The sequence below is a fragment of the Duganella aquatilis genome (assembly GCF_009674565.1).
GTDB lineage: Bacteria > Pseudomonadota > Gammaproteobacteria > Burkholderiales > Burkholderiaceae_D > Rugamonas > Rugamonas aquatilis.
Map to the genome: position 1 here is coordinate 110,463 of NZ_WKJL01000011.1, position 57,671 is coordinate 168,133.

The 57,671-nt window shown below is 60.8% G+C and carries 45 protein-coding genes, 2 tRNA genes and 1 pseudogene (2 of these 48 cut by a window edge); 19 read left to right on the forward strand and 29 right to left on the reverse strand.

Going from position 1 to position 57,671, the window contains the following annotated elements; translation table 11 throughout:
• A protein-coding gene (locus GJ698_RS16195; protein ID WP_208023831.1) for an NADH:flavin oxidoreductase/NADH oxidase family protein crosses the window boundary here: on the forward strand, nt 1-434 show its final stretch. Its footprint begins 796 nt before the window's first position; only the last 434 of its 1,230 coding nucleotides appear in the window; its start codon lies off the left edge, out of view; it ends in the stop codon at nt 432-434.
• Here the strand turns inward: GJ698_RS16195 and GJ698_RS16200 are convergent.
• From GJ698_RS16200 to GJ698_RS30980, 15 genes are all read right to left on the reverse strand, one after another.
• Nucleotides 423-2,831 (reverse strand): glycoside hydrolase family 2 TIM barrel-domain containing protein, encoded by a 2,409-nt coding sequence (locus tag GJ698_RS16200; RefSeq protein ID WP_154358814.1) that lies wholly within the window; start codon nt 2,829-2,831, stop codon nt 423-425. The genes GJ698_RS16195 and GJ698_RS16200 overlap by 12 nt on opposite strands.
• 12 nt (nt 2,832-2,843) lie before the next feature.
• Nucleotides 2,844-3,017 carry a hypothetical protein gene (locus tag GJ698_RS16205; RefSeq protein ID WP_154358816.1) on the reverse strand — a complete coding sequence of 58 codons (174 nt, stop codon included), beginning with the start codon at nt 3,015-3,017 and terminating at the stop codon, nt 2,844-2,846.
• A 3-nt stretch (nt 3,018-3,020) separates the two neighbouring features.
• Nucleotides 3,021-3,197 carry a hypothetical protein gene (locus GJ698_RS16210; RefSeq protein ID WP_154358818.1) on the reverse strand — a complete coding sequence of 59 codons (177 nt, stop codon included), beginning with the start codon at nt 3,195-3,197 and terminating at the stop codon, nt 3,021-3,023.
• On the reverse strand, nt 3,197-5,506 hold the full coding sequence (locus GJ698_RS16215) for a glycoside hydrolase family 95 protein (RefSeq protein ID WP_154358820.1): 2,310 nt from the start codon (nt 5,504-5,506) through the stop codon (nt 3,197-3,199). The genes GJ698_RS16210 and GJ698_RS16215 overlap by 1 nt, the downstream gene beginning before the upstream one ends.
• Nucleotides 5,503-7,047 carry a GH39 family glycosyl hydrolase gene (locus tag GJ698_RS16220; protein WP_154358822.1) on the reverse strand — a complete coding sequence of 515 codons (1,545 nt, stop codon included), beginning with the start codon at nt 7,045-7,047 and terminating at the stop codon, nt 5,503-5,505. Before GJ698_RS16220 ends, GJ698_RS16215 begins: the two co-directional genes overlap by 4 nt.
• A gap of 2 nt (nt 7,048-7,049) precedes the next feature.
• Nucleotides 7,050-9,917 (reverse strand): glycoside hydrolase family 31 protein, encoded by a 2,868-nt coding sequence (locus GJ698_RS16225; protein ID WP_154358824.1) that lies wholly within the window; start codon nt 9,915-9,917, stop codon nt 7,050-7,052.
• Between the two features lie 19 nt (nt 9,918-9,936).
• Nucleotides 9,937-11,541, reverse strand: a complete 1,605-nt coding sequence (locus GJ698_RS16230; protein WP_229260020.1) for a GH35 family beta-galactosidase — start codon at nt 11,539-11,541, stop codon at nt 9,937-9,939.
• Nucleotides 11,542-11,604: 63 nt separating this feature from the next.
• Nucleotides 11,605-14,616, reverse strand: a complete 3,012-nt coding sequence (locus GJ698_RS16235) for a TonB-dependent receptor (protein WP_154358828.1) — start codon at nt 14,614-14,616, stop codon at nt 11,605-11,607.
• Nucleotides 14,617-14,962: 346 nt separating this feature from the next.
• The gene (locus GJ698_RS16240) at nt 14,963-16,105 is read right to left on the reverse strand and encodes a sugar ABC transporter permease (RefSeq protein WP_154358831.1); all 1,143 of its coding nucleotides are present in this window, start codon (nt 16,103-16,105) and stop codon (nt 14,963-14,965) included.
• Nucleotides 16,102-17,622, reverse strand: a complete 1,521-nt coding sequence (xylG, locus tag GJ698_RS16245; protein ID WP_154358833.1) for a D-xylose ABC transporter ATP-binding protein — start codon at nt 17,620-17,622, stop codon at nt 16,102-16,104. The genes GJ698_RS16240 and xylG overlap by 4 nt, the downstream gene beginning before the upstream one ends.
• 51 nt (nt 17,623-17,673) lie before the next feature.
• Nucleotides 17,674-18,678 carry a D-xylose ABC transporter substrate-binding protein gene (gene xylF / locus GJ698_RS16250; protein WP_154358835.1) on the reverse strand — a complete coding sequence of 335 codons (1,005 nt, stop codon included), beginning with the start codon at nt 18,676-18,678 and terminating at the stop codon, nt 17,674-17,676.
• 65 nt (nt 18,679-18,743) lie between these two features.
• Nucleotides 18,744-19,523: a D-xylose 1-dehydrogenase gene (gene xylB, locus GJ698_RS16255; RefSeq protein WP_229260021.1), complete on the reverse strand. Its 780-nt coding sequence runs from the start codon at nt 19,521-19,523 to the stop codon at nt 18,744-18,746.
• 85 nt (nt 19,524-19,608) lie between these two features.
• Nucleotides 19,609-20,823 (reverse strand): XylR family transcriptional regulator, encoded by a 1,215-nt coding sequence (locus GJ698_RS16260; protein ID WP_154358966.1) that lies wholly within the window; start codon nt 20,821-20,823, stop codon nt 19,609-19,611.
• A 125-nt stretch (nt 20,824-20,948) separates the two neighbouring features.
• The gene (locus tag GJ698_RS30975; protein WP_229260022.1) at nt 20,949-22,826 is read right to left on the reverse strand and encodes an exo-alpha-sialidase; all 1,878 of its coding nucleotides are present in this window, start codon (nt 22,824-22,826) and stop codon (nt 20,949-20,951) included.
• Nucleotides 22,826-24,265, reverse strand: a complete 1,440-nt coding sequence (locus tag GJ698_RS30980; protein WP_229260023.1) for a GDSL-type esterase/lipase family protein — start codon at nt 24,263-24,265, stop codon at nt 22,826-22,828. Before GJ698_RS30980 ends, GJ698_RS30975 begins: the two co-directional genes overlap by 1 nt.
• A gap of 123 nt (nt 24,266-24,388) precedes the next feature.
• Between GJ698_RS30980 and GJ698_RS16270 the strand changes: the two genes are divergently transcribed.
• Nucleotides 24,389-24,808, forward strand: a complete 420-nt coding sequence (locus GJ698_RS16270; protein WP_154358839.1) for a hypothetical protein — start codon at nt 24,389-24,391, stop codon at nt 24,806-24,808.
• On the opposite strand, the gene GJ698_RS16275 is transcribed toward GJ698_RS16270, so the two are convergent.
• From GJ698_RS16275 to GJ698_RS16285, 3 genes are all read right to left on the reverse strand, one after another.
• Entirely contained in the window at nt 24,795-26,420 is a 1,626-nt protein-coding gene (locus GJ698_RS16275) for a glycoside hydrolase family 43 protein (protein WP_154358841.1), read from the reverse strand. The genes GJ698_RS16270 and GJ698_RS16275 overlap by 14 nt on opposite strands.
• Entirely contained in the window at nt 26,417-27,655 is a 1,239-nt protein-coding gene (locus GJ698_RS16280) for an MFS transporter (protein ID WP_154358843.1), read from the reverse strand. Before GJ698_RS16280 ends, GJ698_RS16275 begins: the two co-directional genes overlap by 4 nt.
• 66 nt (nt 27,656-27,721) lie before the next feature.
• Nucleotides 27,722-29,986 carry an ATP-binding protein gene (locus tag GJ698_RS16285; protein WP_154358845.1) on the reverse strand — a complete coding sequence of 755 codons (2,265 nt, stop codon included), beginning with the start codon at nt 29,984-29,986 and terminating at the stop codon, nt 27,722-27,724.
• 220 nt (nt 29,987-30,206) lie between these two features.
• On the opposite strand from GJ698_RS16285, the gene GJ698_RS16290 reads away from it, so the two are divergent.
• The 10 genes and pseudogenes from GJ698_RS16290 to GJ698_RS16330 all read left to right on the forward strand — a co-directional run.
• Nucleotides 30,207-30,767, forward strand: coding sequence for a peroxiredoxin (locus GJ698_RS16290; protein ID WP_154358847.1), 561 nt, complete (start codon nt 30,207-30,209; stop codon nt 30,765-30,767).
• Between the two features lie 34 nt (nt 30,768-30,801).
• Nucleotides 30,802-32,037, forward strand: a complete 1,236-nt coding sequence (locus GJ698_RS16295) for a protein-disulfide reductase DsbD family protein (RefSeq protein ID WP_154358849.1) — start codon at nt 30,802-30,804, stop codon at nt 32,035-32,037.
• 24 nt (nt 32,038-32,061) lie between these two features.
• The gene (locus tag GJ698_RS16300) at nt 32,062-32,646 is read left to right on the forward strand and encodes a sigma-70 family RNA polymerase sigma factor (protein ID WP_208023832.1); all 585 of its coding nucleotides are present in this window, start codon (nt 32,062-32,064) and stop codon (nt 32,644-32,646) included.
• Entirely contained in the window at nt 32,639-33,277 is a 639-nt protein-coding gene (locus tag GJ698_RS16305; protein WP_154358851.1) for an NrsF family protein, read from the forward strand. The genes GJ698_RS16300 and GJ698_RS16305 overlap by 8 nt, the downstream gene beginning before the upstream one ends.
• A 48-nt stretch (nt 33,278-33,325) precedes the next feature.
• Nucleotides 33,326-34,258: a sensor domain-containing diguanylate cyclase gene (locus GJ698_RS16310; RefSeq protein ID WP_208023833.1), complete on the forward strand. Its 933-nt coding sequence runs from the start codon at nt 33,326-33,328 to the stop codon at nt 34,256-34,258.
• 22 nt (nt 34,259-34,280) lie between these two features.
• Complete coding sequence (locus GJ698_RS16315) at nt 34,281-34,622, forward strand: YciI family protein (protein ID WP_154358855.1); 342 nt, start codon at nt 34,281-34,283, stop codon at nt 34,620-34,622.
• 9 nt (nt 34,623-34,631) lie between these two features.
• Nucleotides 34,632-35,372, forward strand: a complete 741-nt coding sequence (gene udk, locus GJ698_RS16320) for a uridine kinase (RefSeq protein WP_229260024.1) — start codon at nt 34,632-34,634, stop codon at nt 35,370-35,372.
• Between the two features lie 191 nt (nt 35,373-35,563).
• Entirely contained in the window at nt 35,564-35,764 is a 201-nt protein-coding gene (locus GJ698_RS30505) for a type II toxin-antitoxin system HicB family antitoxin (RefSeq protein WP_166454887.1), read from the forward strand.
• Nucleotides 35,765-36,428: 664 nt separating this feature from the next.
• Nucleotides 36,429-36,689 (forward strand): YegP family protein, encoded by a 261-nt coding sequence (locus tag GJ698_RS16325; protein WP_154358857.1) that lies wholly within the window; start codon nt 36,429-36,431, stop codon nt 36,687-36,689.
• A 331-nt stretch (nt 36,690-37,020) separates the two neighbouring features.
• A pseudogene (locus tag GJ698_RS16330) lies at nt 37,021-37,233 on the forward strand (helix-turn-helix domain-containing protein); the annotation flags it as partial.
• Nucleotides 37,234-37,986: 753 nt separating this feature from the next.
• On the opposite strand, the gene GJ698_RS16335 reads toward GJ698_RS16330, so the two are convergent.
• From GJ698_RS16335 to acs, 5 genes are all read right to left on the reverse strand, one after another.
• Complete coding sequence (locus GJ698_RS16335; RefSeq protein ID WP_154358859.1) at nt 37,987-40,557, reverse strand: SIR2 family NAD-dependent protein deacylase; 2,571 nt, start codon at nt 40,555-40,557, stop codon at nt 37,987-37,989.
• A gap of 241 nt (nt 40,558-40,798) precedes the next feature.
• Entirely contained in the window at nt 40,799-41,389 is a 591-nt protein-coding gene (locus GJ698_RS16340) for a hypothetical protein (protein ID WP_154358861.1), read from the reverse strand.
• A gap of 577 nt (nt 41,390-41,966) precedes the next feature.
• A complete protein-coding gene (locus GJ698_RS16345; protein ID WP_154358863.1) occupies nt 41,967-43,208 on the reverse strand; it encodes a tyrosine-type recombinase/integrase in 1,242 nt (413 codons plus the stop codon).
• A 217-nt stretch (nt 43,209-43,425) separates the two neighbouring features.
• Nucleotides 43,426-43,515: transfer RNA gene (locus GJ698_RS16350), tRNA-Ser, on the reverse strand.
• A gap of 134 nt (nt 43,516-43,649) precedes the next feature.
• The gene (acs, locus tag GJ698_RS16355; RefSeq protein WP_154358865.1) at nt 43,650-45,638 is read right to left on the reverse strand and encodes an acetate--CoA ligase; all 1,989 of its coding nucleotides are present in this window, start codon (nt 45,636-45,638) and stop codon (nt 43,650-43,652) included.
• 209 nt (nt 45,639-45,847) lie between these two features.
• Between acs and GJ698_RS16360 the strand changes: the two genes are divergently transcribed.
• From GJ698_RS16360 to GJ698_RS16380, 5 genes are all read left to right on the forward strand, one after another.
• Nucleotides 45,848-46,459, forward strand: a complete 612-nt coding sequence (locus GJ698_RS16360) for a YqhA family protein (RefSeq protein WP_154358867.1) — start codon at nt 45,848-45,850, stop codon at nt 46,457-46,459.
• A 16-nt stretch (nt 46,460-46,475) separates the two neighbouring features.
• Nucleotides 46,476-48,005, forward strand: a complete 1,530-nt coding sequence (locus GJ698_RS16365) for a fumarate hydratase (RefSeq protein ID WP_154358869.1) — start codon at nt 46,476-46,478, stop codon at nt 48,003-48,005.
• Nucleotides 48,005-48,835: a glutamate racemase gene (gene murI / locus GJ698_RS16370; RefSeq protein WP_154358871.1), complete on the forward strand. Its 831-nt coding sequence runs from the start codon at nt 48,005-48,007 to the stop codon at nt 48,833-48,835. Before GJ698_RS16365 ends, murI begins: the two co-directional genes overlap by 1 nt.
• 115 nt (nt 48,836-48,950) lie before the next feature.
• Nucleotides 48,951-49,026 (forward strand) — tRNA-His (locus GJ698_RS16375).
• Between the two features lie 315 nt (nt 49,027-49,341).
• On the forward strand, nt 49,342-51,210 hold the full coding sequence (locus GJ698_RS16380; RefSeq protein ID WP_154358873.1) for a methyltransferase domain-containing protein: 1,869 nt from the start codon (nt 49,342-49,344) through the stop codon (nt 51,208-51,210).
• 111 nt (nt 51,211-51,321) lie between these two features.
• On the opposite strand, the gene GJ698_RS16385 is transcribed toward GJ698_RS16380, so the two are convergent.
• Nucleotides 51,322-51,729 carry a response regulator gene (locus GJ698_RS16385; protein WP_154358875.1) on the reverse strand — a complete coding sequence of 136 codons (408 nt, stop codon included), beginning with the start codon at nt 51,727-51,729 and terminating at the stop codon, nt 51,322-51,324.
• Between the two features lie 187 nt (nt 51,730-51,916).
• Between GJ698_RS16385 and GJ698_RS16390 the strand changes: the two genes are divergently transcribed.
• Nucleotides 51,917-52,366: a hypothetical protein gene (locus GJ698_RS16390; protein ID WP_154358877.1), complete on the forward strand. Its 450-nt coding sequence runs from the start codon at nt 51,917-51,919 to the stop codon at nt 52,364-52,366.
• Nucleotides 52,367-52,694: 328 nt separating this feature from the next.
• Here GJ698_RS16390 and GJ698_RS16395 read toward each other — a convergent pair whose 3' ends face one another.
• From GJ698_RS16395 to dusA, 5 genes are all read right to left on the reverse strand, one after another.
• Complete coding sequence (locus GJ698_RS16395) at nt 52,695-53,099, reverse strand: hypothetical protein (RefSeq protein WP_154358878.1); 405 nt, start codon at nt 53,097-53,099, stop codon at nt 52,695-52,697.
• Between the two features lie 140 nt (nt 53,100-53,239).
• Nucleotides 53,240-53,581 (reverse strand): energy transducer TonB, encoded by a 342-nt coding sequence (locus GJ698_RS16400; RefSeq protein ID WP_154358880.1) that lies wholly within the window; start codon nt 53,579-53,581, stop codon nt 53,240-53,242.
• Nucleotides 53,582-53,650: 69 nt separating this feature from the next.
• Entirely contained in the window at nt 53,651-53,983 is a 333-nt protein-coding gene (locus GJ698_RS16405; RefSeq protein WP_154358882.1) for an energy transducer TonB, read from the reverse strand.
• Nucleotides 53,984-54,093: 110 nt separating this feature from the next.
• Nucleotides 54,094-55,845: a methyl-accepting chemotaxis protein gene (locus GJ698_RS16410; protein ID WP_208023834.1), complete on the reverse strand. Its 1,752-nt coding sequence runs from the start codon at nt 55,843-55,845 to the stop codon at nt 54,094-54,096.
• 338 nt (nt 55,846-56,183) lie between these two features.
• Entirely contained in the window at nt 56,184-57,188 is a 1,005-nt protein-coding gene (gene dusA, locus GJ698_RS16415) for a tRNA dihydrouridine(20/20a) synthase DusA (protein WP_154358883.1), read from the reverse strand.
• A gap of 98 nt (nt 57,189-57,286) precedes the next feature.
• Between dusA and GJ698_RS16420 the strand changes: the two genes are divergently transcribed.
• On the forward strand, nt 57,287-57,671 hold the beginning of the coding sequence (locus GJ698_RS16420; protein ID WP_154358885.1) for a site-specific integrase. It continues 665 nt past the right edge of the window; the window shows 385 of its 1,050 coding nt (coding positions 1-385); its start codon is at nt 57,287-57,289; its stop codon lies beyond the right edge, outside the window.

Consider the following 57,671-nt stretch of genomic DNA (forward strand, 5'->3'; position numbering starts at 1 on the left):
GCCGCACGGCGGACGGGCGCACGCTGGCGCGCGAAGCTTACTTCCTTGAGTTTGCCCGGGAACTGGCGGCGGTGGCGCACATGCCGGTGATGACCACCGGCGGCATCGCGCGGCCGGCGGTGGCCGAGCAGGTGCTTGCCAGCGGCGTGGCCCTGGTTGGCATGGCGACGGCGATGGCGCAAATCCCCGACTTGCCGCAGCAATGGCACGCCGGCCATGAGCCTGCGGCCTTGCCGGCGGCCGTGACTTGGAAGGACAAGGGCATGGCGTCGCTGGCCGCCATGGCGCTGGTCAAGCGCCGCCTGCGCGCATTGGGTGCCGGCGAGAAGGCGGCGCGCAGCTATTCGCCATTCATCACGCTGGTGATCGACCAGTTGCGCAAGAACAGACTCACCAGGCGCTATCGCAAATGGGCAGCGCAATCAGCGGGCTGAGTCGCCGACCACGATATCGATGGTGTTCTCCAGCCAGATTCCGAGGTTGGGCGTGCGCGCCTGCTGCGCTGACGGTCCCATTTCGCCGGGCGGATTGAATTTGGTGCCGATCGGGAGTATCGCGTTGAGGAAGGAGATGTCTCCGGGCGGGAAGTCGATATGCGTGCCCTTCGGTTCAAAGCCCTCGCCGCTGGCCTCCCTCGGCGTGAACATCCCCAGCGCGATGTCGTCGGCGTGGTTGATGAAGGCGATGGGCAGGTTCTTCGTTTTCAGTGTGGCCCAGTAGACCTTGTCGTGGAAACCTTTGAATTCCGGGTAGTTCCATGACAGGCCGGAGACGGTGTCGTTGTAGTCCTTCTGCCAGACGTCGAACTCCGCGCCCTGTGTGCGGTTCTTCCACACGCGATACGGGCCGCGCCCCAGCCAGCGCATGGACGTGACCTGGCTTTCCGGATAGTCGAAGGTCACGCCCAGCGCATCGACATAGCGGCTCCCTTCCATCTGGTAGCCGTAGTTGACGCTGAGCCGCCCGTCGCTGCCCAGGCGCCAGTTCACCTTGCGCAGATTGCCGGTGTATTCGGCCGACACCACCACATCGCCGCCCTGCTGCGCGGCGTGAATATGCCTCAGCTCCGCCGTGCCTGCCACCAGCCGCGGGCCATTCGTCAGCGGCGCTACGACGCCATCCTTTTTAAGTTCACGCAGATAGCCGGTAGCCTTGTCGATGACCGCGCCGAGCGTACCGGCTTGCAGTTGATAGCTGTCCGCCAGCTCCGTCACGCTGGCTGGCGCAGGACCAGCCGGCGCGCGCATCCGCTCGGCCACCTGCTGCGGAGTGGCGATCATCCACGACCACTTGTAGATCTCGCGGCCGTCACGGTCGGTCGCGCGGATGTACAGCGCGTCCTGCTTGCTCCAGTCGCGCGGCAAGGCAATGCTGGCGACGCCGCGCATACCGGCGGCGACATCGGGAGCCTTGATGCTGCCCTGCGCTGTGACGATATGTCCTTCGCCCAAGCCAAGCCGCACCAGCTCCCAACGCAGCTTCAACTGATTGAGATTGGTGAAATCATAGCGGTTCTCCAGCGTGATGACGCCGTCGAATGTCGGCGGCAGCGAGGCCATTTCCGACAACGGCAGGTATAGCGGCGACCATATCTTCTTGATCGCGAAGAAGCTGCCTTCCTTCTCGCGATACGGCCCCAGTATGCCGTCCGGCGCCAGATTGCCGGCAACATCGATGGCGCCGTTGCGGTCATCGCGCACAATGCCTTCGTCGACAAAGGCCCAGATAAAGCCGCCGGCGCTGAGCGGGTTGGCCAGCATGGCGTTCCACCAGTCGTTCAGGCTCGCACCGGCGCCGCCGTCGTACAAACCATGCAGGAACTCGGTCGGCATGAACACATCGCGTCCATTGAACAGCGACGTCGCGCAGCAGTTGTAAGTCGGATAGTGCGCGGTATCGATGCCGCCGAAATTTTCCCACGGATGGATCACCGGGCGTTTCTGCGCATCCCATCCGGCGTACAGGCGATCCAGATCGCGATTGAAGCCGCCTTCGTTCCCATTCGCCCAGAACAGGATGGACGGATGATGCTGATCGCGCTGCACCAGTTCCTTCACCAGCGGCGTGGCGACGTCGGTATCGTAGGCTTTCTGCCAGCCGGTCAGTTCATCGATCACGTACAGCCCTACTTCGTCGGCGACGTCGAGGAAATGCGGGTCCGGCGGATAGTGCGACATGCGCACCGCATTCATATTCATTTCCTTCATCAGCCGCGCATCCTGGTAGCTGAGCGCCTTGCTGGTGGTACGGCCCGAGGTCGGCCAGATCGAATGACGGTTCGAGCCTTTCAAGCGCACCTTGTGGCCGTTGACGTAGACACCATCGCGCGGCCGCAGCTCCATCGTGCGAAAGCCGATGATCCTGGTGACGTCATGCACCACCTTGCCGCCGCCAAGCAGCGCGAAGCGCACCTGGTAACGCTGCGGATTCTCCGCCGACCATGGCACGATGCGGTCCACGTGACCGCTCAAGTGCACCTTGCCATCCACGATATCGGCGCGGATCTCCTTGCCGAGCGGCGCACCATCCAGCGTGGCGATGCGCGCGCTGACCTTGCCGCTGGTGGCGCCGGCCACAAACACGTCCGCGCTGAAATCGCCGGTGTGGCGCGCATCCAGGCTGACCCGGTCGATATTGGCTTGCGGCTTGGCCTCCAGCCACACCGGCCGGTAGATGCCGCTGAACAGCCAGTAATCCGAACTGCGCTCGGCGCGGTTAACGGATGCATTGGCGGAGTAACGCTGCACAGTGACTTCCAGCTGATTGCTCTCGCCCTGCTTCAGCAAGCGCGTAACGTCGTAACGGAATTCGTAGAAACCGCCCTGGTGCACCGGGCCGGCTGGCTAGCCGTTGATCTTCACCAGCGTGTCCGTCATCGCGCCGCCGAAGACGATCTCGATCTGCTTGCTGCGCCAGTCGGCAGGAACGGTGAACTGGTAGCGATACAGGCCAGTGCTGTCAGGCGCGGGATCTTTCTGCCAGTCGTTGGAATAGCGGTAGGTGCCAAAGCCCTCCATTTCTCAATTGGAGGGCACGGGGATCTTCTTCCACACGCCTGCATTGCGGCCGCCATTGACCTGGAAATCCCAATCGACGCGGTGATCCTTGTCTACGCCGCTCAGATATTGGACCTGTGTCGGTTCGGCGAAACACTGGCTGCTCAGGGCCAGTAAAAAAGCACTCAGCAGCCAACGCATTACAGACTCCTTCCGAAGTGTTTGCTCTCGCCAGGTTTTAAATTCAGCGGCACGACCTGGTCGCCGTAGCGCACTTTGCCTGCCCCATCGCCCGCCGTGCGGCGGATGGTGGCGGAGGTCAGCTTGCCGTTGGCCCACGCCAGATCGACTTCGTAACCGCCCCGCGCGCGCAGCCCTTTCACCGAGCCGCTGCCCCATGCGGTCGGCAGCGCCGGCAGCAGGTGGATTTCACCGGTCTGCGATTGCAGCAGCATTTCGCAGATGGCGGCGGTGGCGCCGAAGTTGCCGTCGATCTGGAACGGCGGATGGGCGTCGAACATATTCGGATAGGTGCCGCCGGCGTTGTTCACTTCCGTGCCCTGGCCGCTCTGCTGCGCCGCACGCGCGCCGGGCTGGGCCAGCTGGCCGCGCAGCATTTTGTAGGCGTGGTCGCCGTCCAGCAGGCGCGCCCAGTAAGCCGTCTTCCACGCCATCGACCAGCCGGTGCCCGCATCGCCGCGCGCTTCCAGCGATTTGCGCGCGGCGGCGGCCAGCGCCGGCGTTTGCGTCGGCGAGAACTGGCGCCCCGGGAACAGGCCAAACAGGTGCGAGACGTGGCGGTGCGTGTCGCCCGACGTATCCAGCACTTTGTCCTTTTTCTCGGTCATCCATTCCAGCAGTTGGCCCCAGCTGCCGATGCCCGGCGTGGCGAGCTTGTCGCGCATGGTGGCGATACGGTCGCGGTAGGCGGTGTCGCCCAGCACACCGGAGGCTTCCACCGTGTTGTTGAACAGATCCCAGATGATTTCCTGGTCATAGCTGACGCCATCCTCGATCGGACCATGTTCGGGCGACCAGCCGAGCGGCGCGACCAGGCGGCCGTCCGGCAGCTGTTTCAGGTAGTCCTCCCAGAAGGCGACGGCTTCCTGCATCATCGGGTAGGCGACGGTGCGCAGATAGGTTTTGTCCTGCGTGTAGGCGTAGTGCTCCCAGAAGTGCTGCATGTACCAGGCGTTGCCGGTTTTGTTCCACACGTAGCCCATGGCGCCGAAGGGATTCGATTCGGTGCGCACGGTCCAGCCGCGCACCGGTTTGCCGGCGGCGCTGACGAAGGTTTCTTCGCGCTGCACCGCTTCGCCGCTCAGGTCCGGCTGCGACATCTTGACGGATTCCGGATGGGCGATGGCCTGGGCGGCGGTGTCGGCCACCAGCTTGCGGTAGACGGGCGCCATGCCTTGCACGAAGTCCAGGAAAGGCCTGGCGTGGTCGGACAGGTTGGCCGGTTCGGCAGGCCAGTAGTTCATCTGGATGTTGATGTTGGTGTGGTAGTCCGAATTCCACGGCGGCGTGAGGTTGTTGTTCCACAGGCCTTGCAGATTGGCCGGCAACGCGCCGCGCGAGCTGGAGATCAGCAGGTAGCGGCCGTACTGGAAGAACTGCGCTTCCAGTTCGGGATCCTTGCCGTCGGCGGTGTAGGCTTCGATGCGCTTGTCGGTCGTCAGCGCGCGGCGTGCGGGCGACGCGGCGCCAAAATCCACGCCCACGCGGCCAAACTGCGCCACAAAGTCGCGTTCGTGCGCGGCACGCAGCGTCGCCCATTCGCGCGGTGCGGCGGCCACTTGCGCTGTCACGCGCTGCAGCGGCGGTTCGCCGTGGAAGCGGCGGGATGCGTCGTTGATGTAGCTGGTGCCGGCGCCGAGGATCAGCGTGATGGCATCGCTGCCGGTGAAGGTAATCTTGTTGCCTTCCACCGCCAGCTTGCCGCCCTCGTTCAGTACCCGCAGCTGGCTGGCGTGCTGCATCGCATTCGGCAGCGCGCCGGTCGCCGTGATGCGGTCGCCCTGCGCGCTGATCTGCGCATCGTGCATGTCGGTCAGCTCGATCGAACCGGTATACTGCCCACGCCTGCTGGCGGTCAGCCGTACCGCGATCACCTGCGCCGGATAGCTGGCCAGCGCCTCGCGCTTGAACTGAACGCCATTGTGCGTATAGCTCACCGTATGCAGGCTGCGCGAGATATCCAGCTTGCGCGCATACGCCGTCGTGCCCTGCTCGTGCCCCGGCAGATTGATGTAGACATCGCCAAACGGCTGGTACGCCCCCATCGCCTTGTCATCGCCAGTCCACAGCGTGATGTCATTGAACTGCAAGCGCTCGCGCGCCAGCTGCCCGAAGATCATCGCGCCGATGCGACCATTGCCGATAGGGAGCGCTTCCTTCTCCCACCCAGCCGCCGTATCCGGCGCCGGCTGGGCATAGCGCAAGGTCAGATCCGGTGCAGCTGACGCACCCGCCGCCACAAAAGCGGCAACCAGCAGCAGCGACTTCATTGCGGATTAATCTTGATCAGCACAACATCGTTGACGCGCATCTTCACCTTCACGCTGGCGGCGCCGGATGCAGGCACGCGCACGGTGCTGGTCTGAGGAAGATCGATCGTCAACGCCTGCAAGCGCTCCAGCTGTTTCGGCGTCAGCGTCTTCGGCGATCCCATTTTCAGGTAAGCGGTATGTGCATCGTTGGCCTCAAAGCCGGTGCGATACACCTTGACCGAATACGCGCCAGGCTTCAACCCTTTCAGATCGACGCTCACCGGCTGGCCATCGCGCGTAGGCTGCACGGTGGTGTAGAAACCACGATTGCTGCGTCCCTGCTTCGGCGTCTGGAAGTCCCACGCCAGCACCTGCACGCCACGGCCATCCTTGGCGGCATAGCTCTGCGCATCGCCGGTATTGATGGCCGTATCGCCGAGCTGATTCAGATACTTGTAAGCGAACCACGACGGCTTGCGTATCCCCTGCGGATTCATCAAACCAAAGCCGCCCTCAAACGGCGCGGTCGGCGGCCCCGGTTCCTCAAACAGATCGCTGTAGGTCCAGTAGCTCATGCCCTGCGCAATGCCTTCGGTGGCTTTGAGCTTGCTCAGGATGTAAGGTGCGCTGATATAGGAATCGTGCACCGGATCGCGTGGCGTGTAGCTGGTGCTCCACTCGGTGAAGTACAGCGGCATCTCGGGATGGCCGGCCTCCGCCATCTCCTTGCGCACCTTGCGCACGTCGCCGACGATGGCGTCTGGCGATGGCGACAGCTTGGTGTCGTCCTTGCCGTTTTCGTCGAGGAAGCCGCCATCCACACCGTAGGTATGCGTGGTGACGAAATCGACCGCCGCGCCGGAAGCCTTGGCGTGCGCCAGGAACTCCGGCACCCAGGCCGCACCGGCCGTCGACGGCCCGCCGACGCGCAGCGCCGGATCAATCGCCTTGATGGTGCGCGAGGTGATGTCGAACAGCTCGAAGTACGCCTTCTGATCCGCCTTCTCCCAGAAGCCGTCGAGATTCGGTTCATTCCACACTTCGAAGAACCAGCTGCGTACTTCCTCCTTGCCGTAGCGCTGCTGCGCGTGGCGCACGAAGGCATCCACCAGTCCTGCCCACTTCTTCGGATCGGGATGCGAGGTATTGCCCTTCCAGTAGAAGATGCTCAGGTCCGAGCTGCGCATGGCCAGCGGCGTAAAGCCCAGTTCCACGAACGGCTTGATGCCCATCTTCAGCAAGCGGTCGTACAGGTAATCCAGCTTGCTCCAGTCGTACACCGGCTTGCCGTCCACCTCCTTGTAGGTGCCCAGCACGTCGTGGAAGACGGCGTGGAAGCGGATGTAGCGGAAGCCCAGTTCGTCCCTGGCGGTCTTGAGCTGCGCCAGGCTGTCGTCGCGTATCAGCGTGCCCGGATAATCCGAGCCTACCGACAGATCGGCGAAACGGTCGCGCGGCGAGCCGGCATCGGCGGCATCCACCGATATGTGCCGGCTGTCGGCGGCAACGGCCGCCGACGCGCTCAACGCAAACAATACAGCTGCGGTCAGAATCTTCATGCTTAACGCTTCACAGTAATCGCTTTGCCCTCATAGCTGACAGTCTTGTCGGCCACGTCGAAGTTATCCGTGCTTGAAACGCCGGGCTTGATGAAGCGTAGCTTGAACTGGCGCTTGGCCACCATGCCCTTGAACTGGCCGGCGCGCTCGCCGATGGTGACGACGCCGGTCTTGTCATTGTAGCTCAGTGGAATACGGCTGGCTTCACCGCGCAAGTAACCGTTGCTGACGCCATCATCCTCATACAGGCTGAATTTGCCATCGGCGCCGGTGTACACCACCAGCGTCAGCGGCGCATCCGGTTTCTCGTCCACGTACTGCGTTACCGGACCAAGCGGCAGGATAGAACCAGCCTTCACCAGCACCGGCATGCGCGTCTCCGGCGCCTTGACGGTCGCCGTGCTGCCGCCCTTGTGCAGTTCACCGGTGTAGAAGTCGTACCAGTTGGCGCCCTTCGGCATGTAGACGCTGCGTTCGCGCGCGCCGTACACGTACACCGGCGCCACCAGCATGTTGTGGCCGAACAGGTACTGGTCCTTGATGTCCTTGACCGCATCATCGTGCGGGAAATCCATCACCAGACCGCGCATGATGGAGCCGGACTCGTAGTGTGTCTCGGCGGCGGCCGAGTAAATATAAGGCATCAGGCGATAACGCAGCTGGTCGTACCAGACCATCGATTCGCGCATCGGCGAACCTGCCGGCGAAATCTCGTGAATCTCGCGCTTGACCACTTCGCCGTGGGAACGGAACAGCGGCGAGAAGGCGCCGAACTGGAACCAGCGCAGATTCAGCTCGCGCCATTCTTTCAAGTCTTCCGGATTGCCCTGCTTGATGCCGGTGCTGCGGTTCTCCTGCGCCGAGCCGACGTCACCCAGCTGGAAGCGGGTCTCCTGCGCATAGCCGCCGATATCGTGCGTCCAGTTCGGAATGCCGGACATCGAGATGCTGACGCCCGCCGAGATCTGGTCATACAGATTGTTCCAGCGGCTCGCCGTATCGCCGCTCCACACGGCGGTGCTGTTGCGCTGAATACCGGCAAAGCCCGAACGCGACAGGATGAACTGGCGCTTCTCCGGCTGGTCTTTGGACAGGTGCGAGTAGAAGCCCTCCGTATGCACCAGGCTATACGGGTTGAAGGTGATCTCGCCGCCGCCATACACGGTCGGGCCGATCAGTTTCTTGAAATCGGCCGGACGAGTATTGGACAGCACGTCCGGCTCGGTGTTATCCATCCACCAGGCGTCGAAGCCCAGGTCCACCAGCTTCGGCTTCATCTGGCGATAGTAGATGTCGCGCGCCTCCTGCGTATATGGATCGTAGTGGCTGTTCTTGTAGCCTGGGCCTACCCAGTCCAGCGCGCCGTTTTCGACGTTCTTGGTCCACATATACCCCTTGGAGGCCAGTTCCTTGTAGTTGTCGGTGTTCGCATAGAACTTGCCCCAGATCGAAATCATCACGCGCGCATTGGCCTTGTGGACTTCATCCACCATCGCCTTCGCATCCGGGAAGCGGGCCTTGTCGAAGTCGTGCGAACCCCAGCCGTTTTCCGGCCAGTAGAACCAGTCCTGCACCATGTTATCTACCGGCCAGCCCTGCTTGCGGTACTCGCGCAGAACGCCCAGCAGTTGCTCCTGCGTTTCGTAGCGCTGGCGCGACTGCCAGAAGCCGTAGGCCCACTTCGGCATCATCGGCGCCTGCCCGGTCAGCTCGCGGTAGCCGGCGATGACGTTGTCGATGCTCTCGCCGTTGATGACGTAGTAGTTGATGCTCTGCGCGACTTCCGACGAAAAGGTCAGCGAGTGACGCTCGTCCTGCGGCAGCGGATCGTTGTGGGTGATGGCGACCATGCCGCCGCTCGGCTTCCATTCCAGGTGCAGCTTGACCGGCTTGTTGGCCTCGAACTTCACCTCGAAGTTGTGATACCACGGATTCCAGCCCTGGCGCCACACGTCCATCACCTGCTTGCCGTCGACATCCAGCTTGGCGTAATCCGACGCATACAGCTGCAGCTTGTGCACGCCCGCCTTCGGCGAAGCCATCGCGCCATCCCACACCACCTTCAGATTGGCGGCCTTGGGATCAACCTCCTTCGGCCAGTTCTCGGCCACATCCTTCAGGTACTGGTAGGCGATATCCTTTTCCTGGCGCGTGAACACCAGCTTGTCGCCGATGTAGTAACGCGCGGTCAGGCCGCCGGCCTTGCCGTCGGCATCGCTCAGTTGCAGGTCGCGGCTCAGCCACGCATACGGCCTGGCGTCGCCGAAGCGCGAGATCGAATTGTTATCCCACAGGACGCCGTAGTTTTTATCCGAGACCACGAACGGCACGGCGATCGCCATATTGTGCTGCATCAGCAGCACGTCTTCGCCGTTAAGGTTCATCTGGTGGTTCTGATGCTGACCCAGGCCGTAGAAGGCGTCCCTGGTGCCGTAGTTAAAGCCCTGCTTCACCGCCAGGAAGGGCTTGCCGTCGATATCCACAGGCGCCATGCTCTCCGCCTGCTGCGTCAAAAACGCCTTGCCGGCGGCGTTAAAGAACTGCACCTGGCCGGTCGCCAGCGACACCGCTACCGAAATCTTCTTCGCCTTCAGCGTGACCTTGTCCTTGCCGGATGCGCTGACGCTGAAGTTACCGCTAACAGGAGCGGCCACTGTCATCAGCGAGGGATTCAGCTCCTTGCCCGACTGGTCCAGCTTCACCACGTGGATGATGTTGTCGGCCATGACCTCCAGCCGCACTTCTTTCGCCGCGCCGCTGTCCGGCTTGACCACCACGCCGGTGGTGGTCTTTTCAAAAGTGCCGGCCATGGCGTGGCCGGATGCGATTACGGCCAGGCAGGCTGCGTGAGCGAGGGTGTTGATACGCATAGTGTCTCCGTTTTTTTATTTAGTATGTGCCGAGGCTCACCTTCAACACTACCGGATTGCCGGTCAGGTTGAGGCCGTAGTCGGTCTGGTCGCCATTCCAGTTGCGCTCCATGATCCATTTGCCGGCGGCGTCGTAGTGTCCCTCCTCCACGCGCGCCCACATGGACGGCTTGCCTTCCGCATGGTCGATCTTCACGCGCGCGCGCTGGCCGATGATGATGAATTCATTGTCGCCGATCTGCGCGATCGACACGCCGCCGTTGGGGATCTCGGTCCCCGCCGGCACGTCCTTGACGTTCTTGAAGTATTCGCGCTCGCCGAACTGCCACTCGCGGAACGAGATGGTGGCCTTCCAGCCCTTCATGTCGAAGGTCTGCGGCTGGCGGTCGTCGCCTTCGGCCACGCCGTAGGTACGGCCCTCAAACGCCCACTTGGCCCACTGGCGCTCCATCGGACGGAAGGCGGCGTAGATTTTCCCGAACGGTTCCACCATGGTCTTGTCGATGGCCTTGTGGCCGAGCGGGAAATTGCTGTAGTCCGCGTAGTCGATGCCGAACGGCGAAAAGCCGATGGCGCCGCGGCCCAGCACCAGGTAGGTGTAGCGCACGTATTCCGGCGCGTTGCTCATCTCCGGCACCATCAGCGGATTGTCCTTGCGCTGGAAGTGGTTCAGCGAAGCGGTGTACTTCTTCGAGTCGGGGCCATAGATGTCCGGGCCGGCGAAATCGATATGCGGCGCGGCGGCGCGGTAGATGTCGATCACGTCGTAGGTCGGCCCGCCGCTGGCGAAGTTCTCGTGCCATGGCTTGACCGGATCTTCGGTCGAATCGCGCTGCGAATTGTTCACGTACATCGGCAGGTTGTAGATCGCGCGGCCGGCCTTGGCGATGTCCTCGATATAGCTGGCGATGGAATAGGCGTGGAAGTATTGGTCGGCGTAGTCGCCGTAGACCTGCTTCCAGGTGCCGCTCTTGGCCAACGGCACCGGCGACTTTTTATAATCCAGCACCGCCTGCGGCACCGGCTGATTGAACTGCGCCTCGGCCTTGGGCGCGTAGTCGCGCGCGTAGCCGTAGGTGCCCACCTCATTCTCGACCTGCATCATGATGACGGTGCGCTGCGCTTCGTCGATCTTCCTGATGTGGCCCATCAGCGCGACAAAGGCTTTCTTGTCGGCCCTCAGCGTCTCTTCGCCTTGCGGCGACAGGCAGTAAGTGATCTTGCCGTCTTTGTCCACCATGCGCGGGAAGCGCGCGTTGTTGAACTTGACCCACTCCGGTGTGTAGCTTGGGCCGGTGTTCTTCCAGGTGCCGAACCACAGCAACACCAGCCGCACCTTGTTCTTGCGGGCTTCCGCCACCAGCGTGTCAACGTAGCTGAAATCGAACTTGCCTTCCACCGGCTCGATCTGCTCCCAGGCCACCGGGATTTCGAGGGTGTTGGCGTTCATGTCCTTGATCGCCGCGAAGACCTTGTTCAGCGCCAGCGGATAGTTGCTTGAATTCTGCGCCTGACCGCCGAGAACCACGAAAGGCGCGCCGTCCACCATCAGGGCGAAACGGCCGTCCTTCTTGACGATCTGCGGTATCTCTGAAGCGGCCGCCGCGCCAGCTGCGGCCATCATTAAACTGATTACGGTAACGAGCTGGCGGGCGGTGTGCTTCATCTAGTTAAAGCCTTTCGAAAGTTAGAAGTCGTAGCTCAGTTTCGCGACCACGCGGCGGCCGGTCTTGAACCATGCGCGTCCCATCATACCGATATTTTGCTGCATCAGCTGCTTGTAAGTCGAGTCGGTCAGGTTCTGCGCCTCCAGGCCCAGTTGCAGCTTGTCGGTGAATTTGTAGAACATCGACGCGTCCAGCTGGCCGTAGGAGTCCGACCAGGTAGGCAGGCCCCAGGCGACATTGGTCTGGCCGTAGGTCGGGCTGGCCGGATTGGTATCCAGGCCGTCCGTACCCTGCGTGCCGTTGACGTTGACCGCCTGCAGCGCTTTCGAACGCCAGTTGTAAGCCAGGCGCGCCGAGACCTTGCCTTTGTCGTACAGCAGCGCGAGGTTATACGTCTGGCGCGACAGGTTTTCCAGCGGCAGGTTGCCGAAGGTGGTGCCATCGGTATCGCAGCCGTTCAGGTTCAGGTTGACGTTGTCCGCCGTGTTCCCACCGGTGCAGTACTTCTGATACACGGACTTGTACAGATCGCGCTTGCTGTCGACGAAGGTGAAGTTGGCTTGCACGCCCAGGCCGGACAAGGCGCCTGGCAGCTGGTCGAAGTACTGCTGGAAGGCGACCTCGATGCCGCGCGCATAGCCCCTGGCGCCGTTGATAGGACCGGTGACGGTGAAGTCGTGCAGCTTGCCGCCGGTGTCAGGCAGCTGCATCACGTAGGTCTGGTTGACCACGATGTCTTTCAGGCGCTTGTTGAACACCGTCGCGGTGAACGAACCGGTCGGCGCGAAGTACCATTCCATCGTCGCGTCGAGCTGCTTGGAGGTGGTCGGACGCAGCATCGGGTTGCCGGTGCCGGTGCCGGTCAGGCTGACGCTGTTGACCGTGGTGACGCCGTTCACAGGATTGTTCGACGTGTTGGCCGTTTCCGACAGCGTGGTATAGCCCTGCAGCTGCGTGAAGTCCGGGCGCGACAGTGCCGACGCGGCGGCGAAGCGGAACTGCAGCTTCTCGCTGACTTTCAGGCGCAGATTCAGGCTAGGCAGGAAGTTGTGATAATCGTTCTCGTAATCCTTCACCTGCGAGAACGGCAGAATGTTCGGCACCGCCACGCCAGCCAGGTTGCCGCCGGTCGGCGCGGTCGAGCTGAACACCGTGTAGCCGCGCGCGCTGGAATCGGTCTTCACGTAGCGCAGGCCGAGGTTACCGTCGATCGGGTATTTCAGGTTATCCCAGCCGAAGCGCAACTGGCCGTACAGCGCCTTGGTCTTTTCCGACTGGTCGTTGGTGCCGGCGTAGTTGTCGGCGCCGAAGGTCGCCTGCTGCCAGGCCGGGCACGACGAGGCAGGATTGATTTCCTGGCACAGGATGTCGTGGTAGGTGTGCAGCTGGGCGTAGCTGCCCGGGAAGCCCTGCGCCAGCGAGACGTTCGGGAATACCACGGCCGGCACGGACACACCGCCGTTGAAGAAGTTGTTGAAGGTGTGCAGATTGGTGTTGCCGCTGAAGCGAGGATCGCTCAGGTAAGCCAGATGCGGAATATCCCAGCCGACCTGCCATGGCTGGCTGATCGCCGCCCAGTTGTAGCTGGGGTTGGAGTTCTGCGTCACCGCATCGCGGTCGGTCAGGCGCACGCCGAAACGGACGTCGCGCAGCACTGGATGATCGAAGTCGTATTTGACGTCGGTGCGCCATGCGGTTTCATTCGCCTTGCTCTGGTCCAGGTGCTCCATGGTGAACGCCCAGTAGTAGTTCGCCGGGTTGGCCAGGTAAGCGCGGTCTGCATCGGTGAACAGGATCTTCGGCACGCTGCCGGTCAGGTCCAGCTTCTCGCTCGGCATGGTGACGCCGGTGGCGACGGTGGAGTCGACGCTGCGCGTGTCGGCCTTGATGTGCTGGACGTCGGTGGTGACGGTCCAGTTGTCGTGACGCCAGCGCAGGTTCCACGACAGGTCGGTGGTGTTCGACTTGCGGTTCGAGGTGCGGGTGTCGTCGCCGAAGTTGATGCCGCCGTCGGTCGGATCGGTCAGGGTGCCGGTCAGCAGCGCGCCCTTGGAATTGAAGGTGGCGTCAGGCGACACCTTGATGTTGTAGGGGCTGGATTGGGCGAAGATCGCCTGCTCGTCCCATTGCATCTCGTACTTCGATTTGAAGTAGGTCAGGGAACTGGACCAGTCGTCCTTTTTCCATTGCAGCGCGCCGTATGCGCCTTCGCGCTTGCGGTTGAATTCCAGCGTACGCCATTGCGCGCCCTTCGGCACGTAGACGGTCTTGCCGGTGGCGTCCTTCAGCGGGTAGTAAGGCTCGACCTGGAAGGCGTCGGTGCGGGTGCCCGATTCCGAGTAGGCCAGATCCAGCAAGGCGCCGACTTCACCGATCGGCGTTGTCCAGCGGTCCGACACCAGGCCGGAATACGATGGCGAGGTTTTGCCTTTCTTCAGTTCCGACCAGGTGCGGTCGGCCGACAGCGAGGCCTTGAAGCCCTTGTAATCGAACGGCATGGCGGTGCGCAGGTTCACCAGGCCGCCGACGGCGCCCTCGACCTGTTCCGCCGATGGATTCTTGTAGATGTCGACGCCGGCCACCAGCTCTGGCGGCACGTCTTCGAAGTTCAGCGAACGGCCGCCGTTGGCCGAGAACGAATCGCGGCCATTCAGTTCGGAGCGCACGTAGCTCAAGCCGCGGATCGACACGCCGGAGCCTTCCACCGAGAAGTGCTCCGGGTCGCCCTTGGACATGGTGCGGTCGATGGTCACGCCAACCACGCGCTGCAGCACCTCGGTCACCGAGCGGTCGGGCAGCTTGCCCATGTCTTCGGCGACGATGGAGTCGACGATTTCATCGGAATTCTGTTTGATCTTCTGCGCCGACTGCAGCGCCGCGCGCTGGCCGGTGACGATCACCGCGACAGGTTCACCGGCGGGGGCGTCGGTGGTTTTCGGTGCATCGCTTGTCTGGGCTACGGCTGCGCCGCTCAGCATCATCGTCATCTGGGCCAGGCCCAATGCGATCGCCGTTTTTTTGAACTGTTTCATCTATGCTCTCCAAAGTTATACGAATTTTTCATAGCTCTTTGGCTATTTGGTATTGGTATTTCTCGCTGTCTGTGGGTGTAAGAAAATTCAGGGCGAGTCAGTCCGCCGGCGCTGAACAGCGCAATCGTTTTGTCGTCATTGATCTTTGTCTCGCTCGTCTATATTTTTTATCGCTGCTGCCGGCTGGCGGGGTGCCAGTGCGCGCGAATTTGAGCCATTGTGCAAGTTACACAATTGAGTAGCAATTGCGAAATTCACCAATCCGGCGAATGATAATAAGCAATCGTAGCGCCGATCATACAGATGCGAGGCCCGCCGCTGCGGGCCTCGTAAGTAAAACGCTTAATCAGCGGCGGCCGGAGCGCGTCGCCACATCCACCCACACTGCCAGCGTCAGAATCGCGCCCTTGACGATCATCTGCCAGTAGGTGTCGACATCCAGCATCGACATGCCGTTGTCGAGCGACGCCATCACCAGCGCGCCGATCAAGGCGCCGTACACGGTGCCGGAGCCGCCGCGCATCGAGGTGCCGCCGATGAAGCAGGCGGCGATCGCATCCAGCTCGCCGGAGGTGCCGGCCGACGGCGAACCGGCGGCCAGGCGCGCGGTGTTGAGCAGGCCGGCCAGGGCGCACATCAGGCCCATGATCCCGAAGATCCACAGCTTCACCGCCTGCACGTTGATGCCGGACAGGCGCGTGGCCTCCATGTTGGAACCGACCGAGTAGATGCGCCGTCCGAACACCGTCTGTGTCGCGACGTAGCTGAAGATCCCCAGCAGCACCAGCAACAGCAGCACCGGCAGCGGAATGCCTTCGTATTCATTGAGCGTGGTGACGAACGCGAACAGCACGGCGCCGATGGCGGCCAGGCGCAGGCCATGGCGCCACATCGCCGGCACCGGCAGCTTGTGGCGCGCCAGGTTGACGCGCTGGCGCCAGATCAGCACAGCGGCCAGCACGAACAGCGCCACGCCCAGCGCCACGCCGATCTGCGGCGGCAGATAACCCTGCCCGATCTGCACCATGGCATCCGACACCGGCGCCACCGTCGCGCCGTCCGTCACGCCGAGCACAATGCCGCGATACGCCAGCATGCCGCCCAGGCCGACGATAAACGACGGGATGCCCGCATACGCCGTCAGGAAGCCGTTGAACAGGCCCAGGGCCAGGCCGCATGCCAGCACCACCGCGATGGTCGCCGGCAGCGGCATATGGTGCGTCACGTCCAGCACTGCCGCAATGCCGCCCAATAGCCCGAGCAGCGAGCCGACCGACAGGTCGATCTCGCCGGCGATGATGACGAAGGCCATGCCGCAAGCCACCACGCCGGTCACCGCCATCTGGCGCATCAGGTTGGACAGGTTGCGCGGCGAGATGAAGCCGCCCTCGGTCTTGAAGCTGAAGAAGGCCCAGATGATGGCGATGGCGATCAGCAGCGCGAGGATTTTGTATTGCGTGAACAGCTGTTTGATTTTGGTTGGGTTCATTGATGTAGCGCCGCCGAGAGCAGCATTTCCTGAGTCAGATTCTGATTGACGAAATCGCCGCGCAACTCGCCTTCGCCCATCACCAGTACACGGTCGGACACGCCCATCACCTCGGCCAGTTCCGACGACACCATGATGATGGACATGCCCTTGCTGGCCAGTTCCAGCATCAGCTTGTAGATTTCGAACTTGGCGCCGACGTCCACGCCGCGCGTCGGCTCGTCGAGGATCAGCACCTTGGGCCGCGTCAGCAGCATCTTGGACAGCACCGCCTTCTGCTGGTTGCCGCCGGAGAGCGAGGTAATCGGCAGGAACGGGCTGGCGGTCTTCAGGCCGAGGCGGGCGATTTCCTCGTTCACCGTTTTCAGCTCGGCCTCGCGGTCGATGCGGGTTAAGCGCGCGTAGCGGCCCAGCACCGACAGCGTGATGTTCTGCCCCACGTCCAGATCGCGCACGATGCCGTGCTGCTTGCGGTCTTCCGGCACCAGCGCCAGGCCGTTGCGAATCGCCTTCAGCGGCGTGGAGGTGTCGATCTTCTCGCCTTCCAGCCATACCTCGGCTTCGCTGTCGCCGGGATAGGCGCCGAACAGCGCCGACACCAGTTCCGTACGCCCGGCGCCCACCAGCCCTGCGATGCCGAGGATTTCGCCCTTGCGCAGCTGGAAGGAGACGTTGTTCACTTTTTTGCGTTCCGGTTTTTCGGTGTCGTAGCAGGTGACGTTGCGCGCTTCGAACACCACCTCGCCGATGCCGCGTTCCAGCTGCGGATACAGCTGGTTCATCTCGCGGCCCACCATCTGCGCGATGATCTGCTGTACGTCCATCTGCTCCATCGGCGTGGTGGCGATGTGCTTGCCGTCGCGGATCACCACGATGGTGTCGCAGATCGCCTCCACTTCATCGAGCTTGTGCGAGATGTAGACGCAGGCCACACCCTTGGCCTTCAGGCCGCGGATAATCGCCAGCAGCACCTGGATCTCGGCCGCCGTCAGCGACGACGACGGCTCGTCCAGGATCAGCAGGCGCGCGTTCTTGTTGAGCGCCTTGGCGATCTCGATCAGTTGCTGGTGGCCGCCGCCGTAGTTCGACACCGGCAGCACCACGTTGACGTCGTCGAGCTTGAGCTCCTTCAGCAGGGCGTCGGCGCGCTGGTTCATGGCGGGATAATCCATGCGGCCGCCGGGCAGCGTGATCTCGTTGCCGAGGAAGAGATTTTCGGCCACCGACAGTTCCGGCACCAGCATCAGCTCCTGGTGGATGATGACCACGCCGGCCGCTTCGCTCTCGCGGATCGACTGCGCCTTGAGCGGCTGGCCGTCCAGCAGGATCTCGCCGTCCCAGGTGCCGTGCGGGTAGACGGCGGACAGCACTTTCATCAGGGTCGATTTGCCGGCGCCGTTTTCGCCGCACAAACCAATGCACTCGCCCGGCCTGATTTTCAGGTCGATGCCGTCGAGCGCGGGAACACCGCCAAATTTTTTGACGATGCCCTTCATTTCTAGCAAATAGCCGGACATGGGGATTCTCGCAGAGGTGAAAAACGGGGCCGGACGGCCCCGTTGCAGCGCTTACTTGGCCGCCAGCTGGGCCTGGGTATAGAAGCCGTCTTTGATCACGACATCGATGTTCGCCTTCGTCAGCGCGACAGGCTTGAGGAACACCGAATCCACTTCCTTGAAGCCGTTGTTGTACTTGGCGTTGAAGGCCGGCTTCTCGCCGCGCACCAGCTGCACCGACAGCTTGGCCGCTTCCGACGCGATCAGCTTCAGCGGCTTGTACACGGTCAGCGTCTGCGTGCCCGCGATCACGCGCTTGACGGCCGCCAGATCGGAATCCTGGCCCGACACGGCCACCTTGCCATCCAGCTTCTGCGACGCCAGCGCCTGGATCGCACCGCCGGCGGTGGCGTCGTTGGAGGCCACCACGGCGTCGATCTTGTTGCCGTTGGCGGTCAGCGCGTTTTCCACGATGGACATCGCCTCGGACGGGCTCCAGTCCTTCACCCACTGCTTGCCGACCACCTTGACGTCGCCCTTGTCAATCAGCGGCTGCAGCACCTTCAGCTGGCCTTCGCGCAGCATCTTGGCGTTGCTGTCGGTCGGCGCGCCGCCCAGCAGGTAGAAATTACCCTTCGGTTTCACCGCCAGCACGCCCTGCGCCTGCAGCTGGCCAACCATATTGTTATCGAAGGAGATGTAAGCGTCGATGTCGGCGTTGAGGATCAGGCGGTCGTAGGAGATGACCTTGATCTTGGCTTTCTTCGCCTCGCGCACCGCGTTGGTCAGCACGGTGGCGTTGTACGGCACGATCACCAGCACATCGACGCCGCGCGAAATCAGGTTCTCGATCTGGGCGATCTGGCGCTGTTCGCTGGCGTCGGCCGACTGCACGAACACCTTGGCGCCCTGCTGCTCGGCGGCGGCGACGAAGTAGTCGCGGTCGCGCGCCCAGCGCTCCAGCCGCAGGTCGTCGATGGAAAAGCCGATTTTTGGGTTCTTGGCGTCGGCCATGGCGTTACCGCCGGCGCAAGCCATCATGACGGCGATTGCTGCCGTGCTCAGTAATTTCTTCATCAATTAAGTCTCCAATTATGCTGCCGAGTTCTATGCCCAACTAAACATTGCACCGCTATGTTACATCACGCGCCGTACCACCCGGCGTCCACATAGTATTCGCGTCCCGAACAACGCGCCGCACTGTCGGAAGCGAGGAACAAGGTGAGCGCCGCCACGTCGGCGATTTCCACGCGGCGCGGCAGGCACTGGCCGGCCAGCATGCGCGCTTCCTCGTCCGGCGTGTGCCACAGCGCCTCCTGGCGCGGCGTGCGCACGCCGCCGGGAATCACGCTGTTGACGCGGATGTTGTCGCGGCCCAGGTCGCGCGCCATGCCACGCGTCATGCCCTCGATGCCGGCTTTGGCGGTCATGTACAGGGTCAGCTCCGGCAAGGCCAGGTGCCAGGAGATGGAACTGAAATTCAGGATCACGCCGCCGCCCGCCGCACGCATGCCCGGCACCACGGCCTGGGCGCAGAAGTACAGGTGGCGCAGATTGACCGCCATGCGGTTTTCCCAGTACGCCGGCGTGACGTTGGCGATTTCGTGGCGGTCATCGTTGGCGGCGTTGTTGACCAGGATGTCGACCGGGCCGATGGTTTCGAAGATCTGCGACACTTTTTGCAGGTCGGTCAGGTCGCACGGCACGAAGGCTGGCGGCGTGGGCAGCGCGGCCAGGCTGGCCGCCAGGGCGCGCGAATCCTGTTCGGCGATGTCGAGAAAGGTGACCAGCGCCCCTTGGCGCGCGAAGGCTTCGACGATGCCGGCGCCGATACCGCTGCCGCCGCCGGTGACGACCACGCGCTTGCCGGCGAGGCTGGGATAGGTGGCCTGCTCACGCGGCGTGTTGTAATGTTTGTCCAAGGTCTGTTCTCCAAAATAGCTGGAGGATTTTGACCCGGCCAAACATAAGCCGCAATTACGAAAATCACCAATCGCGGCAATGATATTACGCCGCCAGCTCCGGCGGCGGCAGCGCCGATCCGTCATCGACGATGCCCTGCATGGCGCGGTCCTGGTAGGTGCGCGGCGTGCATCCCAGCTCGCGCTTGAACACCGCGTGCATGTACTGCACCGACGTAAAGCCGCAGCACAGCGCCACCTCGGCGATGCTGCGCTCGCCGCGCGCCAGCATCGAGGTGGCGGCATCGAGCTTGAAGCGCAGGATCACGTCATGCACGCTGCAATTGAGCTCCTGGCGAAAGTAGGACTCCAGCGACGAGCGCGAAATGCCCACGTACTCCGCCACCTGGTGCGTCTTGATGCCCTGGCAGGCGTACTGGCGGATGAAGTGCCGCGCGCGCATCACGTGCGGATGCTTGGGCGCCTCGTGCTGCGTCGACGCCAGCACGTTGATGCCTACCGGCGGCACCAGCACCCGCGTGCCGCTCATGCGCACGCCGTGCAGCATCTGGTCCAGCAGGTGAGCGGCGGTGCGGCCCATCTCCTGCGCGCCCTGGATCACGGAACTCAGCGGAATGCGGGTCAGCATGCGCGCCAGCGGATCGTTGTCGATGCCGATCAGCGCCACCTGCTCCGGCACCGCGATGCCGGCCATGATACAAGCCTGCATCAGCTGGCGCGCCCGCGCGTCGGTGACGGCGATGATGCCGACCGGCTTGGGCAGGCTATGCAGCCACTGGATCTGCTGCTCCACCGCCTCGTCCCACGACGGCGCGCTGGTGCCCAGGCCGCGATAGATATGCGGCTCCATCTTGTCCTTGTCCATCAGGGCGCGGAAAGCGTGTTCGCGCTCCTGTGCCCAGCGGTTTTCCTGCGCCTCCGGCAGCGAGAACATGGCGAAGTGGCGCAGGCCGGCCTCGATCAGGTGATCGCGCGCCATCTTGATCAGCTTGAAGTTGTCGGTGGCGACGTAAGGCACGTCCTCGGGATAGGCGGCCTGGTTCTCATAGGAGCCGCCCACCGCCACCACCGGCACCCGGCTGCGCGTCAGCGCGGCGGCCACCGCCGGATCGTCGAAGTCGGCGATGATGCCGTCGCCCTGCCAATGCTCGATGCCCGGCAGGCGCAGCCGGAAGTCTTCTTCCAGGAACAAATCCCAGGTCGCCCGTGTCGAACTCAGGTACGCGGCGATGCCCGCGATCACTTCGCGGTCAAAAATTTTGTTTGCATTGAACAGCAGCGCAATCCGGTGTGACTTCATCTGCATATCGACTTTCCCGTTCCAGGACGTATGTGGCCTTCTTAATACTACAGGCCACCCGAACGGCGGAGATATGAAAAATTTCGCATCATCCATAACGAAATTGACTAAATTCCTAAAAGAAATTACGTTTTCGGCTTGCCGAACACGATGCCGCGTCCCGCCGTGCTCATATACACCAGGCCAAAGGTGTTCATGTCGCCGACCACAAACTGGGCGTCGCCGGGGCCGCCGTACTGGTGGGTATCGTCGTTAATGCGCAACCAGGTGGCCCCGCCATCGGTGGAGCGGTACACCCCGCGCACGCCGCCGACCTCGCCCCAGATATAAACCGCCGGGTAGTTCGCGCCCGGCGCGGCCTTGCCGAAGCCGACCGCCGCCGCATAGCCGACGCCGGGGATACCGGTGAAACTGGCGCCGGAATCGGTGGAACGGGCCAGGCCGCCGTCGTACAGCGCCACCCAGACATCGCCTTCGCGGCCCGGCGCGGCGCGCACAGTCTTCGATCCGCGCGGCGACGCCAGCCTGGCGGCCGGCGCGAAACTGGCGCCGCCGTCGGTACTGACCAGCATGCGCTCGCCCGCCAGCGCGTAAAACTTGCGCGGATTGAGCGGATCGGCCACCGCGCGGCCACGCTCGGTGCTCAGCCCCCTGACCTCGCTCCAGCTGCCGCCCTCGTCGGCGGAGCGGTAGCAGGTCGTGGCTTTTTCCGGGCAGTGCACGATCACCTTGCCGTCCGCGCTCAGCGCCACCTGGCCCTGCTTACCGTTCATGGCGGCGGTTTTACGCCAGCTGACGCCCATGTCGTGCGACACGTACATGGCGCTGCCGGCGCGCACCACCACGTTCGGCTTGGCAGCGGCGTAGTCCAGCCCCCAGGTGGTGCCCATGGTCGGCGTGTGGATCGGCGCGTACTGCGTCACGTCGGTGTGGCGGAAGCCGTCGTAATCGCCAATCGCCGAGATAACCGGGCCGCCGGGAATGCTGACCAGGTTCAGCGGCACGGATTCTTCCAGGCCCATGTCTTCGAACTTCCACACCGGCCTGGCGGCGTGAATGTCGGTGGAGACGAACACGCCGTTGCCGGAAACAGCCATCAGCCGCTGGCTGTCGAACGGATCGAACTCGATGCTGGCTGTCCAGTGAATGAAGCTGCCGGCGATCCAGCTGACGCCGTTGGCGTCGATCTGCACGCCGTTGGCGACGATGCTCTTCCAGCTTTTGCCGCCGTCCAGCGTTTCGTAGAACTGGTCGCCGATGCCGCCGCGCATGTCGTAGTGGGAGATGGTGGACACCACCATGCGCTGCGGATTGCGCTGATCGACGGTGATGCCGGCGTAGGCGGCGTTCAGCGGCGGCGAGATGTCGGTCCATTTGCCGCTGGCGATGTCGTACTGCCACACGCCGCCCTCTTCCAGTCCTTCGCCGATCTTCTTGTCCGCATGCGGACCGGCGCCCAGCGCGAAGGTGACCATCAGCTTGCCGTCAGCGACCACGGCGCGGTGCGGCATCAGCTTCTGCGGGCCACCAGTCATGGCGCTGAAGGTCTTGCCGCCGTCGGACGACATATACATGTTTTCGCCAAAGCGCGAGACGCCGACAAACAGCTTGCCGCTGTCCAGCAGCACCAGGCTGATGCCGTTCTTGTTGGTGGTCGTGGTGACGTCCAGGCCATCCAGCCGGCGCCAGCTCAGGCCCTCGTCGGTGCTCTTGAACAGGCCGTTGGCGCGGGTGCCGGCGTAGAGGATTTTGCCGTCGCGCGGATCGACTTGCAGCTTCTCGCCGTTGCCGCGCCCCATGCCGTTGCCGTGCACCTTGAACTGGCTGGTGACGTCGATACGCTGGAAAGTCTGTCCGTAATCACTGGACTTGAGCACCGCGCTGGCGCCGCCGTTCAGGTAGGCGATGCCGGCGGTCATATAGAGCTTGTTGGGCGACGATGGGTCGATCGCCAGCGATTCGATGCCGAGCAGGCCGGTGTCCTTATCGGACACCCAGTCCATCAGCGGAATCCAGCGTTTTTTTTTGCGTCCCAGCGGTAAGCGCCGCCGACATCGGTGCGGGCGTAGACCAGCCCTGGCTCGGTCTTGCTGGTGACCAGACCAGAGACGAAGCCGCTGCCGCCGATGGAGACGTTATCCCAGGCGTATTGCGCCGCTTGCGGCAACAGCTTGTTCAGCGTCGGCGCCATGGCCTTGGCCCAGATCTCATAGCCCTGCTCGTTGGGATGCAGCAGGTCCGGCATGATGTCGCGCGACAGCGTGCCGTCCGGTTGCAGGAAGGACTTGCCGATGTCGAGGAAGAACACCTTCTGGTTGTCGGCAAAGCCGGCGATGATGGCGTTGACCTTGTCGTTAATCAGACGCAGCTTGTCGTCCGGCTTTTCTCCGCGCGGGAAGATGGCCAGCAGCAGGATCCTGGTGTCCGGCAGGCGCTTTTGCAGCTCGTCGATATTGCGCTTGATGCCGATGGCGGTGGTCTTCGGGTCTTCCTGGCGGTAACCGGTGTTGTTGGTGCCGAACATCAGCACCGCGACTTGCGGTGCCAGGCCGTCCACTTCGCCGTGCAGCAGCCGCCACAGGACATTCTCGGTACGGTCGCCGCCGAAGCCGAGGTCCAGCGCGTTCAGCGGCTTGTAGACGCGGTTCCACACCGGCAGGCCATCCTTTTCCCAGTTGTGGGTGATGGAATCGCCGATGAAAACTACCTGCGCGCTCTTGCCGACCTGTTTTGCTTCGGCCAGCTTGTCTTCGTGGCGCGTGGTCCACCAGTCGACCGACCAGGATTCGTTCAGCTTGTCCGGCGTGACGGAGGCGGTTTTGTAATCGGGGCAGTTGACGTTGGGCTGGCCGCTGACCTGGTATTTGACGTTGGCGATCGAGACCTTGCCGGTGCCGCTGGCATCCAGCGCGAACGGCTGGGTGACGGCGCTGAAGTCGTCGCCTTCGCGGTAGAAGCAGCTCATCGAGAACACCAAGTGCTGCCAGCCCTTGCCGGCCATGGCGCGCGCCGGCACCAGGTACGGCACGCCGCGTTCGCAATCCGCGCCGCAGCGCAGCTTGAAGGTAATGCCTCCTTTGGCCAGTTCCTGCACATTGGCGTCCAGCGCCAGCACGCCCTTGGCCAGATACGGACGCAGGTCGACCGGATTGCCGCCCTCCACCCGCAGGCTGGCGTACCAGGCCTTGTTGAAATCCAGCGTCAGCGCATCGTCCTTTTTGCCCTTGGTGGATTTGGCGACCGTGACCACGCTTTCCGGTACCTTGACCTGACGCGAGATCTCGACCTTGTCGCCTTCCAGCGTCTTGTTGGTTTCAAAGTCGGAAACCTGGATGTGCCAGGAGTCCAGCGGACGGCTGGCGTACACATTCAACGCATTCGGCACGGCCGCGAAGGCGGACGATGACAGCACAGCCAGGGCTGCGGCAAGGCGGATTTTCATGGGATGTCTCACGTATTTTTATGCGCACCATTGTGCTGCCACCAGCCACGCGCGGCAATTACGAAAATCACCAACTGGCACAACAATATTGAACTTGTTTCTCTGCTTGCGGTCTAATCTTGCATGAGTCAGCCAAACAACGCCGAAGAAACGCCAATAGCCGTCCTCGAAGCGAGGATGGATGGTCGCATATCATCCATGGAGGCAACATTCTCCAGCTTCGTCAAGCTGATGGATGAACGACAGAAGATCTCGGATGCAAGATTCGACCGGATCGAGGCCATGCTCACGGAAATGCGCGCCAACATCGCCAGCCTGCGCACCACCATCGTCGTGACCGGCATTAGCAGTGTGCTAGCCGCCGTCCTTGGCATCTCTGCATTGAACGCTACGCTCTATTCCAATATGTTGGCCGCCCTGAGCGCCGGCAAGGAAATGGCGGCCATACAGGCGGAGGTGAAAAAGCAGGCCGAGCAAACCGCAGTGCTCATCAAAAATATGCAGGCGCAACAAGAGAAAAACAAGCCGCCTACTTCGGATTAACGCAATACGGCCGTTCGCGGTATTCGAAGTCATCGAAGTCCGCATGCAACGCCGTGCCCGCCATGTCCTGGCATGCCACGCCGACAAAGGCACCGGTAAAGTTGGGCATGCCGGGGGCATTGGCCTCGTCCGACAGGATGCTGGCGTCGAACTGCTGCGGCAGCCACTGCCAGTCGCCATCGCCGATCCGATACGCAAACAACATCCGCTCCTCGTCCACCTCCACGCGCAGCTGCACCGGCACGCCAGACGGCAACGCAATCGGCGCGGTAAAAGTATCGGTCTGCACATGATTCGGCAAACTGCTCATCACCCGCAAATGCCTGCCCACCACCTCGTCATGCGAAATGTACAGATAGTGGAACTTGGACGCGTTGTAATAACACACCAGCCCCGCTTGCTGCTGATAATGCTCCGGCTCAAACTCCACCACCGTCGACGCGCTGTAGCAATGCGATTGCTGCCGACGCGCCACCAACGCCTGCCGGAACTGGCTGCCCATGCTCTCCCGCCCGTACAAGCGCAAATGCCCCGGCCGCGCAGTCAGACTGAACAGCTCCTCCGGCCACGGCGACCGCAACCACTGAAACGCAACCGGCAACTCGGGCACATCGAAATCCTCCCGCACCGGCAACACCGCAAAGCGATGCTCCGGCAAGCCCGGCGTCGCAGCCGCCAGCTCCGGCGTGCCCAACCCGTCCACGGTGCGCAGCCAGCCATCCTCGCCCCACACCATCGGCTGTATCGCCGTCTCGCGCCCCAGCGTGCACGTGCCGCGATTGCGCAACGGCCGCCCGCACAGATAGACCATATACGTCCGCCCATCCTGCGTCTCCACCAGATCCGCATGGCCCGCGCGCTGCAACGCCAAATCCGGCCGATGCCGCGAACTGAGTATGGTCTGCTCCGGATGCAATTCATACGGCCCGCTCAGATTGCGCGAACGCGCCATCGTCACACCATGATTCCAGCCAGTGCCGCCCTCGGCCGTGAGCAGATAGTAGTAGCCGTTGCGCTTGTACAGATGCGGCGCTTCCGTCAGCCCATGGGCCGTGCCCTTGAAGATATTCTCGCGCTTGCCGATCAGCCGACCTTGCGCATACTCCTGCATCACAATGCCGTTAAACCGGTTGCTGCCCGGCCGGTGATCCCACAGCTGGTTCAGCACATACTTGCGGCCGTCATCATCATGGAACAGCGACGGATCGAAGCCACTGCTGTTGAGATACACCGGCTCCGACCACGGCCCCTCGATACTCGGACTGGTCACCAGATAATTATGAAAATCGCGCAAGGAAGCACTGCCGGTCGCGCCGCCCGTCGAGGTGCGGCCATAGCGCTTGACGTCGGTATAAATCAGCCAGAACAAGCCATCCGCATAGGTCAGACAAGGCGCCCACACGCCGCACGAATCCGGCGCACCCAGCATGTTCAACTGGCTTGCGCGCGTCAGCGGACGCGTCAGCAGGCGCCAGTGCACCAGGTCGCGCGAATGGTGAATCTGCACGCCCGGATACCACTCGAAGGTGGAGGTGGCGATGTAGTAATCGTCGCCCACGCGCACGATGGACGGATCGGGATTAAAGCCCGGCAGGACAGGATTCTGAATCATGACGTTTTCTCTCGTACCAAAGTCCACAACAGCAGCGCCGCCACCAGGTCCAGCACCGCCAGGCTGACGAAGAACGGCGTATAGCCCACGCTGGCCATCAGCCCGCCGATCAGCAGCGAGAACAGCAGCAGCCCGAAATTGCCGAACGTGCCGCACATGCCGGCCACCGTCGCCACCTCGTTGCGGCGGAACAGATCGGACGACATGGTGATGACGGTGACCGACAAGGTCTGGTGCGCAAAGCCGGCCAGGCTGAGCAAGGCGATCGCCGCGTAAGGACTCTCCACGAAGCCGACAAACGCCACGCCCAGCATCATGCACGCGCCCAAGGTGAATGCGCCGCGCCGCGCATTAATCAGCCGCACGCCGCGCTTCTGCAAGGCCAGCACCACCATCGGCCCGAACAGGCAGCCGAGGTCGGCGGCCAGGAACGGCAGCCAGGCAAACATCGCAATCTGCGCCAGATCGAAATGCCGCACCGTGGTCAGGTACAGCGGCACCCAGAACGACAGCGTGCCCCACGCCGGATCGGCCAGGAAGCGCGGCAGCGCGATGCCCCAGAAATTGCGCATCTTGAGTATGCTGAGTATGGAGGGCCGGCCCTCGCCTTGCAGATGCTGCTCCTGCCCGGCCGCGATATGCTGCGCCTCCTCGGCCGACAGGCGGCGATGGCGCGCCGGCGCGTCGTACAGCAGCAGCCAGGCCGCCACCCAGACCAGTCCCAGCGCGCCGGTGATCACGAACGCGGACTGCCAGTTGTAATGCAGGATCGCCCACACCACCAGCGGCGGCGCCAGCATCGAGCCGAACGAGGCGCCGATATTGAAGATGCCGCCCGCCATTCCGCGCTCCCTGGCCGGGAACCATTCCGACACCGCCTTCATGCCGGCCGGATTGGCCGAGCCTTCCGCCAGCCCCAGCATGCCGCGCAGCACCGCCAGCATCTGCCAGTTGGTGGCCAGGCCGTGCGCCATGCAGACGAACGACCAGGCCGTCGCGAACAGGGCGAAGCCGAACTTCAGGCCGATCACATCCAGCACATAACCGCACAGCGGCTGCAGCATGATCGCGCCCTGGAAGGCGGCGGTAATATACGAGTATTCCCTGGTGCTGATGCCCAGTTCCGTCAGCAGCGTCGGCGCGGCGACCGCCAGCGTGCTGCGGGTCAGGTAGTTGATCACGGCTCCCAGCATGATCAACCCTATCATCCACCAGCGTAGTCCCTTGATTTTCATGGTTGCGCAATCATTATGGCGGGACCGCAAAGATAGCACACTACCAGCGGCAGTCAAATTTTATGATTACGACAATTGTGGCGTGCCGCCGGCCATCTCCGCCAAGGCTTGCGCCAACTCCTGCCGCAGCGCCTCAAGATGAGGCTTGACGGCGTCCAGTTCGCCGGCATCCGCCAGCTTTTCGATTTGCGCGCAGCGCGCGTGCAGCGTATCGACGCCGAGATAGGCGGCGCCACCCATCAGGCTGTGCGCGGCCAGGGCGATCATCATCGCGTCCTCGTTATCCAGTCCCTGCGTCGCCACCGCCAGCAGGCGCGGCCCTTCGATCATGAAGGCGGCGCGCATGGCGTGGTGCAGCTTGTCTTCCAGTTGCGGCCGCTGCGCGTCAGACGCTTGCAGCTCGGCCACGTCGAACATCACATCCAGTTCCGCCAGCGTCGGCGCCACCGCGGAACGTTGCTCGCTGATCAGCGGCCTGCCCTGCGCCAGGATGGACTCCAGCTGGCGCCCGATCTCCGCGTGCAGATCATGTTCATCGATCGGCTTGGCCAGGAAACCGTTGGCGCCGGCCGCCAGGAAACGCTGCCGTTCCTCGGTGGTGGCATTGGCCGTCAACGCGATCACCGGCACGGAAGGATCGCGTATGCCGTCCAACCCGGCGCGCAGGCGCTGCACGGCGGCGATGCCGTCCATGCGCGGCATGCGGCCGTCCATGATCACCAGGTCGTAATCGCGCGCGGCCAGGGCCTCCAGCGCCAGCACGCCATCCTCGGCGATGGTGACGGTGTGGCCCATGATGCCCAGCAACTCGCGCAGAATGATCTGGTTGGTGCTGCCGTCTTCCGCGCACAGCACGCTCAGGCGCGCCGCATGCGGATGGCGCACGGCCGTTTCGCGCCGGGCCACCGGCACGCCGCGTTCCAGCGGCAGGTACACGCGGAACATGCTGCCGACGCCCGGTTCGCTGCTGGCCTCGATACGCCCGCCCATGGCGGCAACGATATTCTTGCAGATGGCCAGGCCCAGGCCGGCGCCGCCGTATTTGCGCGAGGTCGCGGCATCGGCCTGTTCGAACTTCTGGAACAGCCGGCCCAGCGCCTCGGCCTCGATGCCGATGCCGGTGTCGCGCACGGTGATGACGATGCCCTGCTCCGCCTGCGCCGCCACCGTGACGCGCACCTCGCCATGCTCGGTGAACTTGATGCCGTTGCCGACCAGGTTGACCACCACCTGCCGCAGCCGCGTCGGATCGCCGCGCCACCACAGCGGCAGCGCCGGATCGACCACCGTCACCAGCGAAATGCCCTTGGCGCCGGCGCGGTCGCCCAGCAGATTGGCCACGTCGTTCGCCAAGGCCGGCAGGTCGAAATCCAGTACCTCCAGCGGCATCTTGCCCGCTTCCAGGCGGGAGAAGTCGAGGATGTCGTTGATGATTTGCAGCAGCACCTCGGCGTTGCTCAGGCTGAGGCGCAGCTTGTTGCGCGTGTTGGGCGCCAGCGCCGCATCCTTCAGCGACGAGCGCAGCATGCCGATCACGCCGCCCAGCGGCGTGCGCACCTCGTGGCTGATCATGGCCAGGAAATCGCTCTTCAGCTGGTTCGACACTTCCGCCGCGCGCTGCGCCGCCAGCGACTCGGCATAGCGCTCCTGCGACGCCCGCAAGTCCGCCTCGCGCGCATGCAGCGTGACGATCTGCGCTTCCAGCGTCTGGCGGTAGCGCTGTTCATTCTCCATGCTGCGCGCATGCGTGGCGCGCTGACGCGCCAGCGCGCCGTCCAGCCCGTGCAGCAGATAAGTGCAGGACACCGTCAGCACGGCGGAGACAAACAGGAAATTGACGCTCAGGATGGACCAGTGCGCCAGCGAGCCGGCCAGCACCACGGCCATGCCCGGCTCAATGCCGCCGACGTAGCCGGCCAGGAACAGCGTGACGCTGCACCACAGCAGCGCCAGCGTGGCGGCGCGGCTGCCGATCAGCACCGTGCACAGCACCGGCACCGCCAGCAGGTAAATCTGCGACACCGGCCCGAGGGAACACAGCAGTACCAGCGCGATCAGGTAAGCGATGCCCAGCAGGCCGAGCGCCCGCCAGCGGTACGCCAGCTCGCGCCGATAATGCAGCACGCCGACGCCGGTCAGCGCGACCACGTCGGTCGCCACCAGCGGCCAGTGGCCCGCGAGCGCGCCGCCCCACATGCTGGGCAGGATGATCAGCACGCCCAGCCAGAAGGAAACGGCGCACAAGCCATTCAGCAGGCGGACGCGCCACCCCTGCAGATCCTGGTCGCCCTGGCCCGGCGACGCCATGCGCAGGTCCAGGGCTGCGCGCAAGGCACGTACCGATGGGCTGTCTATCAAAACGGACTCACTGAAGAGAGGGTTGCAATTAGCGCATGATTTTACTACTTTCTTCCGGCCGAACCGTCGAATTCCAGCCACAACACCTTTCAACTATTTTTAAGGTCGACCGCAACTTTCGCCCGCTGCCCGGCGAACTGGCAGGTATGTCCCTCAACCGAGGGGTCAACCACCATCACAAACGGAGATCACCATGACACGATTCGCGACCTTTCTGGGCAAAGCGGTAACCTCAACCGTACTGGCGCTGTCGGCCGCCGCCGCCGTGGCCGCCCTGCCCCAGGGCGCGAAGGCGCCCGATTTCCAGCTGGATGCCGCGCTGGCCGGCAAGCCGATGACCTTCTCGCTGGCCAAGGCGCTGCGCCAAGGGCCGGTGGTGCTGTACTTCTTCCCGGCCGCCTTCACCCAGGGCTGCACGCTGGAAGCGCACGATTTCGCCGAAGCCACGGACGACTTCAAGAAAATGAACGCCACCGTGATCGGCGTGACGGCCGGTAACGCCGACCGCGTCGCCGAGTTCTCGAAACTGGAATGCCGCGACAAGTTTGCCGTCGCCGCCGATCCGGGCGCCAAGGTCGCCGCCGAGTACAAGACGCAATTCCAGACCAAGGACGGCAAAATGCTGTCCGACCGTACCTCGTTCGTCATCGCGCCAGACGGCAAGATCCTGCTGAGCTACACGGACGGCAATCCGGAACTGCACATCCAGAAAACCATGGCCGCCGTCAAGGCATGGCACGCGGCGAACAAATGAAGCACGAGGTCTTGAGCCGTAACGGGAGCGGGCCATGCTGACCCTGCTCGCCGCCGCCTTTCTGGGCGGACTGATTCTTAACCTGATGCCCTGCGTCTTCCCGGTGATCTCGCTGAAGGCCTTCGGCCTCATCCGCCACAGCCAGGACCGGCGCGCGGCGCGGGTGGAAGGACTGGGCTTTCTCGCCGGCGTGGTGGCCACCATGCTGCTGCTGGGCGCCGCGCTGCTGGCGGCGCGCGCCGGCGGTTCCGCTGTCGGCTGGGGTTTCCAGTTGCAGTCGCCGCTGCTGATCGCGGCGCTGGCGCTGATCATGCTCGCCCTGGCGCTGAACATGATGGGCGTGTTCGAGATCGGCCTGGCGGCGCAGCGCATCGGCGGCATGGCCGGCCCGCGCAGTGGACCGCTGGGCGCGGCGCTGACCGGCGCCCTGTCGATCATCGTCGCCACGCCGTGCACCGCGCCATTCATGGCCGGTGCGGTCGGCGCAGCACTGCTGCGTCCGCCCGCCGAGGGCATGGCCATCTTCCTCGCCCTCGCGCTCGGCTTTGCCGCGCCCTTCACCACGGTTGCGCTGGTGCCGGCGTGCGCGCGCCTGCTGCCCAAGCCGGGCGCCTGGATGGCGGTGCTGAAACACGTGCTGGCGTTTCCGATGCTGGCCGCCGCCGCGTGGCTGGCATGGGTGCTGGACCAGCAGGCAGGTTCCAACGCCCTGGGAGCGCTGCTGGCGGCCTCGGTGGTGCTGGCGTTTGCGGCCTGGCTCTACGGCGTGGCACAGCAGCGCCAGCTGTCCGGACTGGGTTACCGGCCGCAACTGGCGTTCGCCCTGCTGCTGGTTGTCGGCATGGCGCTGCCGCTGGCCAATCTGCCGCGGACCAGCGAGCGCGACACGGCAACGGCAACGGCAACCGCGTCGGTCAAGCCCGGCACCTGGACACCGGCGGCGGTGGCGGCGCAACGCGGGCACGGCAAACCCATCTTCGTCAATTTCACCGCATCGTGGTGCATTACCTGCCAGGTGAACGACAAGGCGGCGTTATCCGTCAGCACGGTGAAGGCGGCGATGGCCCAGACCGAAACAATTTACATGATCGCCGACTCAACCAAATATAATCCCGACATTGACCAGGCCATCAACGAGTTCGGTCGAGGCGGGCTGCCGGTGTACGTGGTCTATCCGGCCGACGGCGGCGAGCCCGTGCTCCTGCCCCAGCTGCTCAGTCCGGACATCGTGATCTCTGCTTTGGAGAAGGCCTCGCACAAACACTCCTGACACCACATCAACCGGAAAGCCGATTTGACCGATACATCGCCAACCGAGAACGACACCGCCAGCGCCGCGTGGCCGCTGCTGATGGTGCGCGCTCAGGATGGCGACCAGCGCGCCTATGCCCGGCTGCTGAAGGCGATCGTGCCCGCCGTGCGCGGACTGGTGCGGCGGAAAATCCGCCAGGACGAGGCGCTGGTGGAAGACGTGGTGCAGGACGTGCTGCTGGCCGTGCACCGGGTCCGCCACACCTACGACCCGGACCGGCCGTTCTTGCCGTGGCTGTCCGCGATTGCCTCGGCCCGCGCGATTGACGCCCTGCGCGCGCGCGGCCGCCGCGAATGCTGGGAAGTGATCGACGAGGAAGCCGTGTTCGGCCATGCGGACGAGTCCATTACGCACGGGCAAGAGCAACTGGCCATCCAGCAGCAGGTGGGCAGCCTGTTGAGCCGCCTCCCGGAGCGGCAACGCAATATGGTGGAAATGGTGCACCTGTCCGAAATGAGCCTGGCCGATGCGGCAGCCGCCAGCAGGATGACCTTGTCGGCGGTGAAATCCGTCCTGCATCGCGCCCTGACCACGCTACGCCGAGATAGAAGTACCGACTATGAATAACCACGACGCCCTGATAGAACAGCTTGCCCGCCAGGCCCACCCGGTCAAACGCACCGCGCCGGCCTGGCCGCGCGCGGCCGGCCTGATGCTGCTGGCCCTGCCGAGCGGATTGCTGGCCTCGCTGCTGATGGATCGCGGCACGGCGGACTGGTCGCATCCCGGCGCGCTGTGGGCGGGCTTGTGGATGCTGGTCTCGTTTTGCCTCGGCGCGCTGGCGATCCAGACCGCTTTCGCCCTCAGCATCGCCGGACAGCGCATGACCCACCGGTGCTGGCTGGCCGCCCTGTCCGTCGCCTGGCTGCTGGTCGGGCTGATCGATGCCACGCTGTCGCCGGACCCGGTGGGCCAGCTCGGCGACGGCCAATACTGCTACACCTTCATGCTGCTGGCCGGCGCGCCGATGATCGTGCTGGTGGTGGCCGCGCTGCGCCGCACCCGTTCGCTGCATCCGGCGCGCAGCCTGGCGATCGCCGGCGTGGGCGTTGCGGCCATGTCGCAGATCCTGCTGGGATTCTGCCACCCGGTCGCCGGCGAGCTGGTCGACCTGCTGATGCACCTGGCCGCCGCCCTCACCCTGGTCGCCATCACCGTGCTGGGCGGACGGCGCTGGATCAGGATTTCAACATCGTAGTCACTCCGTGGCAGAATGGTGGCCTTTCCGCCTTTTTCCTTCCGCCCCATGACCTCCTCGCCTCTCGACGCCAGCGTATACCGCACCCTGCTTGAATCCACCCGCGCCATTCCCTGGCAGATCGACTGGGCGACGATGCAATTTACCTACATCGGTCCGCAAATCGAAGAACTGCTGGGCTGGAAACAATCCAGCTGGCTGTCCGTGAACGACTGGGCCGAGCGTATCCACGAGGAAGACCGCCAGAAGACGGTCGACTTCTGCGTTGCCCAGTCGCAAAGCGGCGTCGACCACGAGGCCGACTACCGCGCGCTGACCAACGACGGCGACTACGTCTGGATCCGCGACGTGGTGCACGTCGTGCGCAACGCCGACGGCAGCGTTGCGTCGCTGGTTGGCTTCATGTTCGACATCACCGCACGCAAGCAGGCCGAAGACAAGATCCTGCAACTGCAACGGGAACTGGAAGTGCTGTCCTACCGCGACAGCCTGACCGGCGTCGCCAACCGCCGCATGTTCGACACCCTGTACCCGGTCGAATGGGCCAAGGCGCGCGCCACGGGCGAGCCGCTGTCGCTGGTGGTGATCGACATCGACTACTTCAAACAATACAATGACCACTATGGTCACGTGCAGGGTGACGAATGCCTGCGCCGCGTGGCCCAGGCGCTGGACACCGGCGCGTCCCGCGCGCGCGACCTGTGCGCCCGCTTCGGCGGCGAGGAATTCGTCCTGCTGCTGCCGTCCACGGACGAAGCCGCCGCCCTCAATGTCGCCGAACGTTGCCGCAAGCTGCTGGCGCAGAAGGAGATCCCGCATGCCCGCTCCGGCGTCGGCCGCCAGATCACCACCAGCATGGGTGTCGGCACCATCGTGCCCGGCTCGCAGGACGACCCGAGCGTGTTCCTCGACCGCATCGACCGCCGCCTGTACCAGGCCAAGTCCGCAGGCCGCGACCGGATCTGCGATAGCGAGGCGTGATTATCGATTGAAAGGAAGCGTCATGACCCAGTATCTGGTAGCGATTCACCATCCCGACAACTACGACCCGGCCGCGATGGAGGATGCAGCGATGCATCACGATATCGATGTGCTGAATAACGAGATGGTCGCCGCCGGCGTCAGGGTCTTCGTCGGCGGCCTGCGCCCGGTAAGCAATGCCCGCTCAATCCGCGCGCAGGCGGACGGCAAGGCGACCGTCACCGACGGCCCTTATCTGGAAGCCAAGGAGCACATCGGCGGCTTCTGGGTGCTCGAAGCACAGAGCCTGGATGAGGCTCTGGAATGGGGACGCAAAGCCGCAATCGCCTGCCGCGCCCCGGTCGAAGTGCGGCCGTTCTTTTAATAAAATGGCATGCCACGGAAGGAAGATTTGCCTTGGGTGGCAAGGGCTGAAGCCGCCAATTCCGGGCCTTCCCCTGTCGATTCGGGCGCGATTCCGGTATCATTCGGCATGAATACGATTTCCTTCCAACCGTTTATTATTGGCGTCGCAGGCGGTAGCGGCAGTGGCAAGTCCACTGTGTCCCAGAAAGTGCTCGCTGCGTTTGGCGCAGATATGGTCTCGGTCGTGATGCAGGACGATTACTACCGCGACCAAACCCATCTCAGCCCTGAAGTCCGTCCCCAGCAGAATTACGACCACCCACAGGCCTTCGAATGGTCGTTGCTGGTGCAGCATATCCAGGCGCTGCGCAATGGCGAAACGATCGAAATGCCGGAGTACGACTTCACGCTGCACAACCGCTCCGACCGCACCATCACCGTCAAGCCAGCGCCGGTCATCGTGATCGAAGGCCTGTTTGCCCTGTATGACGCGGACCTGTGCGACATGATGTCGCTGAAAATCTACGTCGACACCGCCTCCGACATCCGCTTCATCCGCCGTATGCAGCGCGACATTACCGAACGCGGCCGCTCGGTGGAGAGCGTCGTCGGCCAGTACCTGGAAACGGTACGCCCGATGCACAAGCAATTCATCGAACCCACCAAGCGCAACGCCGACATCATCATTCCCCACGGCGCCAATGGCCCGGCGGTTGATATGATTACCACCAAGGTGGCGAGCGTTATCGGGCAGGCGAAGCGAAACTGATTTATCGGCACGAGCCCCTGACAACTCCTCCAGTCCTGCCCCTTCCTGTTAGACCTGCAAACACTGCATTCAGCCACATGCGCCAAGGATTTCATCCTTCGGCGCATTTGTCGTTTGACGCCCATCACTGCTACACAAATACGTTCTTGTATGTAGGATCACACTCGGGAATGAGGTAAAGGGAGCAGCAAATGGACATCCCAGTTGTCATTTTCAAAGACGAAGGTAGCGTGTACGGCGTGAACGTACCTGACATTAAAGGCGTTCATTCTTGGAGCGATACCATTGCGGATACGGGGTCAGTGCGGATACGGGGTCAGTGCCGACATTCGGACATTTGTACGCGGATACGGGGTCAGTGCCGACATTCGGACATTTGTGATGGGAAATGATGCCTTTAGGAATTTTGCGCTGCGCGCGGCGCCTCCGGCGCGCCACCGCGCAGCGGTGGCAATCGGGCGATTCGGAGCGGCTCGCCCCGGTAGGGCGATGCTTTCGAACCGGCCGCCTTGGCGACCGCGCAAGGCCCGCAGGGGGGCAGGGAATTCGAAGGGCGCAGCCCTGCGCCTGCGAAACAATCGCGGATGCGACTTGCTTCTCTCCGCCTAGGCACAAAACAAAAAAGTCACCCGAGGGTGGCTTTTTGCGAGAGGAGGGATTCCCTCAGAACACAGCAGTTATGCGGGTTCCAGCCCTAGTGCACTGCCATGCGTAAGACCTTAGTGTAACAGTTCGCCGGGCGTGCCAGCAACTCCCTCGGCGGCGCAGGCGCAGCATGAGCAGCCTATCGGCGGTTCGACTCCCGAAGCCGGATTAGCACTGGATCAATCCTCGGCCACCCTTTATACTGTACAGGCATCCAGTGATGCGATTCTCATTACCAATTGATCTAGATTAATAATTGTACTTCGCAAGCAAGCTGCTACTATGGCTAGTAGCGGTTTGGCTAATTTGCACTGCATCTAGTATCTCACCGTCTCCATCAGGCTCCACCCTGCCAGCACAAGCAGGCGGGTAACTACTGGCCTTCGGGCTAATCGTTATAAAGGAACTGTCATGCACTTCGAGATTTATCAACAGAAACCCGGCCTGTTATCTGCGGGCCTACCGCATCCTGACTACCGATGGCGACTACGGGCAGACAACGGGCGCATCATTGCGGATAGTGGCGAGGGTTACCGGACCAAGAGTGATTGCCAGCACGGGATTGATCTGGTTAGAGGTACGTCTAATGCCACGTCAGTGGTTGACCATACAGCACCTAGCGGATTAATCAGTACCGCCATGCTAGCCGCAGCGTTACGCGTAAAGACCTAGATGCCGGACTACAGGGGCGCGGCCACAGATGGCCCGTGCTGGCTGCGCCTTTCTTCCAACTGCGTGGGCTGTTCCTCTTGAATGCTTCCCCATGAATACCGAGAAGTCCACTGTAGAAGCCGTCGCCGGTAATAGGCGCTCAACGTTGTCGCCAATGCTGCGGCCATCGTTCCCCAAGTATTCCCCGCTATCGGCGCAATGGTCGGCGCAAGCGCGGTCCCGCTACTGTCAGCCGTCCCGTTCCTGTTGCAGACGCTGGCCTCTGGACGGCATGAGCAGCGAATCATGGCCTGCTTTAAGTCCTTGTCGGAGCAAGTAGAAGAACTGCGGCATCAGACGCTGGCACCTTCGTGACCAGATCCCATTACGAGAGATCGCCAGGCGACTGGGAATCTCACGCAATAGCGTCCGACGCTATCTGCGATCGGAAACAACAGAGCCCTTCTATGCGGAGCGGCGCTCTTCCAGTGGATTAGATAAGTATTCGGTCCAACTATCGGCGTGGCTTAAAACCGAAACCACCAAACCGCGTAAGCAGAGACGTGATACGGGGTCAGCGTGATACGGGGTCAGTGCCGACATTCGGACATTTGTGATGGGAAATGATGCCTTTAGGAATTTTGCGCTGCGCGCGGCGCCTTCGGCGCGCCACCGCGCAGCGGTGGTAATCGGACGATTCGGAGCGGCTCGCCCCGGTAGGGGCGATGCCTTCGAATCCCCTGCGCAGAGCGCGCAGGCGCTCTGCTTCTCTCCGCCTAGGCACAAAAACAAAAAAGCCACCCGAGGGTGGCTTTTTGCTTTTGTGTCCTTGGCGAGAGGGGGATTCCCATCATTAAAGAAGTCTGCCAACGCTGGCTTCCTGCTTGAAGAGCATTTGAAAATACCCCCACCCATACCCCAAAAAGTTGTCACTTGATTAATATTTCGTTTTTCTCATCTGGGCCGAATTTAATTTCGGTATAGGTGCTTAACTAGAGAACTTTCATCACATTTGGCATTTCTTCTTATTAAAATCTCTTACATGGAATCCAGTTTCTTTATTCCAACAAAATATATTAAAATGGGAAATATTACCTCAACCAAACTGGCTTGACACTGCTAATCAGATCCCCCCAATTATACCCCCTCCCGAAAATTAATTTCCCACCAGATGCGCGCCCACTCCTTTCATTAGCTCTAAATTACTCAATGAAAATCCGAATGAAGGATTATTAGTTGGGGCCGCTTTCGCCCGTCTCGGACAGTCGTAGAATTCACCTAAATCTACACACTATATTTCTCATTTTCATTAAATATCTCACCTCTGCCCTTCTCGCTTTTCAATTTGCTCTTTCATAGCGTCAAAGAACTGATCCTCAAATGAACCAGCAACTCTAAACCAAGAGTCTTGCTGGTTATTAATACGATTATCAGGGTCTAGTCCTTTTCTCTTTGCAGTGATCATCACTTCATCGACAAATTTATCAACCAATAATGGCATTTCTAATGCGATAGCCTCATCATATCGGCGCAACGCCATGCTAATAAAATATTGGCGCACCTCATTAGATCGGTCTGAAATAGGGGAATCCCAAATTAGATGAGATAGTGATCTAGCATCCGTTGGTGAGCCAATTAGTAGGTCAACTAGCTGAGTTAATCCAACATGACTAATCATATGCTCAGCGAGCCTTTTTTGGTTAGAAGTGGCTACGGCCTCGCGCAAACGTCTATCAGCTGTTACCAAGACAGAACGATGTCCAGCATCAACATCAGAAGCAAGCAGAGAGAGCTGTCTTGCATCGTGTTCGATCAATCGCGCATCTTTATCTGTTTTTATCATAGTCGAATAGGCTTTTTGAAGCTGCAATGATGCCTCTGCCTGAAGACCTGCTGCGATCTTAAAATTTCGTTTTATCACATGAACATCTCTCTCCATGAGCCAGATGCTAAGCTCATCTTCATTTGTATATGGAGCATATTTTTGCAAATACAAATCGAACTCTAGATCAACTCCAGAGTTAACTAGATTTGCATATGCCCCAATAAATACGTTCATATTGGATGAACCCGAGTAAACAGCTTGCCGAATCGAATCATTCCTAAAATGCTCTTTGTTTTCATTGAACTCCTGCAACGCAAGCCGCCGATGGCTTACAACTTCATTTAAGTATTCATAAATAGCAAATACCTTTGTAGTCCCAACTCCGTTGGTTGCCTTACTAAGTGCCGTAATAGTGTCGGAGTAAATCTTATGGTACGTATGACCTTCCACGAATGCGGGCATAATCACATTGGCATCAAGATAGATTCGAGAAGGGAGGGTATTAGTAAACAACAAACTTGATCTTGGAGCTTGGATAGCCAACTCCAAGCCGAAACTTGCCCTACCTAACGCACCGAGAATTTCCGCTTCGGCAGAAGTTGGATTATGTATCAACCTCTCACACACACGAATCATGCGTTGAATATCGTTTGTGGACTGGGTACGGCAAACTGAAAACATCAAATTATCTATATTTAATGCCTTAGGAATCTTGCCAGCAGCGAAAGCCGCTCCTAAGTCCCAACCACGTTGAAGAACTAGTTGAGCGAAGAATTTTTGTAATCCCCCCCTTACATCGACAGTGGCACGATATCCTTCCTCTACAAATGCCCTGTTAAGAACACTTTCGACCAAGATAGCAATATCTTTCTCGAGTTTATTGGCTCCATCTACACTACCTTGCCAGGAGACCTTTTGCTCACCTGCTCTTCGGTGCCATATGCATAATTTCGCATCAACCATTGCGGTTAGCGCCGAAGTAACCAGTTTTTTTGAATCATCCAAACCGAGATTCAAGTCGGCATGAATTTTAGAAACGATTTCTTTGAAGCCGATTGATTTCGGATGAGATTGTTGAATAATCGAACTTACCATCCCTTCGATTACGACTTCCCTAAGAGAATGAATCCCAGCGCCCAAATCCGCTCTTGCATAACATGCAGCCAAATATCGCTTAGCGGCGTCAAACGGTAGCGCTGTGCCAAGTTCAGGCGCAGCTATCGAGACCGGCGGCTTCTGGTTCTGCAGAACTAATACTTCATCAATCAAATTCCACAGTGAATTGTGTGTTTTATCTGTTGCTGTGTGATCATAATATAGGGCTTCGATATTCAGACGATTCAAAAGACCTTTCGTGTCATCATCCGCATCACTTGGCATTAACGCAAGATGGCTCCCCACAGCAAGCGGTCCATAATTTTTGTTGATGGAACGAAGAATTGATAGTATCGCCGGGTCAGCAAAAGAGAAACCCACCATCAACATTTTTCTGTTCTTGAATGCTTGAGTGAGGATGTCTTTGTAATATTCATCCTTTTCCAATTCATCAAACTTGGATTGACTTAAAACAATGGCAGATGGGTCCTCAATTCCTCCATGCACACGACATACAAAGGGAGGTTCAGAGAAAACTGCATTCTTAAAAGAAATATCGCCCCTCTTATAATCTTTTGGCGCGACTCCTTTTATCTTTGCAAAACCATCAAAAAGAAGTCTATCAAAATTTGTTGTGATTGCGCATGTGAATGGAAGTTTGAATATTTCATCAGTTGCCGCCGGATTATCAGGCGTAAGAAGTGCCAAAAGTTGAGTGTAACGTTCTTTATCCGTCACTCCATCAGCCATGAAGAAAAATTCCGCTGCTTTTAAATAATCATACTTTCTAACAAGTTCGATCATTTTTTGCGCAACAAGAGCATCTCGACTATTCAACCACTGAGCAAGTTGATTAAGCAAGGCTCCCCAAGGCGGAACGCCAGCCCTTGCTGATAATCCCGCGGCGGCGAACAATGTCACCTCCACCTCGCCATTCAAAAAGTCGAAAATTCGTTTCGCTGAAGTCATCTTTTATTCGCCTTAAAATAAAACAGTTTCATACTAAAATTACCTACAAAAAAAAACAAAGCACGAAATAATTTCGAGTTTATTATACGACGCAAGAAATAACCTTCTGCGCGATGTCGAGTATGTTTACGGCGCTTTTCAAGCGTTCCATGAAACCCTCATGTAGACAGCGGCTTGATGGGGACTTGCGGCGGCGCGACCGACGGCTATTGGCCGATATCGGTCCATTTAGGCTGCTTAATCATCGCGGGTGTTCATACATGACGTAAGGGATAGCAATCCACTCGTCCATATAGTCTTGGGCTGCTATTATCCGCACGAACGCCCGAACCGGCATTGTCAAATCGCGAAGCAGAACTTTATGCATCTTGAGCAGAGCATCCAACCCAGAGACAAAATAGTCCGGAGTGGTAATGAGTGCCAACTTCAATGCATCATTCTTCAGCGTGAAACAGCCTTGCTCTTCGCCCTGAACGTAGGTTTCGGTTCCAGGCACGCCCTTAGACTGCCTCGCCGTTAAAGTACCAAGGGTGGCGGTCACCCAACCCAACCTTGAACACATATCCTTCTGCAAAAGAGCTGGCTCGATTTCGCCCTCCTGCTGAATCATGGGCATCACAGTGGCCAGCATCTCCAGTGTAGAGATCGGAAACGTACGTGTCTCGATTGCACTCACCTCTGCAGAAAAGACGGGAATCGCCGCTCCCGCCTTTTTTCCTTGCGTTTTGGTGATCTGAGAACTTGGCGACTTGCCGGAAAAGATTTCATACTTTCCTGCCACAAAATCCCTGTCGAGATAAACGAGTGCCGAATGGAGTTCGTTGGTTAGCATAGTTAGCTGCGCCCCGGCTACAGTAAAAATCAGCGGCACCAACGGCGCACGCCAGAGACCAAAACTAATATTAGTTCAATCAAAAAAAGCTTCATTTCAATCGTAAAGCCAAACACTCTATGAAAGGCGGTTATTGGCCCAACTCGGTCCAGTAAGCATATCATCTTGCTTAAAAGGAAAATGCACGAAATATCACCGCCAGCCAGGCAGCCCGACGAGTATTGCCTTAGGCAGTCTCGGCTTGCGCCTTGGCGCGGAGCGACTGGCCCCACAGGGCAGGTTCCCGTTGAGCGCCGCAGGTGCGAATAAGGGAAGTGGAGTTAGCAAACCGCCAGGTTAGCTAACTTCACATATCCTGCCCGCCGTTTCAACGCTATTTTTCCGCCTCTGAATGCAACTGAAGTGAGATTTTCTGCGCTTCCAAACGCCACTAAGTGCGATTTCGGCGCTTCCGAACGCCACTGAACGCCACTCCGCGAAACCAAGCTCAACCACGACGGCATTGCCATGCAAATACTTTCTATTGTTTGCAAAGGCTAAGCGCAGCGGACAATAGTGCGAGCCTTGAAAAGTACCCCTATTTCTGCTGCACATCGGCCGCGACTGAATCGATGTAGTCGGCCCAGTCCTGCATCATCCTGTGACGTTCGGCAAGGAACTGCGCACGGTCGTAGGCGCTGGCAACCTTGTCCTTCGGAGCGTGAGCCAGCTGGCGGTCAACGACTTCGTGTCGATACCCTAGTCGCTCTTTGATTGTGCTCATCGCCAGCGCACGGAAACCGTGCCCGGTCATGCGCCCTTTGTAGCCCATACGCTCAAGCGCCACCAGAAGCGTGTTGTTGCTGATGGGCTTATGGTGGTCGCGCTGGTTCGGGAAAAGATACGTCCCGCCTCCTGTGATGGCGTGGAGTTCGCGTAGCAGATGGCACGCCTGTCGCGAAAGACAAACATGATGGTCGGTCATATCCGGGTTGACTGTCAGCTTCCCGCGCTTCATGCGTTGCCAGGGGATGATCCACTCGCCCTTCTCCAGATTGATCTCGCTCCACGGCGTCTCGATCAATTCGCTTGTCCGCACGAAGACAAGCAGCATCAGGCGTAATGCAATCCGCGTAGGCTGGAACATCCGGGCTTCGTTCCGTTCGAGGACGCCAAGGAATGCAGGGAGTTCGTCTGCATCGATGGCGGCGAAGTGCGAAGCGCGCCGGGTTTTCAGAACGTCTTTCATGTCGACGACCAGGTTGCGATCGGTCAGGCCGCACTGGATCGCGTAGCTAAAGATTTGCGCGCAGACGGCCTTCATGCGGTGGGCGATTTCGGCCGCACCGCGCTGTTCGATCTTGCGCAGGGCGGCAATGACATCGCGGTGCTTCAGTTCTGCAATCGGCAGCTTGCCGATCTGCGGAAAAATGTCAGCTTCAAGCCGTTGAATCATGTTCTTGGACGTGCGCTCACTCCAGGTAGGGACCTTGTTGGCGTACCATTCCCGTGCGATCTTTTCAAAGGTATTAGCGGCCTCTTCAGCTGCGCGGCGCTTGGTAGCGTCGCGTAGCTTGGCTGGGTCAACCCCTTGGAGGATGAGCCGCCGGGCCTCCAGGCGCTTTTCTCGCGCGTTCTGCAGCGTTATTTCGGGATAGGGGCCGAAGGTGAGCACGTTCTCGCTTCCGTTCGCCTGTCGAAATTTCATACGCCAGATACGGGAACCTTTGGGAGTGACCTCCAGGTAAAGCCCGCCGCCATCAAACAGCCGGTAAGCCTTGTCGTGTGGCTTGGCCTTCCTGGCTTGCATCTCGGTCAGCGGTGCGATGATTTTTGGCATGACCAATCTCCTTTGCACTAACGTTAAGTACGTTAGACCGCGCTAAGAGGGTATGGTTTTGGATAAGGGTATGAGGCATCTTTTTTTTACCCTTAAAAGAGTTGGATGCAGCTGGACAGTGGAGGACGCCAGAAAACAAAAAAGCCGCTGTAGCAGGGGCTAAAGCGGCTTTTTCTGGATGATTTCGGACTTGCTCGGATCACCCAATTTGAATCCTTGGCGGAGAGAGGGGGATTCGAACCCCCGATAGGTTTGACCCTATACACGCTTTCCAGGCGTGCGACTTCAACCACTCATCCACCTCTCCTGCATTTCCCCTACATCCGGGAAGCGCCAGATTATAGCAAAGATTCCGGACAGTACCAAGATTATTTGCCGCTAAGTCATGACACTCAGATCACACCCCAGATGGGATTCCCGCCTGCGCGGGAATGACGCATGTTACGAGGTCTCTTTCAATTGCTCCAGAATGGCCGGATTCTCCAGGGTCGACACGTCCTGCGTAATGCTCTCGCCCTTCGCCAGCACGCGCAGCAGACGACGCATGATCTTGCCCGAACGCGTCTTCGGCAGGTTGTCGCCGAAACGAATCTCCTTCGGCTTGGCGATCGGGCCAATCTCCTTGGCCACCCAGTTGCGCAGCTCCAGTGCGATCTTCTTGGCATCGTCGCCAGTCGGACGCGCCTGCTTCAGCACCACGAACGCGCAAATCGATTCACCCGTCGTGTCATCCGGCTTGCCGACCACCGCCGCCTCCGCCACCAGCGGATTCGCCACCAGCGCCGATTCAATCTCCATCGTGCCCATGCGGTGACCCGACACGTTCAACACGTCATCGATACGGCCGGTGATGGTGAAGTAGCCGGTATCTTTATTCCGGATCGCACCGTCGCCCGCCAGGTACATCTTGCCGCCCAGCTCTTCAGGGAAGTACGACGTCTTGAAGCGCTCAGGATTATTCCAGATGGTACGAATCATCGAAGGCCACGGACGCTTGACGACCAGAATGCCGCCCTGCCCATTCGGCACATCCACGCCCGCCTCATCCACAATCGCGGCCATGATGCCCGGCAGCGGCAAGGTGCACGAACCCGGCACCATCGGCGTTGCGCCTGGCAGCGGGGTGATCATGTGGCCGCCGGTCTCGGTCTGCCAGAAGGTGTCGACGATCGGGCAACGCTCGCCGCCTACTTGCGTGTAGTACCACATCCACGCTTCCGGATTGATCGGCTCGCCCACCGTGCCCAGCAGGCGCAGCGACGACAGGTCGTAGTTTTTCGGATGCACTTTCGGATCGACGTCCGATGCCTTGATCAGCGAGCGGATCGCGGTCGGCGCGGTGTAGAAGATGTTGACCTTGTGCTTGGCCACGGTTTCCCAGAAGCGGCCGGCGTTCGGGTAGGTCGGCACGCCTTCGAACACCACCTGCGTCGCGCCCACCGCGGTCGGGCCGTAGGCGATGTAGCTATGGCCGGTCACCCAGCCGATGTCGGCGGTGCACCAGTAGACGTCGGACGGCTTCAGGTCGAACGACCATTTCATCGTCAGCGCCGCCCACAGCAGGTAACCGCCGCTCGAATGCTGCACGCCTTTCGGGGTGCCGGTCGAGCCGGAGGTATAAAGAATGAACAGCGGATGCTCGGCTTCCACCCACTCCGGCTCGCATACCGCCGACTGGCCTTCGACCAGCTCGTGCAGCCACAGGTCGCGGCCTTCCTTGAAGGCGATCGCGCCGCCGGTGCGTTTGTAGACGATCACGTCCTTGATGGTGTCGCAGCCGCCCAGCGCCAGCGCCTCGTCGACGATGGCTTTCAGCGGCAGGTGTTTGCCGCCGCGCAGTTGTTCGTCGGCGGTGATGACGGCCACCGCGCCGGCGTCGATGATGCGCTCCTGCAGCGATTTGGCCGAGAAGCCGCCAAACACCACCGAGTGCGTGGCGCCGATGCGCGCACACGCCTGCATCGCGGCCACGCCTTCCACCGACATCGACATGTAGATGATGACGCGGTCGCCTTTCTTGATGCCGCGCGCCTTCAGGCCGTTGGCGAATTTGCAGACTTTTTCGTGCAGTTCTTTGTAGCTGACGTGGGTCGCCTTGCCGTCGTCCGCTTCGAAGATGATGGCGGTCTTGTCGGCGTTGCCGTTGCTCAGGTTGCGGTCGAGGCAGTTGTACGAGACGTTCAGCTTGCCGTCTTCAAACCATTTGTAGAACGGCGCGTTGTCTTCGTTGAGGGTCTTGGTGAACGGCGTTTGCCAGTCCAGGTGTTCTTTCGCCAGGCGCGACCAGAAGCCTTCGTAGTCGGCTTCGGCTTCCGCGCACAGCGCGTTGTAGGCGTCCATGCCGGAGACGGCGGCTTGTGCTGCAAACGCCGCCGGTGGCGCGAAGACGCGGGATTCCTGTGGACCTTGTTGGGTGGTAGTGCTGCTCATGGTGTCTCCAAAATGTTGTAATCGTTTGCTAGCAACATAAACGCTATCGCTTACTGCGCCCTTACAGCCTGCCCCATCCCCGGCGGAGAATGGTGTGATGGATAATTTTACCAATAATTCAATGCAGCGTTCCGATGCGGCCGCTCGGCAGCGCGTGTAAAATGTCGGCAGTTTTCATAGTCTGCCTCATTTCCAGGAGTTTTGCCCTAATGACCGAGCCAAAGCAGAAGCTGCGTCCCCTGCCCGCCTTTATCTTCATGACCCGCTGGCTGCAGTTGCCGCTGTACCTGGGCCTGATCCTGGCGCAGTGCGTCTACGTGTTCCACTTCTGGGTCGAGCTGAAGGACTTGATCGGCGCCGCCATGGGCGATGCGGCATCGCTGCAGCACATCCTGGAAGCGGTCGCGGTACACGCGCCTTCCGCCGACGCCGTCGCCGTGGCGCCGCCGAACAAGCTGACCGAGACCACCATCATGCTGGTGGTGCTGGGCCTGATCGACGTGGTGATGATTTCCAACCTGCTGGTGATGGTCATCATCGGCGGCTACGAGACCTTTATCTCGCGCATGAATCTGGACACGCACCCGGACCAGCCGGAATGGCTGTCGCACGTCAACGCCTCCGTGCTGAAGACCAAGCTGGCGATGGCGATCATCGGCATCTCGTCGATCCATTTGCTCAAGACCTTTATCAACGCCAGCGTCTACGATGTGAAGACGCTGGTCGCGCAGACAGTCATTCACGTGGTGTTCCTGCTGTCCGCCCTGGCCATCTCTTACACCGACCGCATCACCACCATGACGCACAACGAATCCCATTAACCCCCGCGAGAACATCATGACCATCATAAAGCAAGAAGACCTGATCGAATCCGTTGCCGCCGCGCTTCAGTACATCAGCTACTACCATCCAGCCGATTACATCGAGCACCTGGCCCGCGCCTACGAGCACGAGCAAAGCCCGGCCGCCAAGGACGCCATCGCGCAGATCCTGACCAACTCGCGCATGTGCGCCGAGGGCAAGCGTCCGATCTGCCAGGACACCGGCATCGTCAACGTCTTCCTGAAGATCGGCATGGGTGTGCGCTTTGAAGGCTTCACCGGCACCGTCACCGACGCTGTCAACGAAGGCGTGCGCCGCGCCTACAACTACGACGACAACAAGCTGCGCGCCTCGATCGTGGCCGACCCGCACTTCGACCGCAAGAACACCAAGGACAACACACCAGCCGTGGTCCACATGGAACTGGTGGAAGGCGATACCGTCGACGTCAAGGTCGCAGCCAAAGGCGGCGGCTCGGAAAACAAATCGAAGATGATCATGATGAATCCATCCGATTCGCTGATCGACTGGGTACTGAAAACCGTGCCGACCATGGGCGCCGGCTGGTGCCCGCCAGGCATGCTGGGCATCGGCATCGGCGGCACCGCCGAGAAGGCCATGCTGATGGCCAAGGAAGTGCTGATGGAAGACATCGACATGTTCGAGCTGAAGCAGCGCGGCCCGCAGAACAAGCTGGAAGAACTGCGTATCGAACTGTGCGACAAGATCAACGCGCTGGGCATCGGCGCGCAAGGCCTGGGCGGCCTGACCACCGTGCTGGACGTGAAGATCATGATGCACCCGACGCACGCCGCGTCGAAGCCGGTCGCCATGATTCCGAACTGCGCCGCCACCCGCCACGGCCACTTCGTGCTGGACGGCTCCGGTCCTGCCTACATGACGCCGCCACCGCTGTCGACCTGGCCTGATGTGTCGTGGGCGCCGGACACCGAGAAATCGAAACGCGTCGACCTGAACACGCTGACCAAGGAAGAAGTCGCTTCGTGGAAGCCGGGCCAGACCCTGCTGTTGAACGGCAAAATGCTGACCGGCCGCGACGCCGCGCACAAGCGCATCCAGGACATGCTGGCCAAGGGCGAAGAGCTGCCGGTGGACTTCAAGAACCGCGTCATCTACTACGTCGGCCCGGTCGATCCGGTGCGTGACGAAGTGGTCGGCCCGGCCGGTCCTACCACCGCCACCCGCATGGACAAGTTCACCGACATGATGCTGGAGAAAACCGGTCTGATCGCGATGATCGGCAAGGCCGAGCGCGGCCCTGCCGCCATCGAGTCGATCAAGAAGCACCAGTCGGCCTACCTGATGGCGGTCGGTGGTTCGGCCTACCTGGTGTCGAAAGCCATCAAGCAGTCGAAAGTGCTGGGCTTTGCCGACATGGGCATGGAAGCGATCTACGAGTTCGACGTGGTCGACATGCCGGTCACCGTGGCCGTCGATTCGCAAGGCACGTCGGTGCACAACACCGGCCCTGCGGAATGGAAGACCCGCATCGAGCAGCTGAACGTGCCTGTTGTGACGGCCTGATGCAGATCGCCCACGCTCCCGGTTCGCCCATCGGCGTTTTCGATTCCGGCGTGGGCGGCCTGTCGGTGCTGCGCCACATCCGCGCGCAGCTGCCGCACGAAGACTTGATGTACTTCGCCGATTCCGGCCACGCCCCGTACGGCGACAAGACCGAGCAGTATGTGGTCGACCGTGCGCTGGCGGTGACGGATTATCTGTTGTCGCACGGCGCCAAGGCGCTGGTGGTGGCGTGCAATACCGCCACCGTGGCCGCCATCAAGGCGGTGCGGGCGAAATATCCGGAACTGCCGGTGGTGGGCGTCGAGCCCGGCCTGAAGCCGGCCGCGGCGGCCACGCACAACGGCAAGGTCGGCGTGCTGGCGACGGCGCGCACGCTCAAGGGCGACAAGTTCCTGCAACTGCGCGAGCAGATCAGCGCGGCCACCCAGGCCGAGTTCCTTCTGCAGCCGGCGGTGGGCCTGGTCGACGAGATTGAAAAAGGCAACCTGCACGCGCCGGCCATCGGCGCCATGCTGGAACGCTACATCGCGCCGCTGCTGGAGCAAGGCGCCGATACGCTGGTGCTGGGCTGCACCCACTACCCGTTTGTCCGCGACGGCATCGAACGCGTGCTGCGCGACCATGCGCGCGCGGACGTCACGCTGATCGACACCGGCGACGCCGTGGCGCGCCAGCTGGGCCGCCTGCTGGAGGCTGCCGGCCTGCTGCATGCCGGCGCCGATGGCAAGGCCATCCTGCGCGGCTACACCACCGGCGACGCGGCCGCCCTGGCGCAAGCCTTCGCCGATTTGCTGGGCCTGAAGCCGGACGTGGAAAAGGTTGATGTTTAAGCCATGGGCCGAGGCTGAAAAGAATGCTGCAATTAAATTTGCAGGAATCGGAACTGGCTTGTATAATTCTGGCTCGTTGTTCAGCACTAGTTGAACAGCAAGTAGTAAATCAGCGGTGGCTGTAGCTCAGTTGGTAGAGTCCAGGATTGTGATTCCTGTTGTCGTGGGTTCGAGCCCCATCAGCCACCCCAAATTTCTTATAAGAATCAGAAGCTTATAAGAGATGCTGAAGTTAAGAAGATCAAGCTGCCGATGGCAGCTTTTTTTTCGTCCCGCCGCCAGGTGAAACTCATCCCCTAAAGCGCCAGCTCGCTTGCTGTTGCCCCTCCTCCGCGGTTTTTGACGTTGGATTGGCAACTTGGTAGTATTGCGTACCCCTCCACGGACATGTTTCTTTTTTATACAACCCAATCGCTTGCGCGTTTGGGATCGTCAACCCTGGTTTACACATGCTTTGGGGCGATCACCCATTTGCATGGGCCAGAAAATTTATCGTGAAATAAGCAATGGCCAACGAAACGAGTAAACAAATGGCGCGACGTTCCACGGACAGGCGCTTCGTCACGCGCTGGTTCGTCGGGCATGGTATCGACATCGGCTGTGGTCCTGATCCATTGTCAAAGTTCGCCGACTTTCTGCCTTTGATGAAATCGCTACGTCCCTGGGATATGCCGGATGGCGATGCCATGGTCATGGCGGGCGTGAGCGATGAAAGTTATGACTTCGTGCACTCCAGTCATTGCCTGGAGCACCTGGTCAACCCGATCGAGGCGATGAAGAACTGGATACGCATTTGCCGCAAAGGCGGGCATCTGGTCCTGACCATCCCTGACGAAGATTTGTACGAGCAGGGTGTGTGGCCATCCACGTTCAACTCGGATCACAAATGGACGTTCACCATCTACAAGTCGGCCAGCTGGTCGCCGCGATCCATCAACGTGCTGGAACTGCTCGCAGCGTTCCGCGATACGGTTGAAATTCTGAAAATCGAAAAGCTCGATGCCAGCTTCCATTATGGCCAGCCGCGCTACGATCAGTCGTTGCACACCATGTCCGAGTCGGGCATCGAGATCGTGCTGCGCAAGCGCGATGAAGCAACTGCGAAACCGGCCGCCAGCGAGCAGGAGGCTGCTGAACTCATCGCGCAGGCGGGTCAACTGTTGCAGCAAGGCCGGGCGGAAGACGCCAAAACAATTGCCTCGCGCGCCGTGGAAATCGCGCCGCAGGATACGCGGGCGATTCTGGCGCTCTGCGATGTCTACGATGCACTGGAGCTGTTCGACGAAGAGATTCAGCTATTGGAGGAGAAGCGGTCGTGCTTCCCGGCGCCGGATGCCGTCTGGCTGCGCCAAGGCTTTTGCCACGAGCATGCGGGCCGCACGGATGCAGCCCTGCACTGCTTCGAACAAGCCCTCGCGCTCAATCCCGCATCGGCGCTGGCGCACATTTATGCAGGCAGGCAGTTGATGCGCAAGGGCGAGTTTTCACGCGGACTGCGGGAAATGATCTGGATGTGGCATGGCAAGAATCCGGAACTGGGGCTGACCCAGCAGGCAGGCATTTTTGCCGATGAAAGCGCACGCAGCACGCTGCCGGGCAAGCCGCTGCTGTTGGTGGCGGACAGTGGCCTGGGCGACTCGATACAGTTTGTTCGCTATGCCCGCCAGCTGAAAGCCGCTGGGGCCAATGTCGCCGTGCAGGTGCCGCCGACGCTGGCAAGGCTGTTTCAGCACGCGGACGGCGTGGACCTGGTTTCCACTCCCGACAGCCCGCCATCCGGCGCGTGGACCACGGTTCCAATGCACAACCTGATGTGCGCGTTCGACACGACGCTCGAAACCATCCCCGCGCAGACGCCCTATCTGCGTGCGGACGAAAGGGAAGCGGCGCAATGGCGTGAGCGTTTGCAGGATTTTCGCGGGCTGCGCGTCGGCTTATGCTGGGGCGGCAATCCTGGCTTTCCACGCGACCGGGCACGTTCGGTGCCCTTTGCCCTGATGGCCCGTTTGCTGGACCAGCCTGGCGTGACATTTTTCTCGCTGCAAAAGGACGCCGACCACCAGGCCCCCAACCTGATCGACTGGACATCCGAGCTGCACGACATGGCGGCAACTGCGGCGCTGGTGCAGAACCTGGATCTGGTCATCAGCGTGGATTCCGCAGTGGCGCACCTGGCCGGCGCGCTGGGACGGGAAGTCTGGCTGCTGAATCGCTTCGATACATGCTGGCGTTGGCTTGAAGAACGCACGGACAGCCCATGGTATCCAAACATGACGCTATTCCGGCAGCACGCTCCGAAAGCGTGGCCGGAGGTGATGGATCGGGTCAGCGCCGCGCTGGCGGATCTGGCGACGTCGTTCGAGCGTGGCCGTTGAGAACATGACGCCTCTCACCGTCCGCCCATAAAATGAAAAGCCCAGTCTCCGGACTGGGCTTTTTGCCTTTCAGCCGCCGTTTGATACACCTTTACGCTGACATACGCGGCGCTAGGTTTTGGCTGCGGCGCGCTGGGCGCGGATTTGTACGGCGATGTTTTCCAGCGTGTCCATCACCGCGCCGGGCGTAAAGGGTTTGACGATGTAGCCTTTGGCGCCGTTGCGCAAGGATTGCTCCACGGTGCTGCGCTCGGCGCTGGCCGTGACCATCAGCACCGCCGCTTTCGGCTGCTTCTCGCCGATCCAGTTCAACAGGCTCAGGCCATCGCCATCGGGCAGCTGCACATCGAGGCAGATGATGTCGGCGCGCTGCGAACGCAGGCGCGTGCGGGCCGATTCGGCCGTGGCGGCATCGCCCACCACGTCGAATTTGTCGCCCTGGATAATCACGCGCAACAAGCTGCGCGTCATTTCGTTGTCGTCAATAATGAAAACGCTCAGTCCCTGGTGCAATGGCATGCAGGTTCTCCTGTGGCTATCATGCTGCCAACTATAACGCAATGTCCTTACGAATGCGTAACGTTACAACATTTTGACCCGGCCTATTGCCCGCTGGAACCGAATTCCCGCTACAATGGAACGATCGTTTGCATTCCCATGCAAAGCCTCGCAATACCTCTACTGATCCCCAGAATCGCATAAGTGTATGTCTCAAGAAAAAGCCCCTACTGAAGTCAGTACCTACAGCAAAGATACGCCGGTCGGCCGCCCCGATACCGATGGCCGCGCCGGCGTGTTTGTCCCTTCGCCATCGTTTGACGCCGGCGCCAACGCCGCCATCCGCATGGGCGCCGGCATCGTCGGTTTCGGCAACCCGGACGGCACGCTGACCGTCTATTTCGAAGCCAACCGCTTCGACGAAACCAGCCTGCACAAGTGGGAAAACAAGGCGCGCAAGGCCTACGACCGCATGGTCATGGGGGCGCCGACCGTTTCCAAGGCCAAGATCAACGCCAGCATGCTGGAGCAGATCGGCATCATCGACGGCATGGGCATCCACCTCAAGCAGCCGGAACGCCTGGAGCAATGGCTGGCCCTGAGCAACGCGCAGGATACCGCACCGGCCGGCCCGGTCACGCTGTGGAAAACCAAATAAAAGTTGACTGAGAGATAGACGCAAGCTTTAGTCCTACATTTTGTCGGACATTTGGCTGATTCCTGGAAGACAGGCCGTGGACTATTCTGGAGTTATTCCAGTTCCCACCCACTTTCAGGAGCCTGTCATGGCACGTTATCTACACATCGCATTTGGCGCACTGCTGATCACGGTAGCCGGCGCATCGGCCTATGAACTGTGCTCGGAAAACGTGCTGCACCAGTCATCCATCTACGTGCTGCGCTAAGCGTCGCAGCCCCACCAGACGAAAAAAAATCCCGCCGCGCCTTCAACAGGCGCCAGCGGGATTTTTTACGTCCGCGAGCGATCAACGGCGGTGGTAGCCGCCCCAGCCGCGTCCACCCCAGCCACGGCCGCCGCCGCAGCACCAGCGGCCGAACGAAAAGTCCAGGCCGATCGATACCGGCGGGTAGTAATACGACGGCGCCGGTGCGTAATACACGGGCGTCGGGGCGTAGTACACCGGCTGGGTGACGTAGGTGGTGGTGGTGGCGTAGCTCGGGTCGGTGCTGTAGGCAACGCGCGCCGGCTGCTGCGCCGGCAACTCTTCAGTCCAGGTGCCCGATTGGGTTTGCGCACCGGCCGGCAGCACCGACACGGTGTGCCACTGGTACGGGTCCTGCACGCGGGCAGTGGTGTAATAAGCTGGACGCTGCGTGGCGCAGCCGGTCAGCGCCGCCAGCGCGGCAACGGCGATAACGATAGTTTTCATGGCGGTTTCTCCTCAATCCAGATCGTACTATATAAGGAAGCGCGCTGCGCTTCGCGCCCCATTACAGTTTATTACAACCGGCCCGATACACGAAAAAAAAGGAACCGCGCGGGTTCCTTTTTTGCTCAGGCCGTAGCCGCTCAGTCCAGTTTCCAGGCGTAATCCACCTTGGTCCAGGTTTCGGCCGGGGCGCCGTCCTTGGTGCCCGGCTTGAACTTGCAGGCGCTCAGCGCCTTGATGGCGGCCTTGTCCAGATTCTTGAAACCGCTGCTCTTGTCCACTTTCGAGTCCGCAACGCTGCCGTCCGGCTTGACCAGGAACGACATCGACACCGTACCCTGCTCTTCGTTCATCAGGGATGCTTTCGGATATTCGGCTTTGCAATTCTTGGCATCGAACGATGCAGGAACTTCAGCGGCAAAAGCGGTGCCCGATACCAGCACTGCTGCGATCACACTCAACCAACGCTTGTTTGTAAACATCTGATTTCCCCAAAAGTGTAAGAATCCGGCGAGCAGGCCATGCCCTGTGCATGGCCCGGTTGAGACTGATTACAGCTTCCAGCTGTAGTCGACCTTGGTCCAGGTCTGGGCTACAGCGCCATCCTTGGTGCCTGGCTTGAATTTGCAGGCGCTCAGTGCTTTCAGGGCGGCTTTATCGAGGTTTTTGTAACCGCTCGATTTTTCCACTTTGGAATCCATGACGTTGCCGTCGGCGCCGACCAGGAAGGCCATGGTGACGTCGCCCTGCTCTTCATTCATCAGCGAGGCTTTTGGATATTCCGCTTTGCAGTTTTTGTCGTTCAGCGAAGCTGGCACTTCAGCGGCGAACACAGCCGAAGTAGCGAAGGACAGGATGGCGGCGGTGAATACAGACTTGTTCATATTACGATTTCCCAACAATTTGTTATTAACGACTGGTTAAACGAACTCCACAGCGGGCCATCTGTCCACAACAGCGGACGGCAGACTGCGGCAAATAGTTTCAGAACTGCTTAGAACTCTTCCCACTCATCGCTGCCGGCGGTGCTGGCTGCCGCGGCGACTTTTTTCGGTTTGGCTGCCGGTGCAGGCGCTGGCTTGGCGGCCAGTTTCTTTACCGGAGCGCGGGCGGCGGCGATCGGCTTGACCACTGCTGCCTTGGCAGCTGGCGCCGGCGCGGACACTGCGGCGCGCTCTTCACCTTCCACCAGCTTGAAGATGCTGACCACGCGCGACAACTCGCCGGCCTGATCTTGCAAGCTTTGTGCTGCGGCAGCGGCTTCTTCCACCAGCGCGGCATTCTGTTGGGTCATGCTGTCCATCTCGATGATGGACTGGTTGACCTGGGCAATACCAGCGCTCTGTTCCTGGCTGGCATTGGCGATTTCACTCATGATGTCGGTCACGCGACGCACCGAGGTCACCACCTCGTCCATCGTCACGCCGGCCTGGCCGACCAGCTTGGTGCCGGCGCCGACTTTTTCAACCGAGTCATCGATCAGCATCTTGATTTCCTTGGCGGCGCCAGCGGAGCGCTGGGCCAGGTTGCGCACTTCCGACGCCACCACGGCGAAGCCGCGGCCTTGTTCGCCGGCACGGGCGGCTTCCACGGCAGCGTTCAGCGCCAGGATGTTGGTCTGGAAGGCGATGCCATCGATCACGCCGATGATGTCCACGATTTTCTTGGCCGAGGCGTCGATCGAGCTCATGGTGTCCACCACTTGCGACACCACCTGGCCACCCTTGACCGCCACATCCGAAGCGGCCGAGGCCAGCTGGTTGGCTTCACGGGCGTTGTCGGCGTTCTGTTTCACGGTCGAGGTCAGCTCGTCCATGGCCGAGGCGGTTTTTTCCAGCGACGAGGCCTGCATTTCGGTACGCGACGACAGGTCGACGTTGCCGGCGGCGATTTCACGGGAAGCGGTGCCGATGGTCTCGGTGCCGGTGCGCACCTGGCTGACGATGTCGCGCAGGCTGTTGCGCATTTCACGCATTTCGAAGACCAGGCTGTTCTTGTCGGCGCCGGTGGTGTTGATCGAGATCGACAGATCGCCGCCAGCGATGGCGCCGGCGATCGACGCGGTGTAGTCCGGCTCGCCGCCCAGCTGTTTCTGCAGGCTGCGGGTGATGACCAGTGCGGCTGCGACCGAGATCGCCACGGCCAGCAGGCCCATGATGATCATGAAGCTGCGGGCGCTGGAGAAGCCGCTGGCGGCGTCAACCTGCATCTGCGCATTCATCTTGTCTTCCAGCGCGCCCAGTTGTTCCAGGGCGGTCATCCATTTTTTCTGCGCCGGGCGGATTTCCTTGACCAGCACGCGGGTGGCTTCTTCAGCCTTGCTGCCCAGCCACAGTTCCGACGCCTTGGCGATGGCTGGCATCGCGGTGGCTTCCGCTTCCTTGACGGTGACCAGCAGCGCCTTCTCTTCAGGCGTCGATTCCGCCGCGAATTGGGTGCTCAGCTTGGTCTGGAACTCGGCGTATTTGCCGGCCAGCTCCTTGATACGGTTCATGTCCGCTTCCATGTCGGCCGGATCGGCGATCATGGTCAGCACGCGCAGCGAGTTGACGCGCTCCGCAACGTTGTTGCGCATATCCAGCACCAGACGGGAGACGACATTATTGACGCTGATCACGTGATCGAGACGGTTCTGAATCTGCGACATGCGCAGGATACCGACGACAGTCACAGCGACCAGGAACACCAGCACCAGGGCGAAACCGAGGCCCAGCCGCGTTCCGACTTTCATTTTTGCTAAATTCATTTCGTCTTCTTCTTAAGTGACTGTTGATAGAAGTTGCCCTGGACTACGCACGGCTCAGTGTGCGGCGTCCAAACAAAACCCTTGCTGATAAGTAATAAGCTGTGACAGTAGCAAACAATGACTGCGAATGCAAAAATTTGCAGGTCCACCAGCAGCCAGCATGTAGTTTTTTGGAACCGCAATACACCACGAAAGACGGTGGATATGTGTGTATATTCAGGAATTATAGATGCAAATTTTGCCTCAAAGCAAGCATTTACTGCCTCCAAAATACGCAAACGAACTTTCTACGTGGAAATTCTGCCACACCCGATAAAAGTTCGTGTAAATACGTATTTCTACGCAGCAATACGCAGGCGGGCTGCGGCTTCCAGCAGGAGATTGGCGTCGCCGAGGGCGAGTTTTTTGGAGTCGGACAAAGTCTGACGGAAGGCACGGGCGCCGGGCAAACCGGTCATCAGACCGAGCATGTGGCGCGTGAGGGAATTGAGTTTCATGCCGTGCGGGCCGTACAGCGCCAGCTGGGCTTGAATGTAGGGAATCATCGCTTCCAGCACCTGTTCGCGGGTCTTCGGCGCGCGGCTATCACCATAGTAGCGTTGGTCGAAATTGGCCATCACGAACGGGTTGTGGTAGGCCTCGCGGCCCAGCATCACGCCGTCCAGGTGCTGCAGGTGCTGGTCGATTTCAGCTTCGGTCTTGATGCCGCCGTTGATGATGATTTCGAAGTCAGGGAAGTCGCGCTTCAGCTGGTAGGCGTAGTCATATTTCAGCGGCGGGATTTCACGGTTTTCCTTCGGCGACAGGCCTTTCAGGATCGCATTGCGGGCATGCACGATGAAAGTCGTGCAGCCGGCATCGGCCACCTTGCCGACGAAATCGCGGACGAAGTCGTAACTCTGCACGTCATCGATGCCGATGCGGTGCTTGACGGTGACGTCGATCGACACCGCGTCGCGCATCGCCTTGACGCAGTCGGCCACCAGTTGCGGCTCGGCCATCAGGCAGGCGCCGAACGCGCCCTTCTGCACGCGCTCCGACGGGCAACCGCAGTTCAGGTTGATTTCGTCGTAGCCCCACTTCTCGCCCAGCTTGGCGCTGGTGGCGAGGTCGGCCGGATCGCTGCCGCCCAGTTGCAGGGCGACCGGATGCTCTTCCTCGTTGAAGCGCAGGTGGCGCTCGACGTCGCCGTAGACCAGCGCGCCGGTGGTCACCATCTCCGTGTACAGCCAGGTGTGCTTGCTGATGTGGCGATGGAACACGCGGCAGTGGCGGTCGGTCCAGTCCATCATCGGCGCAACACTTAGTAACCGCTTGTTTTTAATAGGCTTTTTTTCGTTCATTTTGACTGTGTGCAGCTATCAGTGCACACGAGGTGCACACGAGGTTAATTTCTGACGCATAATTCGGGTTTCATTCAACACACAACAATTGCACACGGATGGCAACGTTTACAAAACTCAAAAGCGGCAAATGGCGTGCGCAAGTGCGCAAGAGCGGAATCTATCGAAACCAGACCTTTCAGTTTAAGCGAGATGCGGAGGCTTGGGCACGTCAGGTAGAAGTACAAGTTGAACACGTCGCGGCTACTGGCTACCAGCCAATTCCGGATGACTATAGCGTGGGTGATTTGATAGATGGCTACGGGCAAGAGTGTAACATGGGAGGCCGTACAAAGCAGTCCACCCATGCGATGCTGAAGCGCGAACTTGGCGCAGTCTCGTTGAAACGCCTTAACAGCATCCATCTTCGCGACCTCATAGATACACGCCTTCAAGCCGGAGCCGGTGGCGTCACCATCGCTGCGGATCTTTCCTTCTTTGGTG

Bases quoted from the DNA above. Each gene is read 5' to 3' on its own strand.
- xylG (WP_154358833.1), bottom strand. From the start codon at position 17,622: ATGTCCGGCTATTTGCTAGAAATGAAGGGCATCGTCAAAAAATTTGGC.
- GJ698_RS16395 (WP_154358878.1), bottom strand. From the start codon at position 53,099: ATGAAAACTATCGTTATCGCCGTTGCCGCGCTGGCGGCGCTGACCGGC.
- GJ698_RS16260 (WP_154358966.1), bottom strand. From the start codon at position 20,823: ATGAAGTCACACCGGATTGCGCTGCTGTTCAATGCAAACAAAATTTTT.
- GJ698_RS16210 (WP_154358818.1), bottom strand. From the start codon at position 3,197: ATGCGTTGGCTGCTGAGTGCTTTTTTACTGGCCCTGAGCAGCCAGTGT.
- GJ698_RS16405 (WP_154358882.1), bottom strand. From the start codon at position 53,983: ATGAACAAGTCTGTATTCACCGCCGCCATCCTGTCCTTCGCTACTTCG.
- GJ698_RS30505 (WP_166454887.1), top strand. From the start codon at position 35,564: ATGGACATCCCAGTTGTCATTTTCAAAGACGAAGGTAGCGTGTACGGC.
- GJ698_RS16315 (WP_154358855.1), top strand. From the start codon at position 34,281: ATGACCCAGTATCTGGTAGCGATTCACCATCCCGACAACTACGACCCG.
- acs (WP_154358865.1), bottom strand. From the start codon at position 45,638: ATGAGCAGCACTACCACCCAACAAGGTCCACAGGAATCCCGCGTCTTC.
- GJ698_RS16380 (WP_154358873.1), top strand. From the start codon at position 49,342: ATGGCCAACGAAACGAGTAAACAAATGGCGCGACGTTCCACGGACAGG.
- GJ698_RS16325 (WP_154358857.1), top strand. From the start codon at position 36,429: ATGCACTTCGAGATTTATCAACAGAAACCCGGCCTGTTATCTGCGGGC.
- GJ698_RS30975 (WP_229260022.1), bottom strand. From the start codon at position 22,826: ATGGACTGGGTGTCCGATAAGGACACCGGCCTGCTCGGCATCGAATCG.
- GJ698_RS16275 (WP_154358841.1), bottom strand. From the start codon at position 26,420: ATGATTCAGAATCCTGTCCTGCCGGGCTTTAATCCCGATCCGTCCATC.
- udk (WP_229260024.1), top strand. From the start codon at position 34,632: ATGCCACGGAAGGAAGATTTGCCTTGGGTGGCAAGGGCTGAAGCCGCC.
- GJ698_RS16390 (WP_154358877.1), top strand. From the start codon at position 51,917: ATGTCTCAAGAAAAAGCCCCTACTGAAGTCAGTACCTACAGCAAAGAT.
- GJ698_RS16225 (WP_154358824.1), bottom strand. From the start codon at position 9,917: ATGCGTATCAACACCCTCGCTCACGCAGCCTGCCTGGCCGTAATCGCA.
- GJ698_RS16360 (WP_154358867.1), top strand. From the start codon at position 45,848: ATGACCGAGCCAAAGCAGAAGCTGCGTCCCCTGCCCGCCTTTATCTTC.
- GJ698_RS16220 (WP_154358822.1), bottom strand. From the start codon at position 7,047: ATGAAGATTCTGACCGCAGCTGTATTGTTTGCGTTGAGCGCGTCGGCG.
- GJ698_RS16240 (WP_154358831.1), bottom strand. From the start codon at position 16,105: ATGAACCCAACCAAAATCAAACAGCTGTTCACGCAATACAAAATCCTC.
- GJ698_RS16385 (WP_154358875.1), bottom strand. From the start codon at position 51,729: ATGCCATTGCACCAGGGACTGAGCGTTTTCATTATTGACGACAACGAA.
- GJ698_RS16345 (WP_154358863.1), bottom strand. From the start codon at position 43,208: ATGCCAAAAATCATCGCACCGCTGACCGAGATGCAAGCCAGGAAGGCC.
- xylF (WP_154358835.1), bottom strand. From the start codon at position 18,678: ATGAAGAAATTACTGAGCACGGCAGCAATCGCCGTCATGATGGCTTGC.
- murI (WP_154358871.1), top strand. From the start codon at position 48,005: ATGCAGATCGCCCACGCTCCCGGTTCGCCCATCGGCGTTTTCGATTCC.
- GJ698_RS16365 (WP_154358869.1), top strand. From the start codon at position 46,476: ATGACCATCATAAAGCAAGAAGACCTGATCGAATCCGTTGCCGCCGCG.
- GJ698_RS30980 (WP_229260023.1), bottom strand. From the start codon at position 24,265: ATGAAAATCCGCCTTGCCGCAGCCCTGGCTGTGCTGTCATCGTCCGCC.
- GJ698_RS16400 (WP_154358880.1), bottom strand. From the start codon at position 53,581: ATGTTTACAAACAAGCGTTGGTTGAGTGTGATCGCAGCAGTGCTGGTA.
- dusA (WP_154358883.1), bottom strand. From the start codon at position 57,188: ATGAACGAAAAAAAGCCTATTAAAAACAAGCGGTTACTAAGTGTTGCG.
- GJ698_RS16280 (WP_154358843.1), bottom strand. From the start codon at position 27,655: ATGAAAATCAAGGGACTACGCTGGTGGATGATAGGGTTGATCATGCTG.
- GJ698_RS16310 (WP_208023833.1), top strand. From the start codon at position 33,326: ATGACCTCCTCGCCTCTCGACGCCAGCGTATACCGCACCCTGCTTGAA.
- GJ698_RS16340 (WP_154358861.1), bottom strand. From the start codon at position 41,389: ATGCTAACCAACGAACTCCATTCGGCACTCGTTTATCTCGACAGGGAT.
- GJ698_RS16290 (WP_154358847.1), top strand. From the start codon at position 30,207: ATGACACGATTCGCGACCTTTCTGGGCAAAGCGGTAACCTCAACCGTA.
- GJ698_RS16205 (WP_154358816.1), bottom strand. From the start codon at position 3,017: ATGGAGGGCTTTGGCACCTACCGCTATTCCAACGACTGGCAGAAAGAT.
- GJ698_RS16215 (WP_154358820.1), bottom strand. From the start codon at position 5,506: ATGAAGTCGCTGCTGCTGGTTGCCGCTTTTGTGGCGGCGGGTGCGTCA.
- GJ698_RS16305 (WP_154358851.1), top strand. From the start codon at position 32,639: ATGAATAACCACGACGCCCTGATAGAACAGCTTGCCCGCCAGGCCCAC.
- GJ698_RS16410 (WP_208023834.1), bottom strand. From the start codon at position 55,845: ATGAATTTAGCAAAAATGAAAGTCGGAACGCGGCTGGGCCTCGGTTTC.
- GJ698_RS16235 (WP_154358828.1), bottom strand. From the start codon at position 14,616: ATGAAACAGTTCAAAAAAACGGCGATCGCATTGGGCCTGGCCCAGATG.
- GJ698_RS16295 (WP_154358849.1), top strand. From the start codon at position 30,802: ATGCTGACCCTGCTCGCCGCCGCCTTTCTGGGCGGACTGATTCTTAAC.
- GJ698_RS16270 (WP_154358839.1), top strand. From the start codon at position 24,389: ATGAGTCAGCCAAACAACGCCGAAGAAACGCCAATAGCCGTCCTCGAA.
- GJ698_RS16230 (WP_229260020.1), bottom strand. From the start codon at position 11,541: ATGATGGCCGCAGCTGGCGCGGCGGCCGCTTCAGAGATACCGCAGATC.
- GJ698_RS16335 (WP_154358859.1), bottom strand. From the start codon at position 40,557: ATGACTTCAGCGAAACGAATTTTCGACTTTTTGAATGGCGAGGTGGAG.